The sequence below is a fragment of the Flavobacterium denitrificans DSM 15936 genome, assembly GCF_000425445.1.
GTDB lineage: Bacteria > Bacteroidota > Bacteroidia > Flavobacteriales > Flavobacteriaceae > Flavobacterium > Flavobacterium denitrificans.
Genome location: NZ_KE384377.1, coordinates 552070 through 609740, shown reverse-complemented (window position 1 = coordinate 609740; position 57671 = coordinate 552070). Strand labels below are relative to the sequence as shown.

Here is a 57671-nt window from a genome sequence, read left to right as displayed (position 1 = left end):
GACAACTGAATGGCTTCCTGCGATTTAATAGTAAATTTGTTAATATTCATATTTTTTTGATTTGATTGATTTTTTACTTAAAATATTCGATTACACTAAAGTTACAATTTATTGAGATACATTTTTAACTCAAATAATCTAACTTTGCATTCAAATAGACAAATTATATTCCATAGTAAAAATAACGACAAAATGACCTAGAAATCATGATTTTTATCAGATTTAGCTGTCAAAAAGTCATAAAACAAGCCAAACATGAGTTTTTTTAATTCAATCTTCGGAAGTTCAGAGAACTCAGAAGCCCCTAAAAGTAAAGTAAACTGGAACGAATTAACAGACACACTTCAATTAATGGAAATTGAGGCCATTTCAAATGAAAAGCCAGTAGTAATTTTCAAACATAGTACAAGATGCAGCATCAGCCGTATGGCTTTAAAACAATTTGAAAGAGAATATGATCTTGAAGGTGAAGTTGATGCATATTTCTTGGATTTAATTGCGCATAGAGATGTTTCGAACGAAATTGCTAGCAAATTTGGAGTTTACCACGAATCGCCTCAATTGATTTTAATTAAAAACGGAAAAGCAGTTTACGATGTTTCACACAGCGATATTGATGCTGAGGCTTTGAAAAGCAAAGTATAGTTTTTTTTGTCGCCACGAATTCACGAATTTTAAATATAGCCCGTGGTTTCAACCACGGGAAACGCATTTTGTTGCTATAATATGTCCCTGCAGTTGAAACCGCAGGCTATGTTTTTATTATAATTTCTTAATAACAATTTAGTTTATTTATCAAAGCCGCAAATGTATTTCCTTTAATTTGTGGCAAAATAATTTAAAAACTTCCTCCAGATCCACCTCCACTAAAACCTCCACCTCCGAATTCCATTGGAGAATCTTGTGGTTTTACTTCCGGCTTCATTCCAAAAGTTGATGCAACCACTAAAGCTTCTGCATTTAAAATAGCATCTGAATGATTGATTCTATCCGGTTTGAATGTTAAACCGCTTTCTTGTTCTTTTAATTTTCGAATTGAAAAATACGCTATTGCGAATAAAACAAGTCCGCCTAAAGTCAATGCAACTTCTATTGGCAAAACCGCGTAATAAAATCGAATAGTGTAGATTGAAAATCCAATTGCTAAAAAACTGATCCAAAGCATAATTCTGTCTTTTGTTCTTAAAGCTTGAACCAAATACATAATTGGAACCATAAAAGTAAAAGCATAAAAGAAAAATGCAAACGGAATATCTGTTCCTGGTTTTACCTCCGTCCCTAGAAGTTCGGCTGAAAGTTCTCTTACTACCAAATAATTACATGAAAGATAAAACAGCACCAAACAAAAGCTATTCGCTAATAAAAGACCATTATAATAATAGCTTTCAGTTAATTTATCAATTAATTTCCTTGTCAAAAAATAGAAAAATCCAGCAAAAATCATAGCTACGAATGGTAGAATTGCTTTTGCAATTTCACCAAACTCAAACATTTGGAAAAATAAAAATGCGGTAATCGTTACACAAAAAACCAACATCGAAATCAAATGCAAGTATCTAACAAACATGAAAATTGCTGTTGTTGCTATAAAAAAAGCTATCACAGATCTATTTGCTTCTGTAGAAATTCCGATAGCAAATCCAACGTTTAAAATGGTTCCTAAAATAAATGCATCATCTAATCCGTGGTTCCGAAAATTTTGTTTTGCCAATAATTCGGATCCTACAAAACCAACTGCAGCAAAAATATAACAGCAGATATCAAAATAGGCATTCTCGGCATTCATGCCAACAACAGAAATGGCACCACAAATTGAACTATATAAAAAACTACCAAGTAAAAAGAAACCACTTCGAACCAGAGCATTATCCTGACTTTTAAAAACAGGCAATTCTTTTTTAATAAATTTCTTTTGTTCTTTGCTTATAAAACCGCCATTGCATAAAGAAGCCGCTTCATCAACTAAAATTTCATTATCTAATATTTCTTTATCGTATACTATCATTCTGCAATCTCTTTATGAAAGTTTTTAATCAGTTTTACAAACATTACAATTGAGCCTATAAAATAAGCCGGCAGTAGGAAAATGAATAATTCCCAAATATCAGAGAAATCAATATCTTCAAAAATTCTAAATAAAAATATATTCCCGCCGATGTAGGCATAGACAATCATAAAAACATACAAAGACATCGCTTTCATTTCATGACTAATCTTATAAAAATAAAAAGTCGAGCCTGCTAATATACCTGCGAAAATCAGCCAAATTAAACTATCATGATGCAGTAAATTACTAATTGCTGCAATACTGATAATATGCAAAGCAAAAGTTAGAAAAACTAAACTAAAATGCATTTTTAATGAAATTCGGTTACTGTAAATTGTCCATAAAATCAATAAAACTCCCAATATTACTGCAGAATAACTCAGACTTTCACTTGCATAAAAATCATTGTTATTTAATAAATCCTGAGGTGTAACCGAGAGCCCAACGTAAGCTGCCAAACCCGTAATGGCAATAGTCAGAACGCTTCTATTATCAAAATAATAAGCGCAAAAGAAACTTACTATTGTTGGAACCAAAGTTGCCAATCCGTAGTGTTCTCCAAAAGGTTTGTATTGAAACTGCAGATAACCAATAAAAATACAAGTCAAAATATTGGCCAATAAAACCAAATATTCTAAAACCGGGTGTTCAAATTGTGTTTCTGTTTTTTGAAAACCCTTCGAATTCTTGAAACAATAAAAAAAACAAACTACAATTACGGCTAAAAGAAGCGAAAGAATCGCAATGTGTCCAATTGAATCAATATTTTCATAAATCAAAATTCCGATTCCAGAGGTAAATAATAAAACAGATAAATAAAGAAAAAGTCTTAATTCTGTATTTAAAGAAAAAATATTCAAGCTGCGATAGGCAACTATTTCCTCATATTGCTTTTCACTAATCAAATTCTTTTCCAGAAGCTGTTTCGTATTCTGGCTGTCAAACTTATTCATATGCTGTTGTATTGAAAGTCATTCCAAAAATAATGCTTTTTTGATTCAACAAATTATAATTGTAAAAATAATCTCGCTAAAAAATATAGCTATGTTTTTAAAATTTTAATTGAATTAAAATTTTCCTGTAAAAAGAATCAATTAAATTTTAACTAATTACAAGTATGTAATCGATTACATTTTTATTATATATTTGCAGTACAAAACCACTTAATAAACCATAAAAAATGAAATCAAAATTAATTTTACTATTTCTGATAGTAGGCATGAATCTTATTTCGGCACAAAATTATTATATGTCAGTGCCTGAAGGATTTGGTGCCAATGCAACAGGCGGTGGCAATGCAACGCCAGTAACCGTATCAACTTATGCAGATTTAACTGCAAAACTTAAAATGACGACACCACAAGTTATTTTGATTTCTGGCACCATAAATTGCACATACACCAGTTTATTAATTAATGACAAAACCATTATTGGTCTTCCGGGTGCAAGATTAGTAAATACGGATCAAACTGCTGGGGGCTCCGGAATTTTAAATATAAAACCAGGATCAAACAACATCATCATCCGAAATTTAATTTTTGAAGGTCCGGGCGCTTATGATGTTGATGGTCACGACAACCTCACTTCGGAAGCTACAAATTTATGGGTAGATCATTGTGAATTTCAAGACGGAATGGATGGCAATTTTGATAATAAAGGAACAGCCGATAATGTAACTGTTTCGTGGACAAAATTTACTTATTTAAAAGCGCCAAAATCTGGAGGATCTGGCGGTGCAGATGATCACAGATTTTCAGATTTAGTAGGTTCTTCAAAAAGTGATGCTCCAGCTGACGGACATTATAGCATAACTTTTAAGAACTGTTATTGGGCTGAAGGTTGTAAAGAAAGAATGCCGAGAGCACGAAATGCTGAACTTCATATTCTAAACTGTTATTATAACACATCGGTTTCAGGTTCACTGGCAATTGGTTTAGGAGGCGGTAATAATAATACAACTTGTTATGTTGAAGGAACTGATTTTGCTAAAATCGGAACTGCTTTTAAAAACTACATCAGTACAGATGGCGGAACAGTTGGAATCACTTTTGTTAATTCGCTAAAGGCCTCGGCAGATTTTGGTGATGCTGTTTCAAAACCTTCTTACACATACACCACAATTCCTGTTGCAGATATTGCTGGTTATACAACAAATACCTCTTGCGGAGCCGGCGCGACTTTACAGGTTTCCGCAGATGGAAAAATCGCTTCGAACTGTTCTAATTTAGGGATTGGCGAAAAAAAAAAGTCAGATCTAAACCTTGAATATTATCCTACTATAATTGACAACCTTTTGAATATAAGATTTTCGGGTACAGAAAACGGAACAGCTTCTATTAATTTATTTTCTTCTAATGGTTCAAAAGTTTATAGCACTGAAAAAAGTGTTATTTCAGATGAAAAAATCGAATTAAACCTCGGAAATCTAGCAAAAGGAACTTACGTCTGTAAAATTCAAATAGAAAACCGAAACAAAACTTTTAAATTGGTTAAAAACTAAATTCTAAACAAATAAAAAAGGTCATTGAAAAAATCAATGACCTTTTTGCATTTTAAATCTCACTTTTCACATCTTACCAGACGTTAAAAAGCTGCTTTCATTTTATCTTTAATAGCATCAAGGCATAAGTTGTTGATACTTCCCTCATGCGTGTGTTTCGTTTCTTTTGGAGATTTATACGTTCCTGCCTCTAATTGTTCTGCAACAGCTTTGTATGCATCTCTAAACGGCATTCCTTCTACAACCATTTCGTTTAAAGTATCTACGGTAAACAAATAATCGTATTTTTTATCTTCTAAAATATGATCTTTTACTGTAATATCTTTTATTGAAAATATAGCAATATCCAAACAAGATTTTAAAGTTTGAATTGCTGGAAACAAACCTTCTTTTAAAAGCTGTAAATCTCTGTGATAACCGCTTGGAAGATTATTGGTAATTAAAGTGATTTCGTAGGGAAGCGCCTGAATCTTATTACATTTTCCTCTGATTAATTCGAAAACATCTGGATTTTTCTTGTGAGGCATAATACTTGAACCTGTTGTAAGATGTGCTGGAAGACCAATAAAATCGAAATTCTGGCTCATGTATAAACACACATCCATTGAAAATTTAGCCAACGTAGCTGCAACACTAGTCATTGCAAAAGCAACTGTTTTCTCTGATTTTCCGCGACTCATTTGAGCAGCAACCGAATTGTATTTTAAAGTTTCAAAACCTAATTCTTGTGTTGTAAATGTTCTGTTGATTGGGAACGAACTTCCGTAACCTGCAGCAGAACCTAACGGATTTTGATCTACAATTTTCAAGGCTGCATTCAGCATTGTAATGTCATCAATCAAAGTTTCGGCGTAAGCTGAAAACCACATTCCGAAAGAAGATGGCATCGCGATTTGTAAATGTGTATAACCGGGCAATAAAACGTTTTGGTGTTTTTCTGCCGATTCCATCATTAAGTCAAAAAGTGTTTTTACTTGTTCTTTTAACTCTTTTACAACGTCTTTAAGATATAAATTTACATCTACTAAAACTTGATCGTTACGAGAACGTGCGGTGTGGATTTTTTTTCCTGCATCACCTAATTTTACGGTTAGAAGATATTCGATTTTAGAATGCACGTCTTCGAAACTGTCTTCGATTTCGAAATTTCCAACTACGATGTCAGCAATAATTTCGTTTAAAGCGTCAACTAAAGAAGTTGTTTCTTCTTGTGTCAATAAACCAATCTGACCCAACATTTTTGCATGAGCAATTGAACCTAAAGCATCATATTTTGCCAAAACTAAATCCAATTCTCTATCGTTTCCGACGGTGAATTGTTCGATTTGTTTATCTGTTGGTATTCCTTTTTCCCAAAGTTTCATAAGATGTATGTTTTTTGTTTCACAGAGATACTCAAAGGTTCTCAAAGATTCACAAAGTTTCTTTTTTACTTAATGCTTCTTTTTTTCCTGAGTGCCCTAGCCCCGATAGTAGTGGAAATCCTTTTATTTTTTTCTTTAAAAAATAAAAGATTGGAACGGATAGCGGGATTAGCTCCTAAAAAATATTATAATTTAAAGAAATCGGTTAGTATTTTGATGTACAAGTCGACTCCTTCTACAATTTCATTTACAAAAATAAATTCGTCTGCTGAATGCGAACGCAACGTTTCTCCAGGTCCTAATTTTAAAGACTGACAGCTTAAAACCGATTGATCTGAAAGTGTCGGCGAACCATATGTTGTTCTTCCTAAAGCAATTCCTGCCTGAACTAAGCCGTGCGCAACTGGAATAGACGAAGCATTTAAGTGCATTGATCTTGGCGTTACTTCAGCGTTTACATTTGCTTTAACTACTTCTAGAATTTCGGCATTGGTATAACGGTCTGTTACGCGAATATCCACAACCAAATCACATTCTGAAGGCACAACATTATGTTGTTTTCCTGCATTAATCTGCGTCACGGTCATTTTCACAGGACCTAAAACATCTGATATTTTGTCGAATTTATAGTTTTTAAACCATTCCATTACCGGAATCGATTTGTATAATGCATTATCATCGTTTTGGTGTGCGGCGTGGCTTGCGGTTCCTTTTACTTTTACGTCAAGAACTAATAAACCTTTTTCGGCAACTGCTAATTGCATTAAAGTTGGTTCTCCAACAATGGCGCAATCTAATTCTGGCAAATGTTTTAAAACACTATTTAAACCATTTTTCCCACTGCTTTCTTCCTCGGCAGAAGCTACAATTACAATATTATGTGAAAGGTTTTGATTTTCGTAGAAATGTACAAAAGTTGCTAATAATGAAACCAAACATCCTCCAGCATCATTACTTCCTAAACCAAATAATTTTCCGTCTTTTTCGATTGCTTTAAACGGATCGTTTGTATATGCCTGATTTGGTCGTACAGTATCGTGATGTGAGTTTAATAAAAGTGTTGGTTTGTTTTCGTCGAAATATTTGTTGAAAGCCCACACATTATTGTTTTCTCTCTTGAAAGGAATTGCATTCTGATTAAACCAATTTTCGATTAAAAGAGCTGTTTGGTCTTCTTCACTTGAAAATGAAGGGGTTTCGATTAAGCTTTTTAATAAACTAATTGCTTCCTGGGTAAGCGTATCTATATTTTTCATTTTGTTGTGCTCTTGCCACAAAGGCGCTAAGTCGCTAAGTTTTTTTTAAGCTTTTACTTTCTTAACTAAATAATATGCGACATTTTTAATTTGCGCAAATTTCCAAAATTAAATTTTAAAAGTACTGCGCAACTCTGTTTTTTTGCCACTAATTACACGAATTTTCGCAAATTATTTTTTTGTTTTAGATTTAAAATCAAAATGAACTTTTTCATGTCTGTTTAAAATTATTTTCTCTTTTTTAAGCAGAAAAAAATTAGTGTCAATTCGTGTAATTCGTGGCTATATCTTTATAACGTAATCGTTGTGTGCGGAATGTCTGAATTTTGGAGCATTTTGTGATGCCCAATTTTGATTTTCTGTACACCTCGAGATAAACTATTGAAGCAGTTATCCAATTTTGGAATCATTCCGGAATGGATTACTTTTTCTTCTTTTAGTTTATTGTATAATGGTTCGTTGATTTCTGTTATTACAGATGAATCGTCTTCTGAATCTTGTAAAACACCTTGTTTTTCAAAACAGTATGTTAGTGTAACATCAAAAACTTCTGATAATGCAATTGACAATTCGCTTGCAATGGTATCTGCATTGGTGTTTAATAATTGTCCGTTTTTATCGTGCGTAATCGCACAGAAAACAGGAACAACTCCAGCTTCTAATAAAGTTGCCAGTAATTTGGTGTTGACTTGTTTTACATCGCCTACAAATCCGTAATCGATTGTTGGGTGATTTCTTTTTGTGGACTGAATTAAATTTCCGTCTGCACCAGAAAAACCAATGGCATTATTGTCTTTTGCCTGCAATTGCGCCACAATGTGTTTATTAATTTGTCCTGCGTAAATCATGACCACAACATCAAGCATTGGAGCATCTGTAATTCGGCGTCCGTCAATCATTTGCGGAACCAAACCAATACTCTGCGCCATTTTTGTAGCCGATTTTCCACCGCCGTGAACTAAAACTTTATAGCCTTCAATTTTAGAGAAATCGGTTAAGAACTGTTCTAATTCTGCTGGATTATCGATGATGTTTCCACCTATTTTTATTACTGATACTTGCATAAGATTCTAAGGTACTGAGATTCTAAGATACTAAGTTTTTTTTTTTGCGCAAAGTTTCTTAGCATCTTAGTAGCTTAGAATCTTAGCAACTTTAAAAAAATTATATTTTCTTAAGAATCTTTTGTAAAACTAATTGTGCTGAATACGTTCTATTATTCGCCTGTTCGATTACGATTGAATTTTCTCCGTCTAAAACTTCGTCGCTTACAATAACGTTACGACGAACTGGAAGACAGTGCATGAATTTTCCGTTGTTGGTTAAAGCCATTTTTTCAGCGGTAACCGTCCAATTTGGATCGCTGTTGGTTACTTTTCCGTAATCGTTGAAATTACTCCAGTTTTTTACGTAAACGAAATCGGCATTTTCAAACGCTTTGTCTTGATCGTATTCGATTTTGCAGTCTTTTGTTATTTCCGGGCTCAATTCATAACCTTCCGGATGTGTGATTACAAAATCCATTTCTTTTTGCAACTGCATCATTTCTACGAAAGAATTGGCTACAGCCTGAGGCAAAGCTTTTGGGTGCGGTGCCCAAGAAAGGACCACTTTTGGTTTGTTTTTATGTCTTGGTTTGAATTCTTCCATTGTAATCGCATCTGCCAACGACTGTAATGGATGACGGATAGCGCTTTCCATATTTACGATTGGCACTGTCGCGTATTTTAAAAATCCTGAAATTACAGTTTCTTGATAATCTTTTTCTTTATCAACCAAACCTGCAAAAGCACGAATTGCTATAATATCACAATATTGAGAAACCACTTCTGCCGCTTCTTTGATATGCTCTGATGCACCAGAATTCATTACGGCTCCGTCTTCGAATTCTAATGTCCATCCTTCGTTGGTAAAGTTCATTACCATAACGTTCATTCCTAAGTTCATTGCCGCTTTTTGAGTACTCAAACGCGTTCTTAAACTTGGATTGAAGAATAACATTCCAAGAGTTTTATTTTTCCCTAAACTTTGATTTTTAAGCGGATTCTTTTTGATTTTTATCGCTTGTTTTACCCATTTTGATAATGAGTTGATTTCTTTTATTGAGATATAGTTCATTTGTTTTCTTTATTAATTTAGATAATGTGATAATTAGAAAATTGGATAATTCTGTCATTTTCTAATTGACTAATTTTCTAATTGACTCATTAGATTATTTTCGTAAACGGAATTTCATTCTTTAATGCTTTTAAAATAAAATTATCATTCAGTCCATTTACAATCCAAGTTTCGATGTTTGCCGCTTTTGCGATTCCTGCCGCTTCTATTTTGGACTGCATTCCTCCTGTTCCGTGTGATGATTTTGATTCGCCGATTTCTTTTTCAAGTGACTTCAAATCATTTACCAATTTTATCGTTTCCGGAATTTCATCCTGAATTGAATTCTTTGTATAAATTCCATTAGTATTGGTTGCAATTATCAGAATATCAACATTTAGCAAAACTGCCGTTAAAGCCGCTAATTTATCATTATCTCCAAACCGAATTTCATCTGTGGCAACAGTATCATTTTCATTGATAATCGGGATGTAATTGTTTTTAACCAATACATTAATGGTATTCACAATGTTCTTTTTGGTCTGCTCTTTTTCGAAATCAGAATAAGAAAGTAAACACTGTGATGTATTTAAGCCTAAATCCTTAAAGTTTTCATTGTAAATCCGCATCAAATGAGGCTGTCCGATTGAAGCTAAAGCTTGTTTAACAAAAACATCCTTATCTTGATTGTCCAGCTTTACAAATTGTTTTGCTGCCGCAATTGCTCCTGAACTTACTATGATAAATTCATATTCATCGTTTAAAACTGCAATCTGTATTCCAAGGTCTTCAATCTTTCCCCGCGAAATATGATTGGTTTCTTTGGTTAAAGTATTACTTCCTATTTTTAATAAAATCCGTTTTTTCATCTTGTTATTTGCCACAAAGGCGCTAAGGCACAAAGTTTTTTTTTAATCTATTAAGGTGCAATTGTTTAATTATCTAATTGACTAATTATCAAATTATCTCAATTACCTAATCTGTCCTTCTCCATACACATACCATTTATTGGTTACCAAGTGCTGTAAACCAATTGGACCACGTTGATGCAATTTATCAGTACTTATGGCCAATTCTCCGCCTAAACCAAATTGTCCGCCGTCTGTAAAACGGGTTGATGCATTTTGGTAAACTGCTGCTGCATCAATCGCTTCCATAAACTGTTGCGCTGCTTTGTTATCTCTTGAAATAATTGCTGCTGAATGTCCACCGCAATATTTGTTGATTTTTTCGATAGCATTTTGCTGCGAATCAATTGTTCCGATTACAATTTTATAATCTAGAAATTCTTCATACCAAATATCTTCGTTTTCGATTGTCTTGGTATTTTCAAAATTCTCTAGCGATTTATCAACAATAACTTCAACTTTGGCTTCAATTAAAGCTTCGATTAACATTGCTGTGAAACCTTCAAAATTAGGTAGTTTAGAATCAATTAAAACTTTATCTAAAGCATTACAAGCTGATATTTTAGCTGTTTTAGCATTCAAAATTACCTTTAAAGCTAAATCTGTATCTGCTTTTTCATGAACGTAAACGAAATTGTTTCCGCGTCCGCTTACAATTACAGGACAAGTTGCATGCGCTTTTACGAACTCAATTAATTTTTCACCTCCTCTTGGAACAATTAAATCAACTTTTTGAGTTGGTTTTTCTAAAAAAGCCTGGGTTTCTGTTCTGTTATAATTCAGATATTCCACCCAGTCTTTTGAAACTCCATTTTCTTCTAAAGCTTTGTGCCAAAGACTTACGATTTTTAAGTTTGATTTTAAAGACTCTTTTCCTCCTTTTAATAAAATCTTATTTCCGGATTTAAAAGCAATTCCGCCCGCTTCGATTGTAACATCGGGACGAGATTCGTATATGATTAAAATCGTTCCGAAAGCAGCCGTTTTATTCACCACTTTTATTCCATTATCATGCGTAAAATGAAAACGTTCAACGCCAACGGGATCTTCCTGAGAAGCTAATTGGTTTAGTGATAAAATCATTTCGTCGACTTTTCTATCATCTACTTTTAAGCGTTCTTCCATCGCTAAATCTGAGCCGTCGTAATCAGCAAGATCTTCCTGATTGGTAAGGATTATCTCGTTCCGCTCCAGCTCGACCAGCTTTGCCATGGTCCGCAAAACCGCATTGCGTTTTTCAATTGATAATGGATTCATTTTTTTGGTTTAATTGGTTAATCGTTAATTCGTTTAATCGATTAACCAGTTAAACGATTAAACGAATCAACAGTTATAAGCAAACTTAGTTTTTGAGTTCTTCTAAACTTTCTTTTAAAGCTTTTACAAACGTATCGATATCCGCTTTTTTCACAGTTAATGGCGGTAAAATTCTTAATAGATTTTTATTGTTGGCGCTTCCTGTAAAAATGTGTTTTTCGATAATTAATTTCTTTCTTAGAGCTGCTACATCAAAATCAAACTCTACTCCAAGCATCAAGCCTTTTCCTTTTACTTGTTTGATGCCTTCAACTTCTTTGATTTTTTCCAAGAAATATTCATAAACTTCGTTTACATTTTTCTGTAAATCCAGTTTTTCGATTACATCTAAAACGGCAATTCCTGCTGCACAAGACAAATGGCTTCCGCCGAAAGTAGTTCCTAATAATCCGAAACTTGCTTCGAATTTTGGAGAAATTAAAATAGCTCCAACTGGGAAACCGTTCCCCATTCCTTTAGCAACTGAAATAATATCAGCATTGATTCCGTGGTGTTGAAAAGCGAAGAACTTCCCGCTTCTTCCGTATCCTGATTGTACTTCGTCTAAAATTAAAACCACATCGTATTTTTTACATACTTTTTCTAAAGCTTGAAAAAACTCAGTTGTTCCTTGGTCTAAACCTCCAACTCCTTGAATTCCTTCGATAATTACAGCTGTAACATCACCTTTAGCCAATTCAGCTTCAACTAATTCGATTTGGTTCAACGGTAGAAAAGTAACTACTTGTTGTGCATTAATTGGCGCAACGATTTTTTTATTGTCTGTAACAGCAACGGCTGCAGAAGTTCTTCCGTGGAAAGAATTATCAAAAGCTACAACTCTTGATTTTCCGTTGTGAAAAGAAGCTAATTTTAAAGCATTTTCGTTTGCTTCAGCTCCAGAACTGCATAAAAATAATTCGTAATCTTCAAGACCTGAAAGTTTTCCTAATTTCTGTGCCAATTCAACCTGCAAAGGATTCTGAATAGCATTTGAATAAAATCCTAAATGATCTAATTGATTTTTAAGTTTCGCTACATAATCCGGCTGTGTGTGTCCGATAGAAATCACACCATGTCCGCTGTATAAATCTAAATATTCTACTCCTTTGTCGTCAATGATTGTACAATCTACTGCTTTTACTGGAGTTATGTCGTATAATGGGTAAACGTTGAATAAGTTCATCTTTTTTTAGTTTTTGGTTGATTGTTGATGGTTGTTGGTTTAAGGTCGAATTCTATCAACTACAAACCAACAACTATCAACTAAAATTAAAATCCGCTTGGTTTCAAATGTAAACCTGTGGTTTCTTCTAAACCGAACATTAAATTCATGTTTTGAATCGCTTGTCCTGAAGCACCTTTGGTTAAATTATCTATAATTGATGTTATAAGAACCCGGTTTCCTTTTTTCAATAAACTAATAATACATTTATTCGTCTGTACCACTTGTTTCATGTTGATGTTTGTTGTGGTAACGGTTACGAAAGGCTCATTTTTATAAAACTCTTCATATTTGGCAACCAATTGCTCCAAACTATCATCACAAACTGTATATAAAGTTGCAAAAATTCCTCTTGGAAAATCTCCTCTATTAGGAATAAAAAGCAACTCGCTGTCAAAATCGTCTTGCAACTGAACTAAACTTTCTGAAATTTCACCTAAATGCTGGTGTTCAAAAACTTTGTAATGCGACATATTATTGTTTCTCCAACTGAAATGAGAAGTTTCTGAAAGACTTACTCCCGCTCCCGTACTTCCAGTTGTGGCATTAATATGTACATCATTATTCAGCAAATTATGTTCTGCTAAAGGCAATAAAGCCAATTGAATAGCTGTTGCAAAACAACCTGGATTTGCAATATAATTTGCTTTTTTGATTTCGGCTTTATTTATTTCAGGCAATCCGTAAATAAAATCTTTTCCTTCGAAATGAGCGTCTTTATTTAACCTGAAATCATTTCCTAAATCAATGATTTTAGTATGACTTGCAAACTGATTTTCTTTCAAAAATGAAATTGATTTTCCGTGTCCTAAACACAAGAAAACAACATTCACATTTGGATTGATTTCGGCTGTGAAATTCATTTCGATATCGCCCATCAAATCGTGGTGCGCTACAGAAAGAGGTTTTCCGGCATTTGTTGTACTGTAAACAAAATCGATGTTTACTTTTGGATGATACATTAAAATTCTGATGAGTTCTCCAGCCGTGTAGCCCGAACCACCAATAATTCCGACATTAATCATGATCTAATTTGTTTACAGATGAGAATATGTTTTGTGCATTTCCTAAAATCTTGATAAATCCTTTTGCATCGTCAGATGTCCAAGCATTGTTCATTTCTCCGTATTGACCGAAACCTGTGTTCATTAAATCGTTTTCAGATTCGATTCCGTCAAGTGAGAAATGGTATGGTTTTAATGAAACTGTTACCGTTCCATTTACTGTTTTTTGTGTGTCTTGCAGGAACGTTTCGATATTTCTCATTACAGGATCCAAAAACTGACCTTCGTGGAATAACATTCCGTACCAGTTTCCTAATTGCTCTTTCCAGTATTGCTGCCATTTTCCAAGAGTGTGTTTCTCTAATAAATGGTGCGCTTTGATGATAATTAAAGGTGCCGCAGCTTCAAATCCAACTCTACCTTTAATTCCGATAATAGTATCACCTACGTGAATATCTCTACCAATTGCATAAGCACTTGCAAGTTTTTCCAGCGCTACAATATTGTTAGATGGTTTATCTGTTTTTCCGTTTAAACCAACTAATTCTCCTTGCTCAAAATGAAGTGTTACCTTTTCTTCACCTTCTTTTTGTAACTGAGAAGGATAAGCTTCACTTGGCAATGGCTGATTAGAAGTTAAAGTTTCTTTTCCTCCAACACTTGTTCCCCAAAGACCTTTATTGATTGAATATTGTGCTTTTTCCCAAGAATAGTGAACTCCGTTTTGAGCTAAATAATCAACTTCTTCTTGTCTTGATAATTTTAAATCTCTAATTGGCGTAATGATTTCGATTTCCGGAGCGATTGTTTGGAAAATCAAATCAAAACGAATTTGGTCGTTTCCTGCACCAGTACTTCCGTGAGCGATTGCAGTTGCTCCTACTTTTTTAGCATATTTTATAGCTTCAATTGCTTGAAAAACACGTTCAGCACTTACTGATAATGGATATGTATTGTTTTTTAATACATTTCCGAAAATCAAGTATTTTATAGCTTTATCGTAATATTTATCTAAAATAGTTAAGTTGGCGTGTTGTGCGCTTCCTAACTCATAAGCTCTTTTTTCAATAGCTGTTAATTCTTCAGCAGAAAATCCTCCTGTATCTACAAGAACAGTGTGAACTTCGTATCCTTTTTCATTTTTTAAATATTTCAAACAATACGAGGTATCTAATCCTCCGCTATAAGCTAATACTACTTTTTTCATTTTTTATAATTTAGGCTAATACTTTCGTATGTAGCAGTTTGAGATTTCTTTTTGATTAAATTTTGAATAAAAAAATAAATGACAATATTTTATTTAAGAATAAAGCCTGTTTGATTTTTTTAAGTCTGCTTAAAACAGCCTCATTGAAAGGATGTCTTGGCGGTGTTTTTTGTTTTTCTTTTGGGTCGTATAACATTCCGGTGCAAAGACACATTTTGTTTTCTTTGCTTTGCAAAATTGGGAAGTTAGTACAGGTTTTACAGCCAGCCCAAAAACTTGGATCTGTTGTTAATTCTGAGAAAGGAACTGGTTTATAGCCTAATTCAGAATTGATTTTCATTACAGCCAAACCAGTTGTAATACCAAATATTTTAGCATCTGGATATCTCTTCAAAGAATAGTCAAAAACTTTTGATTTTATCTTTTTTGCCAATCCTAAACTTCTATAGTCAGGATGTACAATTAATCCCGAATGTGCCACGAATTTTCCGTGTTGCCAGCTTTCGATATAACAAAAACCTGCAAATTTCCCGTCTGCCAGAGCAATCATCGCATCACCATTCGACATTTTTTTCTGAATGTACTCAGGAGTTCTTTTAGCAATCCCCGTACCTCTTAGCAAGGCAGATGATTCTATCGTATCGCAAATTTCTTGTGCGAATTTGAAGTGTTCTTCCTGGGTAACAACAATAGAGATCTTCATTTTCAATAATTGAAGTTAGAGTTAAAAATTAAAGCATATTGATTCGTTTGAAATCCAGAATTGAATCCAATAAAATTAAGCAAAATAGAAGTAACATTCTCAAAATCAAAAACTTGATCAAGAAAATTTACAAAATAATAAATACTTTTAGGATATGTTTGTCCAATGGACAAATTATGTGATTTCAAAATGAAAAATGGATATGAATAAATATACGGCTATAAAACTCAGTGAACACTATAGAGATAGCGTCCGTACTTCGGGAGAAGTAATCGGTGAGTTTGTCCGTGACAAAGAAGTTATATGTAAACTTATTTTATTCATCGGTGCAAAAGTACATATTTTTTTTAGTTACAAAACAAAAAATTAAAATTCTAACATTTTTTTTACGTTTTGTGAATATACAGAAAAACAAAACCCGATAGTCACTAATAACTATCGGGTTTTTAACGATTTAAAAATATCTTATTTTTTTAATTCTTAGTAAACGGAATTGATTTACCATCATTCAAAATCATATCTACTGCAGTTTTAGCTTCGTTGAATTTGAATTTAACTCCTGCTCCCTTTGATTCAAATGTATCTTTTTCTCCAGCAACTGCTTTTACAGAAAACTTCGGATAATTAGTCAGCTCTGCATATAAGGCACTATTTTTCTCCGTAAATTCAATTTTAATAGGCGCTTTAGTAGTAGAATAAATTCCCAAATAAGCATCTAAAATTACATCTTTTTCAACTTTACTTTTTCCTGCAGTCCAAACATTATTTGATTCATTGAAATCAGGAAATGCGTGATCTGGATCTAACGTAATACTTTCGATTTCTTCGGTCGAATTATGCTTGAAAGACCAATCATTATTACGTTGCCAAATTTCTACAGGCAAATTAACTCTTGTCACTTTTCCGCTTTTTGTTTTAACATCTAAAACAATAGGCATTGGCATTTTATCGAAATTTTCTACTGTAATAATAACACCTTTCGAAGGATCATTTTTTACATATTTAATCGAATTAATACCTTGATCAAAACGCCAGTTGTTTACATACCAGCTTCTCCAAAACCAGCTTAAGTCTTCACCTGCAACATTTTCCATTGATCTAAAGAAATCATCTGGTTGCGGGTGTTTGTATGCCCAACGCTGAATATAAGTTCTAAAAGCAGTATCAAAACGTTCTTTTCCTAAAACTTGCTCTCTTAAAAGAACCAAACCTGCACTTGGCTTGAAATAGCACAACATTCCGATATTTGATTCCTTCATATTATCAGGAGAGCTCATGATAGTTTCTAAATCAGGACGCGTAAATGATTCTGCTTCTTCATGCAAATCCGTTGGCTGTTCTTTGTATTCTCCATTATTAAATGCTGCAGTACTCAATGAATTGATAAAAGTATTGAATCCTTCATCCATCCAAGCAAATAATCTTTCGTTTGAACCCACAATCATTGGGAACCAAATATGACCAAATTCGTGATCTGTAACACCCCATAAATCTTGTCCTTTCGATTTCCATCCACAAAAAACAATTCCAGGATATTCCATTCCCCCCTCGTTTCCTGCAACATTTGTCGCTGCTGGATAAGGATATTCGAACCATTGTTTTGAATAATGTTCAATTGCCGCTTTTACATATTCTGTCGAGCGTCCGTAAGCACCTTGACCATCACTTTCAACAGGATATGCTGATAATGCTAATGATTTCTTACCACTTGGAAGATTAATTTTAGCCCCATCTAAAATAAAAGCTGGAGATGACGCCCAAGAAAAATCACGTGCATTTTTAATTTTATAATGCCATGTTTTTTCGGTTCCTGAATTGTTTTTTGCAGTTGCTTCAACTTCAGAAGCAGTACGAATCATAACAGTTTTATCGCTGTTAGAAGCATCTTTGTATCTTTTTAGTTGCTCAGCAGAAAACACTTCTTGACCATTTAACAATTCTCCCGAAGCCACAACATAATGATTTCCAGGAACAGTAAGTTTTACATCAAAATCTCCATATTCTAAATAAAATTCAGAAGCACCTAAGTAAGGCGCCGTATTCCATCCGCGAACATCATCATACACACACATACGTGGATACCATTGCGCAATCGTAAAGATTTTTCCGTTTTTAGTCTCCAAAACCCCCATTCTGTCCGATCCTTCGAAAGGCGCAATAAAAGAGAATTCAATTTTGATTTTTACAGAACCTCCTTTTGCTGCCAATTCCTGCGGAAGGAAAATCTGCATTCTCGTGTCTGTAATAATATATTTTGCATCAACTTCTGTAGCGTTTTTTCCTGACGAAACTACTTTTACAGATTTAATTTTATTTCCCCCATCAAAAATCTGGCCTTGAGCACCGTTACGACTTCCAGCTAACGGCACAACAGCATTTCCTCTAGAATCATTTTTAAATAAATTTTGATCCAAGTTCAACCAAAGAAATCCTAATTTTTCAGGGCTATTATTTGTATATGTAATTTGATCTGTACCTACAATTTCATTTGTTGTAGCATTTAATTTTGCCGTAATTTGATAATCGGCTCTGTTTTGCCAATATTCAGTGCCTGGCTGACCGCTTGCTGTACGCGTCGAAGTTCCATTTTTAGTATAAAAATGCGGAGCAAAGGCATCGTGATAGTTATAATTGTTTACCGGATTTGCTGTTGAAGCAGGCGCGGTTTGCTGTGCCCATACAGACGAAATCCCAAAAAATAAAGCCGCGGTTAAAATGGCTTTTGCAGATTGCTTTTTCATATTTTTTAGCTGTTTATCTAGCAAATAAATGAAAAAAAATACTATTTACAGAGAAAAATCTAAGGTTAAATTTAATTTTAGCAAAATTTTATCAATTAAATAAATTAAGCGGTTTTCTTAAAAAAATAAAATTTATTCAAATACCTTTACAACAGCATTAAAATCAACTATTAGAATTCTATTATTTTGAATACAACTATATCAAATTCAGTATTAACCGCTTCAATAAAACATGCTGGAGCCGAATTATTTTCATTAAAAAACAATCAAGACAAAGAATTTATTTGGGACGGAAACCCAGATTTCTGGAGCAAGCATTCCCCTATTCTTTTCCCGATTGTTGGTACATTGAAAAACAATACTTATACAATTAATGAAAAAGAATATCAATTGCCAAGACATGGTTTTGCAAGAGATATGGAATTTCAACTGATTGAAAAAACAGGAAACAGCGCGGTTTTTTCATTAGAGTCAAATGCAGAAACTTTGAAAAAGTATCCCTTTGAATTTGAGTTGCAACTTATTTACACCCTAGAAAACACTTCTTTAAAAATAGAATATATCGTTATTAATAAAGGAGAAAGTAAAATGCCTTTTTCTATAGGTGCACATCCTGCGATTGCGCTTCGTGAAAATTTCGAAAATTATGCTTTTAAATTTGAAAAAGAAGAGCCATTGAAATTCAACCTTTTGGAAAATGATTTGATTTCTAATAAAACCGAAACTTTAAAAACCATTAACAATGTTGTTCCTTTAAATTATAAACTTTTTGAAAACGACGCTATTGTTTTCAAAACATTGGAATCAAATTCATTGATAATACTTGAAAACTCAAAACCATATATTCAAGTTGATTTTGAAGATTTCCCAAGTTTAGGAATCTGGACCAAAAACCAAGCTCCATTTGTTTGTATTGAACCATGGTTTGGCTATTCAGACACAGCCGGCAATTCCGGAAATTTATTCGAAAAAGAAGGTGTTATTATTCTAGAAATAGATCAAAATTTTCATTCCCAATTTAGTATAAAAATTTTATAAAATGTTAGATTTCAACTTTCATCCATTTCCAACAATCGAAACAGATCGTTTGCTTTTAAGAAGAATTACAAACGAGGATGTCAATGAAGTTTTTGAATTGCGTTCGAATCCAGAAACTATGAAATATATCCCGCGTCCATTAGTAAAAAATAATGAAGATGCTCTGGCTCATATTGCTATGATTGATGAAAAAATCGAAACAAATACTGGCATAAACTGAACTGGGGAATCACTTTAAAAGGCAATCCAAAACTTCTTGGGATTATTGGCTACTATCGTCTGCAACCAGAAAATTACCGCGCCGAAATAGGCTATATGCTTTTACCACAATTTCATGGGAAAGGAATAATACCAGAGGCTGTAAGAAGATTAATCACTTATGGATTTGATGATCTAAAGTTACATTCAATTGAAGCTGTTATTGATCCTGAAAATCTTGCATCAGAAAAAGTACTTCAAAAGTGTGGATTTGTTAAAGAAGCTCATTTTAAAGAATCTGATTTTTATGAAGGGCGTTTTCTAGACAAGGTAATATATTCATTACTAGATAAATATAATCCTGTGAATTTCTGACTAAAAAATAATATTTGTTAAAACAAATATTATTAATCTAAAAAATGCGTTTATAAGCTATATTTGCACGCGAAATAAAAGCCGTTTTAAACATTATTTCGTTCAAAAACATTTCTATGAAAAAAATATTCTTATTAGCCCTTATCTTCTTTTCAATTCAATCTCAAAGCCAAACTTTTATTAAATTCAATGGAGCTACAGCGCTCTTTGCTATTCCAAACGTTGGTGTTGAAACCAGTATAGGAGAAAAAACAACTTTTAGCGTTGATGTCATGGCGTCTTTTTGGAAGTCATTCAACGGCCATAGTCCTATGGAATTTTATACTTTGACTCCTGAAATCCGTTATCATTTTAAAGAAAAATATAATGGGTTTTACATTGGCGGACATGTTGGACCAGACATTTATAGAATTCAAAAATGGACTTATTGGGAAAGTAATTATTATGAACATGGATTTGGCTATCGTCTTGGAGCGACTGTTGGCTACAACATCAAACTCAGTGATAAATTTTTATTGGATGTTTTCGTTGGTGGCGGATGGCACCAAGGTTTTTATCATGGTTATTATAATGACACCCCTGGAAGATATGACAAAGCCAAAGACTGGAACAAAAGCGGCGAATGGCTTCCATACAGAGGAGGCGTAATGATTTCTTACAAATTATAAGCATCAACTAAATTTAGGAATTGACTTGATATAGAGTTCTTCCACTTTTTTACGAGCCCAATCTGTTTTTCTTAAAAAAGTAAGTGAAGATTTTACACTCGGATTTGAATTAAAACATTTGATAGGTATTAATTCCCCGAGAGTATCAAAACCATAGTAATCGACCAAAGTCTCTACAATTTTTTGAAGTGTAATTCCGTGTAAAGGATCTTTTGATTTATTTTCCATTTTATGCTTTTTTTAAAATTATATCAAAAAGACCGTACTCTAAGAAAGTACGGTCTTTTTTTTGTAAAATTACTAAAAGAATTTCACGATATTCAAACAAAGAATAAATTAGAATATAAATTTGAATCCTACAGAAATTGGGGTTGTTAAGTTTGGAGCACTTCCGCCTAATGCTGTATTGTAATAAGAATCAACATTAGCTACATGAGCTAATCCAAAATTTGTAACTGTTGTTTTTTCTCCATTCTCTGGCTTTAGAGTTGTAGAAGTAAAGTTTGCTAAATCATAAGAGAACTCTACAGAAAAATTCTTTGTTACAAAATAATCAAAGCCACCAGAGACAGACAAGCCAACTTGATTTACTTTTAAGTTGCTTTCTTTTTCCTTTCCCGTAATAACTGGTATTGCCGCTTGTCCAAAGAAATATAAAGAACCAGCTACATTCCAATATTTTCTTGCTAATGGCTGAATAACAATTAAATTTGTATTTCCTAATGTTCTAAGATCTGGGCTAACTTGGTCGTAACCTTCAGATTTAATATTTATATAACCTATTCCCGCGCCTACTGCCACAGAAGGTGTAACAAATGTTCCTACAATTGGAAGCACCGAAAGATTAGTAGCTTTTACTTCTCCAGTCTTAGACTGCTGATAACCAAATTGAGAAGTAGCAAACCAAGCCCCTTTTAGTCCTTGTGACGAATCCTGCGCGTGAGCAGCAAATCCAATAAATGCAATACTAACTAATGTAATAATCTTTTTCATTTTGAGTTTGTTTTAAATTATGGAACAAACTTAACTGTAAGCTTTTTCTTTAAAAATGATTAAAATCATAGATTAAAAAAAATCTTTAATTTTCTTATACAGCATTAAAGTTTTTTAATTTTGTTTTACATTTGCAGTTATGATAAAATCAGTCAATATTTTAAATAAAAGAGCTCGTTTTGATTACGAAATAATAGATACTTATACTGCAGGAATCGTTTTGGCAGGTACCGAAATCAAATCAATACGTTTAGGCAAAGCAAATATCACAGAGAGTTTTTGCGAATTCAGCGGTATGGAGCTTTTTGCCATCAATACCTATATTGAAGAATATTCTTTTGGAAATCAGTTCAATCACAAATCAAGAAGTGAGCGAAAATTGCTTCTCAATAAAAAGGAATTAAAAACGCTTCATAAAAGTGTTCAGGCAAAAGGACTAACTATTGTACCGCTAAAACTGTTTACCAACGAAAAAGGATTGGCAAAACTGCAAATAGGCCTTTGTAAAGGAAAGAAAAACTACGACAAACGCGAATCTCTAAAAGAACAAGATACAAAACGCGATTTGGACAGAATCAAAAAAGCATACAACTAACGCTTTTTTAATTTTCTCAAAGTGATGCATTTATAAATATTTTATCGTTATTTTTACTACAAACAATATAACCGTAAAATATGAAAAAGTACCTACTTATGTTAACCGCCGTGCTGTCTCTCTCAGGTTGTGGCAGCAATACTTCTATCGTAAATAGCTGGAGAGATCCAGACGTAACCGTTACACAGGAACAATTTAAAAAAGTTTTGGTCGTTGCTTTAGTTAAAGACGAGGCTTCGAGAAGAATCACTGAAAACAGAATTGCATCAAGCAATCCGATTTTCAAAACCTCGTACCAATATTTAAATGCTACTTCGCAATTAACGCAAGAACAAAAGTTAAAGATTTTGCAAGATGAAAACTTTGATGGCGTGGTTACAATGCGTTTAGTCAGCAAAGAGAAAGAAGTTAATTACGTTCCAGGTAGCTATACAGGAATGTATTATGGAGGATTTGACGGAATGTATAGTGGTGTGTATGGATATGGCTTTGGTAATTGGTACGGCATGTATTCTCCTTATTTTTATGATCCAGGATACTATCAGGAAACAACATCATATATGGTTGAGACAAATATTTTTTCATTGAAACAGAATAAATTAATCTGGACAGGAACTACAGAGTCACAATATGTTACAGATTTAGGACAGACGGTAGATGCAATCATGCAAGCTGTCGTTAAAGAAATGAGAAAAGATGGTTCACTTCCTCCGAAATAAAATATCACAAGCAGTATTCAAAAATACTGCTTTTCTTTTCTTTAAAAATTTGACTAATTTTGTCAAGACTATTTTTTTCATATTATGAAATCGCTTTTAAAAAATGCCAGAGAACAAAAAGGTTTAAAAACCCGTGAACTAGCACAACTTGCCGGCATCGATCAGGCTTTAATAAGCAAATTTGAATCTGGAACTAGAAAACCAACCAAAGATCAAATCATTAAATTATCACACCTTTTAGAAATTGATTATGAAACTTTAATGGTGGCCTGGCTTAAAGAAAAAATTCTTTATGAAATTGGCGATGATGAATTTGCTTTAAAGGCTTTGCTTCTTGCTGAACAAGAAATCCAAAGGAATAAAAAAGAAATTGACTCTTTCATAATATCTTCTAATCAAATTATTTTAGATGAGATAGAAATATTAAAAAATCAACTTCAATCCTTTAATCATTTTGAATTACGCCAAATTTCTAAAACATTAGAATTGGAGTTTATCTTTAAAAGCATTCATACAAATGGAAATTCCCTAACATTAGATGAAACAAAATCAGTTATTAATGACGGAATTACCATTTCAGGAAAAAGTATGCAAGAGCATCTCGAAGCAATCAATTTTCAAGAGATTTCTGCTTATATAAAAGATTTAAGCCAAAAGAAAACAAATTTAAGTGAAAAAGAATTTTTCACAATCCATAATTTAATTTTCAAAGGAATTCAATCTGAAAACGCTGGAAAATACAAAAACGACCCAATGATTGTACGCGAAATGAATTTACTTTTTAATTGGTATGAAACGCATAAAAACAATCTCAACCCAATAATTCTGGCATCTGAAGTATATCTAAAAATCTTAGACATTAATCCTTTTGAAAAAGGCAATCTACAAATAGCAAACATAATAATGAATTGGATCTTCCTTCAAAACAATTATGTGTACGCATTAGCTCAGACTGGTAAAAATAATAATCTTGAATACTTTTCAGTTTTAGATGAATATAAAACAAAAAACGACAAGTCAGTTTTTATTAATTATATCCTTAAAATCGAAAAAGAAAATCTTACGCATGCAATAGAATTGAACACAAAATAAATGCCCGTATAGACGGGCTTTCTTATTTAATTTTTATCTTCTAACAAAGGAACAAATCGAAACTCTCCAAACTCATGTTTTTCAAATTGCGTTTCATTCTTTCTAATTAGTAAAGTCATAATCTGAACATCTTCCCCCAACGGAATAACCAATCTTCCACCTATTTTTAATTGTGCCATCAATGGCTGTGGAATAAAAGGTGCACCTGCCGTAACTATAATACTGTCAAAGGGAGCGAAATTTGGCAATCCTTTATAACCATCTCCAAAAGTAACATGCTTTGGGCGAATGTTTAATTTCGGGAATAAATTTGATGTCGTTTTAAATAATTCACTTTGCCTTTCAACTGTATATACTTTAGCTCCAAGCATAAACAAAACAGCTGTCTGATAACCAGAACCTGTACCTATTTCCAGAACTTTATGATCTTTCTTCACTTCAAGCAATTGCGACTGAAAAGCTACTGTATAAGGTTGTGAAATAGTCTGCCCAGCCCCAATAGGAAATGCTTTGTCCTGATAGGCAAAATCTTCAAAACTTGAATTTAAAAAAAGGTGTCTCGGGATTTTTTTTATCGCTTCTAAAACCGCTCTATCAGTAATTCCTTTTTGCTCTAAAGTAGTTACTAATTGATTACGAAGTCCTTGATGTTTGGCAGTGTCTTTCAAAATGGATTGGTTTTATTTTCGCAAAAATAAGAAAGAAAACAGGATTTCAAATATTGATTTTTAAATATTAAATTAATAAAGCTGAAAGTCAAAAATCGAAAGGCAAAAATGACAGGGCATAATTTATAATTCATAATTCACAACTCACAATTACCTAAATTCATTTTTACTTTCAACAAATAAATTCTATTTTTGTTTAAAATACATTCTCATGTTAAAAGTAGGAGTTTTAGGTGCTGGTCATCTTGGTAAAATACATTTACGCTTATTACAACAATCTGACAAATACGAATTAGTTGGATTTTACGATGAAAATCAAGAAAATGCCGAAAGAATCTCAAAAGAGTTTGGCTATAAAAACTTCAGCACAATTGCAAAACTCATTCACGCTGTCGACGTGATTGACATTGTAACTCCAACACTTTCACACTATAAATGTGCAAAGGTTGCAATCAAATCTGGAAAACATATTTTTATTGAAAAACCAATCTCCAATACTGTAGAAGAGGCTGAAGAAATCATTGCTTTGGCCAAAGAATACAATGTAAAAGGACAAGTGGGTCACGTAGAGCGCTTTAATCCCGCTTTTATTGCTACTAAAAACATGATCGAAAATCCGATGTTTATAGAAACACATCGTTTAGCCGAATTTAATCCGCGTGGTACTGATGTTCCTGTGGTTTTAGATTTAATGATTCATGATATTGATGCTATTTTGAGTGTTGTAAAATCAAAAGTAAAAGATATTCATGCCAGCGGTGTATCTGTAATTAGTGATACTCCGGATATTGCCAATGCAAGAATTGAATTCGAAAACGGCTGTGTTGCCAATTTAACGGCAAGTAGAATTTCGTTGAAAAACATGCGTAAATCACGTTTCTTTCAAAAAGACGCTTATATCTCAGTTGACTTTTTAGAAAAGAAATGCGAAGTAGTTCGTATGAAAGACGCGCCAGAAGTTCCTGGAGATTTTGATATGATTCTTCAAAATGCCGAAGGTGTAAAGAAACAAATCTATTTCACCAATCCGGATGTTGAACAAAACAACGCTATCTTGGACGAATTAGAATCTTTTGCACATGCAATCAATACAGATACAACTCCGGTTGTAACACTTGAGCAGGCGACAGATGCATTGCGTGTAGCTTATCAAATTATTGATTGTTTCAATAAATAATTTAAAACGAAATTAAAACATAATTAGCCACGCAATTCACATCAAACTTGTGAATTCGTGGCTAAAATCATAAATATAACATCACATTAAAATGAAAACAATAGCAGTAATTGGTGCAGGAACAATGGGTAACGGGATTGCACATACTTTTGCGCAAAGCGGATTTACGGTAAAATTAATTGACGTTTCTGAAAAATCATTAGATAAAGGAATGGCAACTATTGCAGCCAATCTTGATCGAATGTTATCTAAAGGAACTATTACTCAAGAAGATGTTGCTAAAACAATTACCAATATCATTACTTATACTGATATTAAAGACGGTGTTGTTGGTGTTGATTTGGTTGTAGAAGCAGCAACTGAAAATGTAGAATTAAAACTGAACATTTTCAAACAATTGAATGAATATTGCTCTCATAATACCATTCTAGCAACCAATACTTCTTCTATTTCAATTACACAAATCGGAGCTGTTGTAGCACATCCTGAACGCGTTATCGGAATGCATTTTATGAATCCGGTGCCAATTATGAAATTGGTAGAAATCATCCGCGGATACAATACAAGTGACGAAGTAACAAAAATCATCATGGATTTATCTGAAAAATTAGGTAAAGTTCCTGTTGAAGTAAACGATTATCCAGGTTTCGTGGCAAACAGAATTTTAATGCCAATGCTAAACGAGGCAATCGAAACGTTATACAATGGTGTTGCTGGAGTTTACGAAATTGACACGGTAATGAAATTAGGAATGGGACATCCAATGGGACCGCTTCAATTAGCTGATTTTATTGGTCTTGATGTTTGCCTTGCTATTTTAAATGTAATGTACGAAGGTTTCAAAAATCCAAAATACGCTCCTTGCCCTTTATTAGTAAATATGGTTAGAGCTGGAAAATTGGGAGTAAAATCTGGTGAAGGTTTTTATGATTACAGCGAAAGCAAAAAAGCAGAGAAAATCTCAAAGCAGTTTGTTTAAGAATTTTTAAATATGATAACATTTGAGAGTGAATATATAAATTTCAATCAGCGTCTTTTTACTTTAAGAAATTTATCATTCTTTATTGAATTTATTATTTATTCATCTCTAATTATATTTTTTAATCTTTCAAAATTTTACACAATAATAATTGAGTTATTTCTTTTGGCAATCTGTTGCTTTATCATCATTAGCAGGAGTAAAATTAATATTGATTTAATAACCTTTCAGGAAAATAGAATTATTTTAAATGGTGAAACATTTAATACAAAATGGATAAAATCAATAGATATAAAAGAAACTTATATTCAGATAAAGAGTATTGGCTCGCGAGAAGGATTACGTGGTGCGGTTTTTTATCTAGAAATAAAAAACAAAAACGATAATTACATCATAAATGCATTCGAAACCTATTCTGACGAAGGAATAATAGAGATTTTTAGTGAGTTTAAGAAGTTCAAAGACGAAAAAATTATCATTGACGAAAAATTGATAATATTGAGAATTCAAGAAAAAATAGAAAAATGTCAATAGCATCAAACTTAAATACAATTAAAGAAACTTTACCTGAACACGTAACTCTAGTTGCCGTTTCAAAAACAAAACCTGTTTCAGACTTGATGCAGGCTTATGAAGCGGGTCAACGCATTTTTGGAGAAAACAAAATTCAGGAAATGACAGAGAAATGGGAACAAATGCCAAAAGATATACAATGGCATATGATTGGTCATGTTCAGTCGAATAAAGTCAAATTTATGGCGCCGTATGTCACTTTGATTCACGGAGTTGACAGTTTGAAATTATTACAGGAAATCAATAAACAAGCTTTAAAAAACAATAGAACAATAGATTGTCTTCTTCAAATTTATATTGCAGAAGAAGAATCTAAGTTTGGTTTAGACGAAAAAGAATTAAACGAACTTTTAACTTCTGTCGAGTTCAATGAATTGAAAAATATTCGTATCTTGGGTTTAATGGGAATGGCGACTTTCACAGAAAACCAAAACCAGATTAAAAAAGAATTTACACATTTAAAATCTATTTTTGATTCCATCCAAAAACTGCAAATTGTTGACTTGAAAACAATTTCAATGGGAATGTCTGGAGATTATCAATTAGCTATAGAATGCGGAAGCACAATGGTAAGAATTGGAAGCAGCATTTTTGGAGGACGCTAATAATTGTAGATTAAAGATTGTAGATTTACTGAAATACTATAAAAACTGAACACTGATTACTGAATTTGTACGCGATATTAGACATAGAAACCACTGGAGGACAATTTAATGAAGAGGGAATTACTGAAATCGCCATCTACAAATTTGATGGGCATGAAGTAGTTGATCAATTCATTAGTCTTGTTAATCCCGAAATTCCGATTCAGCCGTTTGTAGTAAAACTGACGGGAATCAACAATGCTATGCTACAATCGGCACCAAAATTCTATGAAGTTGCCAAACGTATTATCGAAATTACTTCAGATTGCGTAATTGTTGCACACAATGCTTCTTTTGATTACAGAATCCTTCGCACAGAATTTCGCCGTTTAGGATATGATTTCGAAGCCAAAACACTATGTACGGTTGAATTGGCAAAAAAACTAATTCCAGAACAACCTTCTTATAGTTTAGGAAAACTAGTTCGCTCACTTGGAATCCCAATGGCAGACAGACATCGAGCAAGCGGAGACGCTATGGCAACGATAAAGTTGTTCAAAATGCTTTTGGAAAAAGACGTTGAAAAAACAATCGTCAAAGATTTCATAAAATTAGAAATCGAAAAAGGAATTGCACCAAAATTCTTGGATCTTTTAAGTCAAATGCCAACCAAAACTGGTGTCTATTATATTTATAATGAAGCCGGTACTTTGATTTATATTGGCAAAAGCCAAAATATCAAAAAAAGAGTCAATCAGCATTTTACGGGAGTTACAACCAAAAGCAAAAGAATTCAAGCTGAAGTTTTTACCATTACTTACGACGAAACAGGAAGCGAACTAATTGCACTCTTAAAAGAAAGTCAGGAAGTTAAAATCAATCGCCCAAGATACAATCGCTCGCAAAAGAAAACCTTTTTTCCATTTGCTCTTTATTCAGAAAAAGATTCGAACGGCTATATAACTTTAAAACTTGAAAAAGCAGATGGGCGCAAAAAAGAAATAACGTCTTTTGTTTCTTTACAAGAAGGGAAAAATGCGCTTTTCAAATTCACGGCAAAATATCATTTATGCCAAAAACTAACTGGTTTATATATCACCAAAAAAGACTGTTTTCAATATAAAATAAAAGAATGCGATGGCGCTTGCATTGGTGAAGTTTCTCCAGAAACTTACAACTTAAGAGTACAACAGTTTATTTCTGAAAACAGTTTCGAAAATAAAAGCATGATCATAATCGATAGAGGCCGAAATGTAAACGAAAGAAGCGCTATCTTAATTGAAGAAGGAACCTACAAAGGCTATGCATATTATGATTTAAATTACCAAATCACTAATATTGACATCCTCAAAAACATTTTGATCCCAATGCAACACAACCGCGATGTAAAAAACATTATTCAAAGTTACATCCGCAAAAGCAAGTCATTAAAAATAATGCATTTTTAACAAAGCAAAACTTTGATTATCTTTAAGATATGAAAAAGCAAAAATCACGATACGAAATCTTTAGAGAAAAAGTCAAAATCATCCTGTATGGCACAGATACCATTTTAGGAAGAATGTTCGATTTAATTCTTTTAGGTTTGATCTTGCTGAGTGTACTTTTAATAATGCTCGATACCGTTCAAGGAATCAGCTCAAAATACCATGACCAACTATTAATATGCGAATGGGTAATCACAATATTCTTCAGCATTGAATATATTCTGAGAATTATTTCTATTCAAAAACCCATAAAATATATTTTCAGCTTCTACGGAATCATCGATTTACTTGCTGTATTGCCTATGTACTTGTCGATATTTTTACCTGCGGCAAGTATTTTATCAATCGTAAGAGCGTTGCGTTTCCTTAGATTGTTCAAAATTTTGCACATTCCGCAAATCAACCATCAATCTGTACAATTAAAAGAAGCTATTGATGCAAGTAAAGAAAAAATTCTTGTTTTTATTTACTTTGTTTTAATCAGCACCATAATTATTGGCTCGATAATGTATTTAGTTGAAGCAAAAGAATCTGGTTTTACAAGTATTCCAATGGGAATTTATTGGACAATTGTAACATTAACAACCGTAGGTTACGGAGATATTTCGCCACAAACGCCGCTTGGACAATTTATAGCCGCTTTTGTTATGATTTTAGGTTACGGAATAATCGCTGTTCCAACAGGAATTGTAACTGCCGAATTTGCAAAAAGCAGTTTAAGAAACAATTCGGTAAGCGGGAAAAAAACTTGTAAGAATTGCCAATCTCAAGTCCATTTTGATAATGCCAAATATTGTTATCAATGCGGAACAGAATTGCAAAATAATTAATTTAAGAAGCTAATCCAGCTGTACATTGCAACTCCTCCTTATCTTTGTTGTTTTTTTAAGCCACAAAAGGAGCTTCTGCTAGTGGCTCTTTTATGTCAAAAAAACTAACAAACATAAGTCCGGGGTTTCCATTTCCATCTGGGCTAAAAAATATGAAGTACTTAATTACCATTGTCGGACCAACAGCTATAGGCAAAACTGCCTTAAGTATTGCTTTGGCACAATACTTTAAATGTGAAATCGTTTCTTGCGACAGCCGTCAGTTTTTTAAAGAAATGACGCTTGGAACTGCCGTTCCAAATCAAGAAGAATTAAACTCGGCCAAGCACCATTTCATTCAAAATAAATCCATTTTCGAAAATTATACTGTTGGTGATTACGAAAAAGAAGCCTTAGCCAAAATCGAAGAACTATTTCAGACCAACAATTTTGTAATTCTAATAGGCGGATCAGGATTGTATGTTGACGCCATTTTAAAAGGTTTCGACGAATTTCCGGAAATCGCTCCAGAAGTTCGTGCTGAAGTAAATTCAAACTACGAAAAACTCGGAATAGAATATCTTCAAGAACAACTCAAAAATCTCGATCCAGAATATTATCAAAAAATAACTTTAGAAAATCCGCAGACTTTACAAAATCCACAGCGAATGATGCGTTTTGTAGAAGTTTGCATTGGAGCTCAAAAACCGTATTCTTCCTTTCTAAATCAAAAGAAAAACAATAGAGACTTCACTCCAATTTTAATAGGTTTAGACGCCGACAGAGATATCATTTACAGCAGAATAAATCAGCGTGTAGACATTATGATGGATATGGGATTGTTGGAAGAAGCGAAAGCGCTTTATCCTAACAAAGCGTTAAATGCACTTCAAACGGTCGGTTATAGAGAATTATTTAGTTATTTTGACGGAGAATTCACGCTACCTTTTGCCATCGAAGAAATCAAAAAGAACACACGAAGATTCTCCAAAAGACAATTAACGTGGTTCAAAAGAAACGAAAACACCAAATGGTTTGATTACGCAACAGATAGAAAAGAAATTATAACTTACATAGAAAATCTTCTAAAGTAAAATCAAATCTTTTTTCTATAATCTTTACTCTTTTCTCTAAAAAAAAAATAAAAAAAATGCCAATATCTCCCAATTTCACATCAGTTTTAAGCAAAGACTGGGAAATTAATTTCACGCAATGCACACCAACAGGTTTTTTAAAATATACTGATTTGTGCAACATTTTACAATTAACCGCTGCGGCACATTCAGAAATTGGAGGAATTAGTTTTTATGACATGCAGGAATTTCATCAAGCATGGGTTTTAAGCCGAATGCGTGTTGAAGTCCATGCTTTGCCAAAATGGCAAGATGTTGTAACCGTAAAAACATGGATTAACAGCTTAGAAAATTCGCGTTCAGTTCGTGCGTTGGAAATGTATGTAAACGGCAAAAAAATAGTGGGTTGCGAAACATATTGGGCTGTTTTCAACACGCAAGCACGCCGCCCAGAAGCTTTGGCACTTCCTTATGAACACTTCGAATTATTCCCAGAAAATAGAGCCACAGAAGAAGGTTTTTCTAAAATAAACATCAACCACGAAAAAGAAGCTGTATTCGAAAAAACAGTTTATTTATCTGATTTGGATATTGTAAATCACGTAAACAACGTAAAATATCTAGAATGGTGCTTAGATCACGTTGATCCAAAACGAATCATGAAACAAGAAGTTAAAAGTTTCGAAATGAACTTTATGAAAGAGCTTTCTTTAAAAGATAATGTTGTCATTCACGAAAGCGAAGATGATGATCATACCACAGCAACATTCAGCATTACAAAAGGCGAAAAAACTTGTTTTGCTTTGGAGTTGCATTGGAAGTAAATCGCAATTTCTTTCCTGCAAGGTTTTCAAAACCTTGTAGGTATAATTGTTAGAATTTAAATAAAAAACCTACAAGGTTTTGAAAACCTTGCAGGAAAGTGGAATCAATAAAAAAACGATGCAAATTGCATCGTTTTTTTAATATACATCATTTCGATTTCTTTTTAGAACCTTTCTTAGATTTCTTCTCTTTCTTCTTTTTCAGCAAATCAATTTTATTTTCAATCCTCTTCTCAACATCTGAAATATCAGATTCATAATTAAATTGCAACGAATGAAGTTTAGCATTTTTAATTTCTTTTAAAGCCTTTTTAAATTCATTTTGCGCTTCTAAAAGAATAGCTTTCTTGATATAAATTTCAGATTTATTAATTCCTTTAACCGTCAAGGCAAAATCAATCAACTTTTGTGCTTCTTCGTAATCTTCATTTAAAATCAACGTTTTCAAATAATACGGATAAACTTCAAGAGCATGAATATTTATCGATAAAGCTTGCTGAAAATAAGATTTTGCTTCTTCATAATTCATTAATTGCTCTGCCTGAATTCTTCCGTACAAACACAAAACCATTGTGTTTTTATCATCATAAGAAAAAGCATAATCTAAAGATTCTATTGTTCCTTCCAACCAAAACGGATAATTATCCAAGGCTTGAAAAAGGTATTTATCAGTTGTTTTCATTTCGTAAATCGTTTTTTAATTTCTGACGAGTTCCTTTGTAGCTTTTCTCTACTTTGTTCTTTTTAAAATCGCTTCCCGTAAAAACTCTCACTGGATTTCCACGCTCTACATTGAGTTGGTTTTCCCATTGTTTTCCAACATGATTTTTAAGCTGAACTAGTTTTTCGTCTTCTAGTTTTTTTAATAATCTTTCTGTTGCCAGTTTTTTGTTTTGGTGTTGTGAACGGCTGTCCATTGCCACAACCGCAATTCCTGTTGGAATATGCGTCGCACGAATTGCCGAACTCACTTTATTCACATGCTGACCTCCTGCACCAGAACTACGCATTGCTTGATACTGAATATCATTTTCTGAAACAAATGCATTCTTTTGCGGTTCAATTTCAAAAATCCCAATAAACCAATTCTTACGCTTATGCATTTTCCTAAACTGACTCTGACCAATCCATTGAATAGTTCCAACCCAAGATTTTACAAATTGATCGGAATTTTTTCCTTTGACAGAAATCGATGCCGTTTCAATTGTTCCGTTTTCTTGGCCAGCTTCTCTTTGAAGCAAAATAGTTTCTAAATTTTGATCTTGCGCTTCTTCCAAAACTTTTTTAAGCACTTGGGCGACAACCCAAGTGCATTCTGCAGGTCCGCGACCTGCTGTTATCTGAATTATTCTTTCCATTTTTAAATCTCTTTTTAGCGATCCATTCTAACAATCTTTGGCGTAAAAGTTCCCAAAACTTCAACTAGATCAGTTTGATTTGCCATTACTTTCGTGATGTCTTTGTAAGCCATTGGCGCTTCATCAATATTTCCTCCAATCAAAGTCACGTCATGTTTCTTCAATTCTTTGTTAATCTGACTTTGTGTAAAGCTGGTTTTACATTTCGCTCTCGAAAATAAACGCCCTGCGCCATGAGAAGCCGAATTTAAACTATCCGCATTTCCTTTTCCTTTCACGATAAATCCTGGTGCAGTCATCGAGCCCGGAATAATTCCAAGCTGCCCCTCTCCTGCGGGTGTTACTCCTTTTCTGTGCACAATGCATTCCTGTCCATTTATTATTTCTTTCCATGCAAAATTGTGATGATTTTCAATCGTAACAACTACTCGCTTTCCGATTGCTTTGGCAATTCTTCTATGAATGTCATCGTGACAAGCTTTTGCATATTCTCCAGCTAAATTCATTGCCAGCCAATATTCCTGTCCATCATGCGTATTCAAGTCTAACCAAGCTAAATGCTGTACATTTTTTGGTAACGGACATTGTTTTGTTGCCAAATAAGTATAATGCTTTGCAATATTTGCTCCTAAACCACGAGAGCCACTATGCGAAAGAACTGCAAAATATTCGCCTTTTTCAAGTTTCCATTCGTTCTCAGGATTATCAATTCTAGCAATTCCGAATTCTACAAAATGATTTCCTCCGCCTGAACTTCCTAATTGTTTGTAAGCTTTTGGTAAAAGATTCTTCAGCAATGGAATATCCTGAAATTCGCTTTTATAAAACACTTCATGATCTACTCGTGAAGCGTGCGTTTCATACATTCCAAACTTCGTATTGTCTTTTAAAATAGCTTCTAGCTGATCTTCTTTTCCTTTAAAATGAGAAGCTGGCAAATCAAAAATCGACAGACTCATTCGGCATCCAATGTCAACACCAACTCCATACGGAATGACTGCATTATCAGTCGCCAAGACTCCACCAATTGGCAATCCGTAACCCGAATGCGCATCTGGCATTAAAGCTCCTGCAACTGAAATCGGCAATTTCAACGAATCATACAATTGAAATTTTGCTTGCTGATCGATTTCATCTTCACCAAAAATGGTAAAAGGTGCTCTTGTTGATTTAAGCTGATGCATTCTTACCTGAACAGGTTTAATCAACCCTTCAGCAACTTTTCCCCATGTTCCGTTTCCTTCGTATTTCTCAGGATGCAACAATACATCTTTTGCTTCTGTTAGAATAGATTCCTTTTTTTCTCTTTTTCTATATCTGTTTATCTGCCCTAAGGCGATGTTTATTGAATTGTTCTTTGGAAAACCTAACTTAATCAGGTCTTTTCCAGATAATTTATTTCCCATAAATTTTAAATTATTTTATTCTGAGCGCATCAAAAAACATCAAACTAAAGTTCAAAATGAAATAATGATACGCGGTAAATCTCATCCTATTCGGATAAATTTTAAATCTTTTTTTTTCGGGAAAATTTTGAAGTGTCTAGAATAAAAAAAGCCCGAAACTTACTGTCTTCGGGCTTTTTTTTTATATCTAAAAATGTATTTCTAAGATTGAAATAAGCCACGAAGAACTGCCTCACCAAATCCATTTGGTGTGAAGCTTTTTGATGTAGATGTAAATACAAACATTTCTCTTCGTTTTTAAAAGGTTATTATTTTTTTTCGTGAACAAAGATTCAGAATAGTTTTTTAATTTTCCAAATCTTTTTAAAGAAAATTCATCAAAATAAATTTAATCGCATCTTTTAATTTTTACAAAACAAAATACAAGGCATTCAAAATCAAAATATTAAAACTAAATATAGTTAAAAAAACAGAATTAACTTTTTTATCTTTTTTACACAAAAAAAGCTCCGATTTCTCAGAGCTTCTATTATTTTGATGTGAATTTATTATTCAGTTACCTTGCTTTTTACAACTAATCTGAATCCTTCTCCGTGAATGTTTAAAATTTCAACATCCTCATCAGCTTTTAGATATTTTCTAAGCTTAGCGATGTAAACATCCATACTTCTTGAAGTAAAATAGTTGTCATCTCTCCAGATTTTAGTTAATGCTAATTCTCTTGGCATTAAATCATTTTCATGAAGAATTAACATTTTAAGCAATTCATTCTCTTTTGGAGATAATTTGATTGGCTCCTCATCTTGGAAAGTTAAGAATCTTAATTTTGAATTTAAATGGAATTTACCAATATTAAATTCAAACTGTACTTGTTCCGCTTTATTATCAGCAGATTTTCTCTGGATAATAGCTTTTATTTTCATTAATAAAACCTCTGAATCAAAAGGTTTATTTAAATAATCGTCTGCACCAGCTTTATATCCTTTCAACACATCCTCTTTCATAGATTTTGCTGTCAAGAAAATAATTGGCACTTCACTGTTTTTCTCTCTAATTTCTTTGGCTAAAGTATAACCATCTTTATAAGGCATCATTACATCAAGAATGCATAGATCATAAACATCTTTCTTGAATTTCTCGAAACCTTCCATACCGTTTTTAGCTAAAGTAACTTCAAAGTCATTTAACATTAGATAATCTTTAAGAACTGCCCCAAAATTTAGGTCATCTTCTACTAAAAGTATTCTTTTGTTATTATTTTCCATATTTTAATTTATTAATGGTATTTTTATTATAAAGGTGCTACCTTTTCCTTTTTCGCTTTCAACATATACTTGACCATTGTGGTCTTCAACGATTCTTTTTACATACGCAAGTCCAAGACCGTGTCCTTTTACGTTATGTAAGTCTCCTGTATGTTCTCTGTAAAATTTCTCAAAAACTCGTTTTTGGGCTACCTTACTCATACCAAGACCATTATCTTTTACTTTTATCAGAATCATGTCTTTGACATTTTCTGTAAAAATTTCAATTTCTGGAGTATCTGGCGAATATTTTATTGCATTTTCCAAAATGTTTACCAAAACATTTGTGAAATGCACTTCATTTACTAAACATGTTGTTCTAGAAGCATTTAAATGTTTCACTACTGTTCCATTTCTGTCTTCTAAAATCAGATTTACGTGTTCAATCGCATCATCAATAATATCATGAATCGCCGTTGGCTCTTTTGAAATATCTAATTCTCTTTTTTCTAATTTAGAAATTCGAAGAACGTTTTCAACCTGAGCATGCATTCTTTTATTTTCATCCCTAATCATTTGAAGATATCGGTAAACCTTTTCCTTATCTTCAATAACTTTTGGACTTCTAATTGCATCAAGTGCTAAATTTATCGTTGCAATTGGAGTCTTAAACTCATGCGTCATATTATTGATGAAATCAGTTTTGATTTCAGATATATGCTTTTGACGCAACAATTGATTTAATGCACTTGTATATGCTATAATTATAATAAGCGTAAAAACAATTGACAATATTGTAATGCTTAATAATTCTGACAGCAAAAATTTCTTTTTATTCGGGAAAGTCAAAAACAATTCATATTTGCTATTTCCTTCATTATCTGTATAAATCGGCACATGATAACTTAAATCTTTATCATAATGAAAGCCGTCAGATTTTACTTTTGTCGGCAAACCACTGTTAAGAACACCAAATTCAAATTTGGTTTTTACACCATATTCTTCTAATTCTTTCTTTAAAAGCTTATAAAGTTTGTCTTTTGTAATTCTGCCTTCAATAGGAGTCAATGAGGCGATATCTTTGTATTGAATTTGTTGCTGTACTTTGTTTAAGATATCCAAACTACCTGATTTTTCTATTTTTAAATCAGGAATAATAGTTTGTCCTAAAGAATTATTATCAATATTATTGTTGTTATTATAAACTTCAGTTACACGTTTTGAACTAAAATTCTTAAATCGCTCACTACTGAATTTCTTATTGAAAAGCGACCCACTTATATCATAATCTTCAGAAGTCAGTGTATTTGAATAAACAATTGTTTTATTTGTTTTTGTATTTCTCTGAACGTATAAAACTTCAAGTAAATCTTCTTTTTTAGGAATTTTGCCAGTACTATCTTTTATTCGATTGTATTTGTCATAAAAACTATACTCTTCTTGCTGTTCAAGTTTATCAGCAACATTCCCAATTACTTGAGTAACGTGGTATTTAAATTGTTCGTCATTGTTTTTGAACGAAGAATTGAACCAAAATACTTGAACCAGAATTATCCCTATTAAGGACAAACTCATAAGCAAAACAAGTATTCTAAAAAATAATTTATTCATCGAAACAAAATTAATATTTTAACAATATACTAAATAATACATTAACCAAATATTAACATTTAAGACTGATTTTGTTTTATATTTAAAATTTTAAGAATTTTAACAACTTCTTCTCTAGCAATTTTAAGATTTACGTTATTAATAACAAAATTACTCTTGGAAATCCGATCTTCATCTTTCCATTGCATTTTCATTCTGCTTAAAACTTGCTCTCGTGTGGTATTATCTCGTTTTAAGACTCTTTCAATTCTTACTTCTTCGGGGGCGGTAACTGTGATTATACTATCACATTCCTTATATCGGCCACTTTCAAATAATATTGCGGCTTCATAAATCACGTATTCTTCATTCTTATGCAGCAAAAGCCATGATTCAAAATCTTTTTTTACTGCCGGATGCACTATTGCGTTAAGCTGTGCGAGTTTTTCTGAGTTATTGAAAACAATATCTGCCAGTTTAGCTCTATCTAAAACATTTTTTTCAAAAAGAGATTCCCCAAATATGCTTTTAATTTTCTCTATAACATTTTCATTCTGCATTACTGCCCTTGCACCATCATCGGCAATATAAACAGGTACTCCCATTTCTTTGAAAAAGTTTGCAATAGTTGTTTTGCCACTTCCTATTCCGCCTGTCAAGCCAATAACTTTTGTCATCTTATAATTTAAAAAACATTTTCGGAAAGGCTTCTTTTGGCTTCTTTTTCAAAAGAATTACTTTTACAAATGATTTTAAAAATCCCGTTCCGTAACCATAAAATTGTTTCCAAACTGCTATCACAGAGAGATATCCAATCTTAATGCTTTTATTCTGAATACTTGATGTAAGAAAAATAATAACGAAATATACAAAATATAATTGTAATAAAACATCAATGTTAAAAATTAACAATAAAAAAGCTAATAATAATCCGAACAAGAAGAATGTCGGAAAGAAAAATGTCAACTTATTATGTTCTGGATACCAACTATTTAGTATTGGCCTAGCGATTCCAAATTTATGAACCTGAATTGAAAATTTCTCCCAATCGATTCTACGTTTATGATACACATAGGCTTCGGAAAACAAACGTGTTTCAAAACCTAAATTCCATAAACGAATCGACAAGTCGGGATCTTCTCCTGGATGAATATTGCCAAAACCTTTTGATACTAGAAAAGCTTTTTTAGAGATCCCCATATTGAAACTTCTTGGTTGAAATTTGCTGATTTTTTCAGACCCTCCGCGAATACCGCCAGTTGTCAAGAATGAAGTCATTGCAAAATTAATTGCTTTCTGAATATTTGAAAAACTATCCAATGCTTTATCTGGACCTCCAAAACAATCTACATATTTTTCGTTTAATGCTTTTTTGACCTCAGTCAAATAATTTGGCGGAATGATGCAATCTGAATCAAAAATGATAAAATAATCACCGCGCGCCTTCTGCATTCCGAAATTTCTTGAATCACCCGGACCTGAATTTTCTTTAAAATAGTACGAAATATTCAATTTTCCTTGATACTTCATCACTACATCTTTGCACGGAATCGAAGAGCCGTCTTCAACAAGCACAATTTCAAAAGGTTCATTATAATCAGATTTTGCAAGACTTTCTAAAAGTTCATCAACTTCATCTGGACGATTATACACGGGTATAATTAAAGAAAAAATCATAACAGGATATGCGGTATTAGAATGGCAATTTTTTATATTTCAAAATTTTAACAAAGATAGACTATATTCATAAAAAAACCACCAACTTTTGGTTGATGGTTTTTCATTTTATATTTTCAATATTCTTATTTGATACTTTCGATATCAACTATTTCATTTGCCTCAGCTTGATAATCAACTCCAACAAATTCAAATCCGAACAAATTCAAGAAATCGTTTCTATATCCAGCTAAATCTCCAATTTCTGGCAAGCTCTCTGTTGTTGCTTCCAGCCATAATTTAGCTACTTTTTCCTGAACATCATCTCTCATTTCCCAATCATCAATTCTGATTCTTCCTTTTTCATCAACAGGAACTTCAGAACCATTGTATAATCTATCTTGGAATAAACGTTGAATTTGCTCGATACAACCTTCGTGAATACCTTCTTCTTTCATGATTTTGTAAAGAAGAGAAATATACAACGGGATTACCGGAATTGCAGAACTCGCTTGAGTCACTAATGCTTTGTTTACAGAAACATACGCTTTTCCTCCAATCGATTTCAAGCTATCAGTAATTGTAAATGCGGTAGCTTCTAGATGATCTTTTGCACGACCAATTGTTCCTTTACGGTAAACAGCTTCTGTCAATGATGGCCCAATATAAGAGTAAGCAACTGTAGTCGCTCCCTCTGAAAGTAAATTTTCTGCTTTTAGAGCATCAATCCACATTGCCCAGTCTTCTCCACCCATTACAGCAACTGTATTTTCAATATCTTCTTCGTTTGCAGGAGCGATTGAAACTTCAGAAACTTTTCCTGTATGAAAATCAACTGTTTTGTTAGTGAAAGTTTGTCCAATTGGTTTTAAAACTGAACGATGCGTAACTCCTGTGTTAGGATTTGTACGTACTGGAGAAGCTAAACTGTAGATTACAAGATCAACTTGTCCTAAATCAGCTTTAATCAAATCAAGGGTTTCTCTTTTAATTTCATTAGAAAAAGCATCTCCATTGATACTTTTTGCATATAGACCCGCTTTATGAGCTTCTTTTTCAAATGCTGCCGAATTGTACCAACCTGGTGAAGCAGTTTTTCCTTCAACTGGTGGTTTTTCAAAAAATACTCCAATCGTTGATGCATCAGATCCAAAAGCACTTGTGATTCTTGAAGCCAATCCGAAACCTGTTGAAGCTCCAATAACCAATACTTTTTTAGCACCAGCAATTGCTCCTTTTGATTTTACATATTCTATCTGATTTTTAACATTTTGCTCAGCTCCCTTTGGGTGGGCAGTCAAGCAAATAAAGCCTCTCATTCTAGGTTCTATAATCATATTTTCTTGTTTATTCGTTAATATAGCAATCCTCAATTCAGACGATTAATTAACTTATTTAGCTTTGTTTAATTCGTTTTTAGATGACAAATATAAAGTATTTCTTTAGTTCAACAAGGCTTTAGCATGATTTAAAGCTGAATCAGAGACGACTGCTCCAGATAACATTTGAGCAATTTCGATAACTCTTTCGTCCTGAGACAAAAGCTTTAATTCTGATTGTGTGTCGTCATCAACCGTTGATTTGAAAACTTTAAAATGTGAATCGCCCTTTGCCGCTATTTGTGGTAAATGGGTGATAGCAAAAATCTGCATCGACACACTCATCTCTTTCATGATTTCTCCCATTCTTATGGCGATTTCACCTGAAACACCAGTATCGATTTCATCAAAAATTAAAGTAGGAAGTTTTGAATATTGTGCCAAAATTGCTTTCACAGCTAGCATAATACGTGACATTTCCCCTCCTGACGCTACTTTCTTAAGTAACCCGAAGTCGGTTCCTTTATTTGCCGAAAACAAAAATTGCAGTTCATCTTTCCCATTTGAAAAATAGGTTTCAGACGGTAAAAGTTGAATATCGAAACGAACATTTGGCATTCCTAAAGTTTCTAAAATAGAAATCAATTTATTGGATAAAACCGGAATTGCATTCAAACGGTTTTGATGAATTGTTGCCGAAAACGCATCTAAATCCACTATTTTTTGGTCAATCACTTTTGTCAACGAAGCAATTTCTTCTTCAATATTTCCTAATTCCAAAACTGTATTGCTTAATTCAGCTTCAATTTGGATCAATTCGTCAACTGTTGATACTTGATGCTTCTTTTGAAGATTATAAATCAGTTGTAATTTTTGGCTGATTAATTCTAACTGTGCCGGATCATTCAGCAGTTTTTCTGAACAATTTTGAAGTTCTTTCGAAACATCATCAAATTCAATCGTCAAACTTATGATTCGTTCAGATAAAGCTTGATATTCTGCTGAAAATGGAGCTATTTTTTGAAGCGATGTTTTTACTTCATTTAAATTATGCAAAACCCCAAATTGCTCTTCATTAGCAATGGTTAAAGATTTATCTAGCGATTCTTTTATCGCTTCGATATTATTGAGTTTTTCAAAATCAGCCTCAAGTTCTTCTTGTTCACCCGATTTTAGTTTCGCCGAAACCAATTCATTCAATAAAAATGTATTGTATTCTTGTTCTTTTCCTGAATCACTCTGTTTTTTCAGTAAAGCATTAAGTTTCGACTTATCTGATTTATATGTTTTTAGCAATTTCTGATAGTCCAAAATAACTTCTCCATTATTTGCAATGGCATCAATTATTTTAAACTGAACACTTTCATCAGACAATTCTTGAGTTTGTTGTTGCGAATGAATATCAATCAAAAAAAGACTTAAATCTTGTAATTCCTGAAGATTTACTGGGCTATCATTGATAAAAGCACGCGATTTTCCTGAAGGCAAAATTTCTCTTCGGATGATGGTTTCATCCTCATAATCCAAATCATTTGCTTCAAAAAATTCCTTTAAGTTGTATTTTGAGATTTCAAATTGCGCTTCGATCACGCATTTTTCCTCTTTATTTTTTAAAGAAGTCAAATCAGCTCTTTTTCCCAAAACCAATCCTAAAGCCCCTAAAATAATTGATTTTCCTGCTCCTGTTTCACCTGTAATTATTGAAAATCCTTTTGAAAAATCGATAGACAGTTTTTCAATCAAAGCATAATTTTTAATCGACAGAGAAGTAATCATAAAATAAATTTGAGGATATAAAAGTTAATGGAAAAGTAAAATTAAGATTAAAAATTAAACTAAAACTTAATTTGAGTCCATTTTGTACTATTTAATGGCGAAACTTTATTTAAAACATCGGTTAAGTCTGCAACTGAAATACTTGGCCCTCCAGAAAAAATTGAAGTAATCTCATCTGATTTCGCATCAAAAAACACTCTCGTCAAAAAAGCATTGGGCTTAACACTATTGAATCTGCCAATCAACATTAAAGAGGATTTGATTCTTTCCTTCGCCCCTTTCAAATCATCACTCATTTTATCCAAACCCGAATGATACATGTAAGTAACTTGGCGCAAATCGCTATACATTGGCGAAATCATATCTGTAATTAAGTAGTAGCGGTTTTGAATACCATCTGCTTGGCTCCATCCTTTAGAACCGCCTTGTTGCGCAACATTTGCAATATTTTGCGCCATTTCAAGATAATGATTTCCGGCACCCATTTGAAAAGTATCTGCATCCATTCCTAAAATCATATAACAATAAAAGGAAATAACAGAAACCAAATTTGATTCAAAAGTAGTCGGATTAAACAGCAAAGGCTCGTATTCCGTATATCTGAAATTAAAATCTTTGTCATTATAATTAAATACAGGAGACGAATAAGTAGAATTGAAAATTAATCTCGAAGATTGTACCTGAATTGTTCCGGTAAACTGATCTGAGCTGTTTGAAGACAATGTAATATACATTGAACAGTTTATTCGTTCGTTTTGCTTTAACAGTGCACCCGTCCAATCTGTTTTGTTTACAAATTCTGATAATGAAGTTTGAAGCGTTTTAAAAACCTGCTGATTAGGATTTGGCAGTCTTTCAGTATTAATCGTTACGATACAATTTAACTGTTGCGCCTGAGTAAAGCCAAAAATTAAAAACATTAAAAATGTAACCGCTTTATTCATAAAAAAAGATTTGTGTTGATATAAAATTGACGTTGATACTCTATTATTAAACTTTAAAAAAGTTATTATTTCGTAAAATGCAAAATCACTTTGTTTAAAATATCAACAGCAACAGACTCTTTTGATTTTAATTCCATTGGCTCAATTTTAAAATCTTTATCAATAAATGTAACTTTATTGGTTTCTTTTTTAAAACCTGCACCTTCATCCTGTAAAGAATTAAGAACAATCAAATCTAAGTTTTTTTTCTGAATTTTCAGCTTAGCATTTTCAATTTCATTTTGCGTTTCTAAAGCAAATCCAATTAAAAACTGGTTTTTCTTTATCCCTCCTAATGATGCTAAAATATCTTTTGTTTTTTCCAGTTCTATTGAAAACTCTTCGGCAGTTTTTTTAATTTTCTGCGTAGCCACAACTTTTGGCCTGTAATCTGCCACAGCTGCCGCTGCGATTGCCACATCGACATCATTATAATGCAAATGACATGCATCATACATATCTTGCGCAGAAACTACATTTACGACTTCAATAGAATTGTTTTTTGTTTTAAAATGAGTTGGACCGGCAATTAAAATTACCTGTGCACCTAATTTTGCTGCTTCATTTGCGATATCAAAACCCATCTTTCCAGATGAATGATTTCCTATAAAACGCACAGGATCTATTGCTTCGTATGTTGGACCAGCAGTTATTAGTATTTTTTTTCCTACTAATGGAAGTTTGCTTTCTAAATCAGCTTCTAAAAAAGCTACAATATTCTCAGGCTCAGCCATTCGGCCTTCGCCAGACAATCCGCTTGCTAGCTCCCCGCTTTCAGCAGGAATCATAATATTTCCAAATTGCTTTAAAGCTGTAAAACTTGATAAAGTTGAAGGATGCTTATACATATCCAAATCCATTGCCGGAGCAAAATAAACTGGACATTTAGCTGATAAATAAGTTGCGATTAAAAGATTATCACAGTTACCTGTAGCCATTTTTGACAACGTATTGGCTGTTGCCGGCGCTACTAACATGAAATCAGCCCAAAGTGCTAAATCGACATGGTTGTTCCAGACCGCATCTTGATCATCTTCATTAAAGAAACTTGAGTGTACAGGATTTTTTGATAACGTAGATAGCGTTAATGGAGTTACAAAATCCTTAGAAGCAGGTGTCATTATCACTTGGACATGTGCACCTGCTTTAATAAAAAGTCGTACTAATGAGGCTGTTTTATAGGCTGCAATTCCACCAGAAACTCCTAGCAGAATTTTTTTCCCGTTTAAAACTGACATTATACTTATATTATTTGTTTGAACCTCTGTGGTAAGTTTTTCCGTCTAACCATTCTTGAACAGCTAAAGCGTGTGGTTTTGGTAATTTTTCGTAAAATTTAGAAACTTCAATTTGTTCTTTATTTTCAAAAACTTCCTCAAGACTGTCATTGTAAGTAGCAAACTCTTCTAATTTCTCAGTCAATTCTTTTTTGATTTCAGAGTTAATCTGGTTTGCTCTTTTAGCCATAATGGTAATTGCTTCATACACATTTCCTGTTGGCTCTTCAATAACTGTCTTATTGTAAGTTATTGTATTTACAGGAGCATTCGTCTTTTTTAAATCCATGACTTTGTTTTATTTAGTATATTTTTGTAAATCTGTTTCAACTCGGGCATACATTTCGTCTGCCTGTTTTCTATATTTTGTATCGCTTTTAAACTTAATCAAGTTATTGTAAGCCACTTTTGCAACATTCAAACGTTCTTCCATTTTTTGAGGAATACTGTTTATTGCCAATTGATATGCCGAATCATATTTGTAAAACAGCGCATCTTCTTTAAGCGAAGTTCCAGGAAAATCAGCAATAAAATTATCAAATGCAACTAAAGCCGATTTGTAATCTGATATTGTATTATACCCTTTAGCATTTTCGTATGCTTTTTTCTCCAACTTCCCGTTCAACACTTTTACAGCTTCATTAGCTTGCGGAATGTATTCAGAATTAGGGTAATTATCAATAAATGCTTGCAATTTCTCTAAAGCTTTTACCGTATCAGCCTGATCTAAACTGTACACAGGAGCTAGTTTTGAATAACTATATGCCCCTAAAAACGCCGCTTCTTGTACTTTCTCACTACGCGGATAACCTGAAACAAAACTTTCAAACTGATAACCTGCTAAATAATACTGATGTGTTTTATAGTAAGCTTGTGAAAACATATAAAAAAGCTTTTCAGCTTGAGGTTTACCTCTATATGATGGTGCTAATTGCTCAAAAAGACGAATCGCTTTTGAATATTTTCCTGCATCATACATTTTTGTTGCCATATCAAATTTTGCTGCAACATCTTCATTTTTTAATACCTTTTGGTAATCACTACAAGAACAAAAAAGGACAACAACAACTAATAGAGATACTATTTTTTTCATTTTCTTACTTTTATTATGATTTCTTAGACATTATGCCAAAGCAAAATCACACCGAAGTTCCGGTGGCAAATTTAGTTATTAATTTAGCTACTGCAAAATATTTTTTTTGTATAATAAAATACCGCCAGACTTACTCTGCTTTAATACTGTTTTTTACAAAATTATTCAATCTTGTTGCCAGTGATTCATCAACAGCAACTAAAGGCAAACGAACGGTATTATCAGCAATTCCAAGAGCTTGGAATATTTGTTTGATTCCTGCAGGATTTCCTTGCTCGAAAATCATATCAATACTATCTGACAAGAAATAATGTGTTTTAAACGCATCAACTGCTTTTTTATTTAACCCTAAGCGAATCATTTCTGAAAATTCTTTAGGAAATCCTTGTCCAATTACCGAAATTACCCCAGCACCCCCAGCTAAAACGATTGGAAGCGCCAGCATATCGTCTCCTGAAATAACAAGAAAGTCTTTTGGTGCATTTTTAATAATCTGCATCGCCTGTGCCATATCTCCAGCTGCTTCTTTTATGGCTACAACATTCTCAAAATCGTTTGCCAAACGCACCACAGTTGAAGGCAGCATATTGCTTGCAGTTCTTCCTGGAACATTATATAAGATTACCGGAACTGGAGAAGCCTCTGCAACAGCTTTAAAATGCTGATAAATTCCTTCTTGAGTCGGTTTATTATAATAAGGCGAAACAGACAGAATTGCTTCAAAAGCTGAAAAATCTCTTGTTTTTAATTCCTCAACAACCTGCATTGTATTATTTCCTCCTACACCAAGAACTAAAGGCAATCTTCCTTTATTTACATCGATTACTGTATTGATAACCAACTCTTTTTCGGCTTGAGTCAAGGTAGCATTTTCTGCTGTCGTTCCCATAACTACAAGATATTCAACTCCTCCGTCAATCGAAAAATTAACGATACGTTGCAAAGCTTCGATATCAACTGAAAAGTCTTTTTTAAATGGGGTTACAAGCGCAACACCAGTTCCTATTAATGATTGCATATTTTAATTATAGTTTATTTTATACTTTTTAAATACCTAAACAATTCAGAAACAAATACTTTACAATTCTCCATTTCTGTATTTATCATCCATCGGTTTAATTTTTGATCGACCGACGAAAATCCAACTTTAAATTTAGCTTTTGATTTGCTAGTTATCATCATCAAAATTGCTTTTTCAATATCATAATAACTAATCAAAAGATCAAATTCTGTTTCTGTAAATTCTGTCAAAAAACTTTCTGTAATTTCTCCCTTCCAGTTGATCTGTTTTTTCCCAAAAGTAGGTCTCGAATACACTTTTTTCTTCTTCAATTTACTTCGATACGCAACAATTTTTATATTTTCAGAAGCGATTCCTTGTAACGAAAGCTCTTTCATCAACTCTTTTGAATGCCGAAACTTTGTTTCATCTATCAATAAACCAATTGTTTGTATGTTACTTGTAAATTCTTCGTTTTTATTATTATTCAGATTATTTTTTAATGATTTTTTTACAAATAATTCCTTTATATAATTTAAAAACATAGTATTTTTACCAGATTACAAAATTAATTATTTAAGTCGCATTTAAGATGGTAAAACTAAAAAAGTATAACGGATTTTTAAAACTTTTTGTTATATTCTTAACACTTTTTTTTATATTTTCATGTAGTCCGAAAAACTACAATTTAACCAAGATAGAAGGAAAACAGATTCCGGTAACTGAAAAAGGAGGAGAAACTCCAGAAATCGAAAACTTCATCAAACCTTATCGTGATCATATTAATAAGGATTTAGATAATGTTCTGGCTTACAATCCTGAAACATTAGACAAAAGCAACGGAAAGTGGCAAACAACAATCGGATGTCTTATGGCCGACGTTTGTGTGCAAAGAGGAAATTTAGTTTTCAAGAAACGTGAAAATAAAACTATTGATTTATGCCTTTTAAATCATGGTGGTATTCGCGCTATTTTACCAAAAGGAAATGTCACAACTAGAAATGCTTTTGAAATTATGCCTTTTGAAAACAACTTAGTTGTTCTGGGTTTAAAAGGAGAACAAATTCTTGATATTGCTGCTTACATTATTAAGGAGAAAAAACCACAACCTTTATCTGGAATGACATTTACAATCGCTAAAGACAAAACCGCTAAAAACATTCTTATTCAAGGAAAACCTCTTGATTTAAATAAAATTTATTACGTTGCTACCAACGATTATCTTGCTAATAGAGGTGACAACATGAATTTCTTTGGCAAAAGTGTTGAAAAATATGATCTAAACTACAAACTTCGAGATGTATTAATTGACTATTTTAAAGAAGTTGACACTATTCCGGCGCCAAGAGACATTAGAATTACTGAAGAATAACAACATTTCCAGAAAAAATTAAAATTACTCGCGTTTACGCAAAAAAACATACCCAATGAAAAGAAGAGAATTTATCGAAAAAACTGCCGCAAGTACTGCCCTATTAAGTTTGGGATTATCATTGAGCAGTTTTGAATCTAACGATATCAATCACCTGACTGTTTTGCATACTAATGACGTTCACAGCCACATAGATCCTTTTCCTGCTGATGATCCGCGTAATGCAAACAAAGGAGGAGTGTCTCGTCGCGCTGCGCTGATCGAAACGATTCGCCAGGAAAACCCAAATGTGCTTTTATTAGACGCTGGGGATATTTTTCAGGGAACTCCTTATTTCAATTATTACGGAGGTGAATTGGAATTCAAATTGATGAGCATGATGAAATATGATGCTTCTACTATTGGAAACCACGATTTTGACAACGGATTAGATGGTTTGTATGCTCAAATGCCTCATGCTAAATTCGAATTCATCAATTCAAATTATGATTTTAAAAATACAGTCATGAACGGACTTGTAAAGCCTTACAAGATTTTCAACAAAAACGGAATCAAAGTTGGTGTTTTCGGATTAGGAATTGAACTTGATGGTTTGGTTGACAAAAAAATGTATAAGGAAACTGTATACAATAATCCGGTAGAAATTGCTCAAGACATGACGCAATTATTGAAAAAACAAGAAAAATGCGATTTGATTATTTGTTTGTCACATCTTGGTTATAACTATAGAGATGACGAAAAGAAGATATGTGATTTAAATTTGGCAGAACAAACCCAAGATATTGATTTAATTATTGGTGGCCACACTCATACTTTTCTTGACAAGCCTACTATTGTAAAAAATAAAGCTGGAGAAAACGTGTTGGTTAATCAAGTTGGTTGTTACGGAATTAATTTAGGCCGAATTGATTTTTATTTTGACAAAAACAAGAATCATACAAACCAAGGAAAATCAATTATTGTATAACATCTTCTTTTGAATCTTTGTTTTTTCAAGAAAGTATTCGACCATAAAATAGTATCCTAAAATTTGTGTCACATCACGAATAAGAACTAAGACGACCGAGTATGAAAAATACTGATTGAAAATATAAAAGATATCTGAAAAAATATAGCTAACCGCCATTAAAGACATCAAAAGTGCCAAATGTGTTCCTTTTGTGATATAAGTGACAAATGAATAATAGCTCAAAATACTTAAAACAATTCCGTAAAAAGTGTAAAGCATATTAAATCTTTTCATATTGTCAAGCTGAAGGCTTAATACAGAAACTAGCAAATAAACAATAAATATGACCACGATTGAAACTGGAAGAATATCTTTTCTTTTTAATTTTATACTTTCGTGGTCTATTATAAAAAGCTTTAAAATCAATAAATAGACAATTAAAAAGCTTATTACTCCACCAAGTTCTGATATTTCGATATCCATCAGATCAAAAACCTGCCCTACGAAGCAAAAGAAAAAAATCACCCCTTCGGTTTTTCCAATTTTAAAATCACTGCTGATAATAAAATAGAAGAAAATCGCGGGCAAAACAACAGCTTTAGCATAAATTGCCAAAATATCCTGTTGTGTGTAGTCCAATATTATTGTAAAAAATAAGGCTACAAAAAATAAAATCAAAGACGGTTTATTCGCTTTCATTTAATTTACTTATAAATTCTTCCTCCGACAATATAGGAATATTTAATTTATTGGCTTTTTCTAATTTTGCCGGCCCCATATTATCGCCTGCGACAACAAAATCAGTTTTCGCCGAAATTGAACTTCCCACTTTTCCACCATTATCTTCGATTGTTTTCTTTAATTCATCTCTTGAAAACTGAGCAAATACGCCCGAAACAACAAATGTTTTTCCGATGAATTTTTCTGTAGCGTTGGGATTAATTTTTTCAACTATTTCAAATTGAACGCCATAACTTTTCAAACGCTCAATTATTCGTTTATTTTCTTCATTTTCAAAAAATTCGATTACGCTTTTGGCAATTCGTTCGCCAATTTCATCGACTAAAACCAAATCCATTAATGAAGCTTGCGCTAAAGCATCGATGCTTTTGTAATGTTTGGCTAATTTTTTAGCAACAGTTTCGCCCACAAATCTAATTCCGAGTGCAAACAGAACACTTTCAAAAGGAATCTCTTTAGATTTTTCTACTCCATTAACTAAATTCTCTGCCGATTTTTGCGCCATTCTTTCCAAATGCAAAATATCTTCAACTTTTAACTCATACAAATCAGCATAATTATGAACTAATCCATTTTTGAAAAGCAATGCAACAGTTTCGCCTCCAAGACCTTCAATATCCATTGCTTTTCTTGAAATGTAATGTTGCACACGTCCAATAATCTGAGGAGGGCATCCATAGAAATTTGGACAATAATGATTTGCTTCTCCTTCATTTCGAACCAATTCAGTTTCGCATTCAGGACAATGTGTAATATAATGTGTCTTCTCTGAATTTTCAGGACGTTTTTCTAAATCTACTGCAATAATTTTAGGAATGATTTCCCCTCCTTTTTCGACAAAAACAGTATCATTAATTCGAATATCTAATTTTTCAATTTGGTCTGCATTGTGCAATGAAGCTCTTTTTACAATCGTTCCTGCTAATTGAACAGGCGCTAAATTCGCTACCGGAGTAATTGCTCCTGTACGCCCAACTTGATATGAAATTGAATTTAATTTAGTTGAAACTTGTTCTGCCTTGAATTTATAAGCTATTGCCCAACGTGGTGATTTTGCAGTGTAGCCTAATTCTTCTTGATACTGAATATTATTTACTTTTATTACAACACCATCAGTTTCATACGGCAAATTATGCCTGTGCGTATCCCAATAATCGATAAAATCAAAAACTTCGTTCATATTATCGACCAATTTTGCTTCCTTCGGAACTTTAAATCCCCATTTTCTTGCCGATTCTAATCCTTCAAATTGAGAAGAAAATGGCAAATTATTTCCGGTTACAAAATATAATAAACATTCTAAAGGACGCTTTGCAACCTCAGCACTGTCTTGAAGCTTCAAACTTCCAGAAGCAGTATTTCTTGGATTTGAATAAGGTGTTTCTCCTATTTCGATCAATTCCTGATTCATTTTTTCAAAACCAGCATAAGGCAGAATTATTTCTCCTCTTATATCAAATTTTTCAGGATAATTTCCTTTTAATTGTAACGGAACTGATTTTATCGTTTTGATATTATTCGTTACCTCATCACCTTGAAAACCGTCTCCACGCGTCAATGCCTGAACTAATCTTCCGTTTTCATAAGTAATGCTTATTGATGCACCATCATATTTTAATTCGCAGGTATATTCTAATTTTACATTTCCTAAAACTCTTTGAATACGGTTTTCCCAATCCAATAAATCTTCTTTAGAATAAGAATTATCTAAAGAATACATACGATATTGATGGGCAATTGTTTTAAAATTTTTAGTAATTGCACCTCCCACACGTTGTGTTGGGGAATGTTCATCAAAAAATTCGGGGTGTTTGTTTTCTAAATCCTGAAGTTCCTTTAATTTAATATCGAAATCATAGTCAGAAATTGTAGCATTATCAAGCACATAATAATTGTAATTGTGCTGATTAAGTTCCTCTCGTAAAGCTTGAATATTTTCTTGAATTGTCATAAGATATTAAAATGATGCAGATTGTAATTTTGAATAACTGAATATCAAAATTAGGATTATTTTTTTTCAAAAACATCATAGTAACTAAAGTTTTAAAAAATCAAAAATCAAGTCACAAAACAATGTGACTTGATTTCCTTCTTGTCCATTATTCTTAAAAAAGAATTAAACAAAACCAACTTCCAAATGGTTTCTTTGTTTTATATTTTATTACTGATAATCAAACAATTAACTCACAAATATAAAACTATTTCTGGATAATGATAAAGTCCGAACGTCTATTTAACAAATGCTCTTCTTCTGTACATTTTACTCCGTTTTTGCATTTATTAATCAATCTGCTTTCTCCATAACCTTTTGCGCTTTCAATGCGAGAAGCATCAATTCCTTGAGAAATAATATAATCACGTGTTGATTTTGCTCTATTGTCAGAAAGTTTCAAGTTATACGAATCTTTTCCTCTAGAATCAGTATGTGATTCAATCTTAATCCTAATGTTTGGAAACTTCTGCATAATGAAAACGACTTTAGTCAACTCTTCAACTGCCAAAGGTGTAATGTCATATTTGTCGTAATCAAAATAGATTGGTTTTACATCGACTTTTTCAACGCCTTTACTCTTAACAACCAAGTCATCATAATTACTTAATTCAAAGTTGACATCTTTGATTTCGCCACCGTTTTCTTTAGTAGTTTCTACCGTTTTTTCGTCACTCGCATAATTTGGTTTTGCGGCAATCATTTTAACTGTTTTTCCGCAAGGCACTTCGATGGCATATTTCCCTTCAAAGTTTGTTTTTGTTTCGCCAAGAACTTCGGTATATGAATTATATGCCATAATTGAAACATCAGTAAGAGGCAATCTCGTCTTTTTGTCTATTGCCATACCCGAAATCGTCTGGTTACAAACCGGTTTTCCTTTTACAAAAGAATAAATGTCATCATCGCCTTTTCCTCCTTCTCTATTTGATGAAACATAACCATACGTTTCTGTGCCATCAATTACAAAAGTAAAATCGTCTTTATTGCTATTAATTGGTTCGCCTAAATTGACTGGATCAGAAAAAGTTCCGTCAGACAAAAGTTTGCTTTCGTAAACATCTAAATCTCCTAAACCATAATGCCCATCAGAAGAAAAATAAAGCTTTCCTTTTCTAAAAAAAGGAAAAACTTCATTTCCAAGTGTATTGATTTTTGGCCCAAGATTTACTGGAGAACTCATTGTTCCGTCATCAGCAATTTTCACATAATACAAATCGGTTTCACCATTTCCGCCTTTCATGTCAGAAGCAAAGAAAAGCCATTTTCCATCTTCACTTAATGAAGGATGTCCAACTGAATAATCGGCATTGTCAAAGAAAAGTTGTTGCGGATTTTCTAATTTATTGTTTACGATCTCCCCTTTAACGATTTGAAAATTATTGGTTTTGCTTTCATCAATTACCAATTTGTTCTTTTTGACAATATTCGTTGAATAATAAATGGTTTTTCCGCTTGCATCGAAAGAAGCCGTTGCTTCGTGATACTTCGTCATTACATTTGGGAGAAATAATGTTTCGTTAAACAAACTTCCGTCAGCTTGATTTCTGTCTGCCAAATACAGATTCAAGAAAGGCTGATTGTTCCAAGTGTATAACTTTTCACTGAACTTTGTGGTATCTCTAGCAGATGTAAACACAATCCTGTCCTGAAAAAAAGTTGCTCCAAAATCCGATTTACTGGTATTGATATCCAGATTTTTAACTGTGTAAAGTGATTTTGCTTTAGACAAACTGTCGAGTTGTTTTTTCTGTGCAACATATCGGTTTATCTCGTTTTGATCACCTTTTTTATTCAGATATTCTTTTGTCATTTTATCTGCTTGATCATAATCTTTTACTCCTTTCAAAGTTTGGATATAACGCAAGTAATAAATATCCGTTAAATTATTGCCTTGTGCCTCGTACAATTTTTTATACCATTTCATAGCATTCCTTTCATCGGAAATAAAATAATACGAATCGGCTGCGTTCTTTAACGTTTGTACTGACGGATTTTTGCTGTTTTGCAGAATTTCTTCATATGCCTTTGACGCATCTGCGTAAGCATAATTTCTAAACAGAGCATCCGCTTTCTTTAAATTAGTCTTTTGAGCAAAACTAAACGTAATGCTCAAGACTAAACTTAGGATATATAGTTTTTTCATAGGTTTTGGATTTAGAAGAATCGAGGGGATTTGATTTTACTTTCGCCTTTATTAAACTGGTAACGCAAGATAATCTCATGCGATCCGTCGTTGTATTTATTCAGATCACTAACGGTATAATCGAAAGCGTATCCAACATAAAAACTTTTAGAGATTTGAAAACCTGCCAAGATACTCACAGAATCATCTGTTCTGTATGAGCCACCAATCACAAACTTTTCAGCAATCATAAAATTCGCCGATATATCAGCAGTAAGTGGTGCCCCACTCACTGCCTTCACTAAAAATGCAGGTTTGAATTTTAAATTTGGATTCAAATCAAAAACGTAACCTCCCATGAAATAATAATGCAAACGATCATAGTCGATGGATTCCTGAACATCATCATAATAAGTGTTCTGGATAAAACTTGGAACTGATGCTCCCACGTACCATTTATCAGTATAATAATAGATTCCAGCCCCAACTGCTAATTTTGCCTGATTGTCAATGTTTTGATTCAACAAAACATCATTTGGATCGTAATATCTCCCTTTTGACCAATCTACATTTAACATTCTCATACCCGCTTTTAGACCGAAAGCCAATCTTTTTTCGTATCCTAGCGGAATAGAATAAGAGAAGTTTCCGTCAAGATAAAGTTCGTTTGAAGGACCAATTTTGTCATTAACGACACTAAGTCCCAAACCAACTTTCTCATTTCGAAGCGGAGCGTGAATAGAAAAAGACTGTGTTTCTGGAGCGCCGTCAATTCCAACCCATTGTGAACGGTGCAAAAGCGTTGCTTCCAATGTACCGGTAGACCCAGCATAAGCTGGATTTACCGCCATTGTATTGTACATATACTGCGTATACTCTGGATCTTGCTGTGCACTAGCACAGACTGTGATAAAAGAACATATTAGAATAAAATATGTTTTCTTCAGTGATTTTATATATAGTTTCATAACGATACTTATTTAGTTTAATTAATTAGATGATTAACATTGTCTGCTTATCTCATTATAGATAACCATCCTTTTTTAACCGTTCCGTCTCCAATGTCTATCACATAAAAATAAGTACCTGTTGGCAGCATATCTCCTCTATTAATAACTCCAGATACATTGGCAGTTCCGTTCCAATCATTTTCATAATGCTGTTTACTGTAAACTAATGCGCCATATCTGTTGTACACTTTCAACTCATTGTTTGGATACGATTCGATACAGTCAATTCTAAAGAGGTCATTTGCTCCGTCATTGTTTGGAGTGAACTCATTATAAACTGTTAAACAAATTGGTTCGACTGAAACCGAAGCCGTGTTGTTTGAAGCATCAACATCTAAAGGTGTTGAAATTTCAACCGTTGCAACATTCAAATAATCACCACCTGGCAATACTTCTGCCACAACTGTCAACACCACACTTTGTCCAGCATTTAAAGTTGGAATTGTCCAAAGCTGTGTTGCAGTATCATATGTTCCAGCAGTTGTACTTGTGCTAACTAAATCATAACCGCTAGGCAATATATTGCTCACTATTGTATTGATGAAACTTCCTTGCCCAACATTGTTTACTGTTACTGTGAATGTTACCTGCTCACCAAAATTCGGAGTCGGATTATTAACTGTATTTGTAATTGTCAAATCTGAACAAGTTGCCACTGCTACATTCAGCGTTTTAGTTGTTGTTTCGTCACAAGTATTGATGTAAGTAACTTTCACTGTACCTGTACCAATATCAGACCATGAAACTGTCACTGTTCCATCAGCAGTTCCTCCGCCTGAAACAATTGTTCCATTTGTAATTGACCAAACATAGTTTGATTTACCATTTGCAACTGAATATGTCACGCCTTGGAAAACACAAGGAGTATCATCACTTGTCGTAATTGGAACCAAAGCATCATTTTCGAATGCAATTGTGATTCCTAATCTTGTTGCACTTTCACAACCATTTGTTGTGTTAGCGAGAGCTGATGCATAGTAAGTACCAGCAGTTAATTGTGTATTAGCCGCTAAAGGTGTTCCGCCTGTTGCAGAAGCATACCATGCTACATTTGGCTCATTTACTAGGATATTAGCAAGTGTAGGCAATTTTGATAAACAAAATGTTTGTGTTGTTCTTGGTGTAGTAACCACTCCCGGAGTATTTACATTTACTACAACTGCCAAACGTACTGGATTCTCACAACCAATCGCACTTGAAACAGCTCCATAATAAGTACCTGTAGTTAATGCTGTCGTAGCTGGAATTGCTGTTCCACCTGTTGCAGTATTGTACCAAACTACATTTGCTTCATTTACCTGAATATTAGCAACTGTTGGTGAATTCAACGTACAGAAGTTTTGAGTCGCATTCGTTGTTGTTGGCGTCGGACTTGGATTTGTTACCGTAACCGCAATCTGCAAACGAGTTGAACTTTCACATCCTGTCGCTGGATCTACAATGTTTCCAAAATAAGTACCTGTAGTTAAAGCGGTTGTAGCTGGAATTGGTGTCCCACCTGTAGCGGAACTAAACCAAGTAACATTACTTTCGTTTACCTGAATATTACCAATAGTTGGTGCCGATGTTGAGCAGAAGCTTTGAGAAGCATTTGTTGTAGTCGGGTTAATTGTATTTCCAACTGTAACATTTACTGCTAATCTTACACTGCTTTCACAACCCGTTACAGGATCTTTTATAGCTCCGTAATATGTACCACTAGCTAAAGCAGTTGTTGTAGGAATTGCTGTTCCACCAGTCGCTGTACTGTACCAAATTACATTTGTTTCAATCACTTGAATATTAGCAACTGTAGGCGCATTTCCAGAACAGAAAACTTGAGATGCGTTTGTAGTTGTAGGAGTTGCTGGATCTGTCACATTGATTGTTACGCTCAATCTTGTTGTGCTCTCACAGCCTGTTGCCGGATCGCTGATTGAAGCATAATAAGTGCCGTTAGTTAAAACTTGAGTTGATGAAATCAATGTTCCTCCTGTCAAAGCAGTGTACCAAACAATATTTGTTTCATTGAACTGAACGCTTGCAAATGTCGGAGCATTGATCAAGCAGAAGTTCTGTGTTCCTGCGTTTACTAATGTCGGTGTGCCAGGATCGTTTACATTGATTACAACTGCCAATCTTGTCGCACTCTCACAGCCTGTTGCCGGATCGCTGATAGAAGCATAATAAGTGCCGCTTGCCAATGCCTGAGTTGACGGAATCAAGTTTCCTGCTGTCATAGCATCATACCAAACGATGTTTGTCTCATTGAACTGAACGCTTGCAAATGTCGGAGCATTGATCAAGCAGAAGTTTTGTGTTCCTGCGTTTACCAATGTCGGTGTGCCTGGATCGTTTACATTGATTACAACTGCCAATCTAGTCGCACTCTCGCAGCCTGTTGCTGAATCGCTGATTGAAGCGTAATAAGTGCCGCTTGCCAATGCTTGGGTTGATGGAATAAGATTCCCTGCTGTCAAGGCATCGTACCAAACAATATTTGTCTCATTGAACTGAACGCTTGCAAAAGTAGGCGCATTGATCAAGCAGAAGTTCTGAGTTCCTGCGTTTACCAATGTCGGTGTGCCAGGATCGTTTACATT

The 57671-nt window shown here is 33.3% G+C and carries 55 protein-coding genes and 1 pseudogene (1 of these 56 running past the window's edge); 19 read left to right on the top strand and 37 right to left on the bottom strand.

Annotated features, from left to right (window positions below):
* A protein-coding gene (gene clpB / locus H600_RS0114560; RefSeq protein ID WP_026729478.1) for an ATP-dependent chaperone ClpB crosses the window boundary here: on the bottom strand, window positions 1-50 show its 5' end (the start). It extends 2548 nt beyond the left edge of the window; the window shows 50 of its 2598 coding nt (coding positions 1-50); its start codon is at window positions 48-50; its stop codon lies off the left edge, out of view.
* Window positions 51-255: 205 nt separating this feature from the next.
* Between clpB and ytxJ the strand changes: the two genes are divergently transcribed.
* Window positions 256-645 carry a bacillithiol system redox-active protein YtxJ gene (gene ytxJ / locus H600_RS0114555; RefSeq protein WP_026729477.1) on the top strand — a complete coding sequence of 130 codons (390 nt, stop codon included), beginning with the start codon at window positions 256-258 and terminating at the stop codon, window positions 643-645.
* Between the two features lie 193 nt (window positions 646-838).
* Here ytxJ and H600_RS0114550 read toward each other — a convergent pair whose 3' ends face one another.
* Together H600_RS0114550 and H600_RS0114545 are read right to left on the bottom strand one after the other, a co-directional pair.
* Window positions 839-2005: a hypothetical protein gene (locus H600_RS0114550; protein ID WP_026729476.1), complete on the bottom strand. Its 1167-nt coding sequence runs from the start codon at window positions 2003-2005 to the stop codon at window positions 839-841.
* Window positions 2002-3000, bottom strand: coding sequence for a DUF2157 domain-containing protein (locus tag H600_RS0114545; protein ID WP_026729475.1), 999 nt, complete (start codon window positions 2998-3000; stop codon window positions 2002-2004). Before H600_RS0114545 ends, H600_RS0114550 begins: the two co-directional genes overlap by 4 nt.
* A 227-nt stretch (window positions 3001-3227) precedes the next feature.
* Here H600_RS0114545 and H600_RS0114540 point away from each other — a divergent pair, with 227 nt between their 5' ends.
* On the top strand, window positions 3228-4547 hold the full coding sequence (locus tag H600_RS0114540; RefSeq protein WP_026729474.1) for a pectate lyase family protein: 1320 nt from the start codon (window positions 3228-3230) through the stop codon (window positions 4545-4547).
* A gap of 83 nt (window positions 4548-4630) precedes the next feature.
* Here the strand turns inward: H600_RS0114540 and argH are convergent, their stop codons facing one another.
* From argH to H600_RS0114490, 10 genes are all read right to left on the bottom strand, one after another.
* Window positions 4631-5911 carry an argininosuccinate lyase gene (gene argH, locus H600_RS0114535; protein ID WP_026729473.1) on the bottom strand — a complete coding sequence of 427 codons (1281 nt, stop codon included), beginning with the start codon at window positions 5909-5911 and terminating at the stop codon, window positions 4631-4633.
* 185 nt (window positions 5912-6096) lie between these two features.
* On the bottom strand, window positions 6097-7167 hold the full coding sequence (locus H600_RS0114530; protein WP_026729472.1) for a M20 family metallo-hydrolase: 1071 nt from the start codon (window positions 7165-7167) through the stop codon (window positions 6097-6099).
* Window positions 7168-7457: 290 nt separating this feature from the next.
* Window positions 7458-8231, bottom strand: coding sequence for an acetylglutamate kinase (gene argB / locus H600_RS0114525; RefSeq protein WP_026729471.1), 774 nt, complete (start codon window positions 8229-8231; stop codon window positions 7458-7460).
* 100 nt (window positions 8232-8331) lie between these two features.
* Complete coding sequence (locus H600_RS0114520) at window positions 8332-9285, bottom strand: N-acetylornithine carbamoyltransferase (protein ID WP_026729470.1); 954 nt, start codon at window positions 9283-9285, stop codon at window positions 8332-8334.
* An 89-nt stretch (window positions 9286-9374) separates the two neighbouring features.
* Window positions 9375-10133, bottom strand: a complete 759-nt coding sequence (proB, locus tag H600_RS0114515) for a glutamate 5-kinase (protein ID WP_035108667.1) — start codon at window positions 10131-10133, stop codon at window positions 9375-9377.
* A 102-nt stretch (window positions 10134-10235) separates the two neighbouring features.
* Window positions 10236-11429, bottom strand: a complete 1194-nt coding sequence (locus H600_RS0114510) for a glutamate-5-semialdehyde dehydrogenase (protein WP_026729468.1) — start codon at window positions 11427-11429, stop codon at window positions 10236-10238.
* An 85-nt stretch (window positions 11430-11514) separates the two neighbouring features.
* Window positions 11515-12654, bottom strand: coding sequence for an aspartate aminotransferase family protein (locus tag H600_RS0114505; RefSeq protein ID WP_026729467.1), 1140 nt, complete (start codon window positions 12652-12654; stop codon window positions 11515-11517).
* Between the two features lie 86 nt (window positions 12655-12740).
* Complete coding sequence (gene argC / locus H600_RS0114500; protein WP_026729466.1) at window positions 12741-13718, bottom strand: N-acetyl-gamma-glutamyl-phosphate reductase; 978 nt, start codon at window positions 13716-13718, stop codon at window positions 12741-12743.
* Window positions 13711-14904 carry an argininosuccinate synthase gene (locus H600_RS0114495; protein WP_026729465.1) on the bottom strand — a complete coding sequence of 398 codons (1194 nt, stop codon included), beginning with the start codon at window positions 14902-14904 and terminating at the stop codon, window positions 13711-13713. Before H600_RS0114495 ends, argC begins: the two co-directional genes overlap by 8 nt.
* 55 nt (window positions 14905-14959) lie before the next feature.
* Window positions 14960-15607 carry a GNAT family N-acetyltransferase gene (locus tag H600_RS0114490; protein WP_026729464.1) on the bottom strand — a complete coding sequence of 216 codons (648 nt, stop codon included), beginning with the start codon at window positions 15605-15607 and terminating at the stop codon, window positions 14960-14962.
* A 202-nt stretch (window positions 15608-15809) separates the two neighbouring features.
* On the opposite strand from H600_RS0114490, the gene H600_RS22920 reads away from it, so the two are divergent.
* A complete protein-coding gene (locus H600_RS22920) occupies window positions 15810-15977 on the top strand; it encodes a hypothetical protein (RefSeq protein ID WP_157509925.1) in 168 nt (55 codons plus the stop codon).
* Between the two features lie 103 nt (window positions 15978-16080).
* Here H600_RS22920 and H600_RS0114475 read toward each other — a convergent pair whose 3' ends face one another.
* Window positions 16081-18348 (bottom strand): M1 family metallopeptidase, encoded by a 2268-nt coding sequence (locus H600_RS0114475; protein ID WP_026729463.1) that lies wholly within the window; start codon window positions 18346-18348, stop codon window positions 16081-16083.
* A gap of 186 nt (window positions 18349-18534) precedes the next feature.
* On the opposite strand from H600_RS0114475, the gene H600_RS0114470 reads away from it, so the two are divergent.
* From H600_RS0114470 to H600_RS0114460, 3 genes and pseudogenes are all read left to right on the top strand, one after another.
* On the top strand, window positions 18535-19386 hold the full coding sequence (locus H600_RS0114470; RefSeq protein WP_026729462.1) for an aldose 1-epimerase family protein: 852 nt from the start codon (window positions 18535-18537) through the stop codon (window positions 19384-19386).
* 1 nt (window position 19387) lies between these two features.
* A pseudogene (locus tag H600_RS22135) lies at window positions 19388-19959 on the top strand (GNAT family N-acetyltransferase).
* Window positions 19960-20075: 116 nt separating this feature from the next.
* Window positions 20076-20627 (top strand): DUF3575 domain-containing protein, encoded by a 552-nt coding sequence (locus tag H600_RS0114460; RefSeq protein WP_026729461.1) that lies wholly within the window; start codon window positions 20076-20078, stop codon window positions 20625-20627.
* 3 nt (window positions 20628-20630) lie between these two features.
* Here the strand turns inward: H600_RS0114460 and H600_RS0114455 are convergent, their stop codons facing one another.
* Window positions 20631-20855, bottom strand: coding sequence for a VF530 family protein (locus H600_RS0114455; RefSeq protein ID WP_026729460.1), 225 nt, complete (start codon window positions 20853-20855; stop codon window positions 20631-20633).
* A gap of 108 nt (window positions 20856-20963) precedes the next feature.
* Complete coding sequence (locus tag H600_RS0114450; protein ID WP_026729459.1) at window positions 20964-21620, bottom strand: outer membrane beta-barrel protein; 657 nt, start codon at window positions 21618-21620, stop codon at window positions 20964-20966.
* Window positions 21621-21759: 139 nt separating this feature from the next.
* Between H600_RS0114450 and smpB the strand changes: the two genes are divergently transcribed.
* From smpB to H600_RS0114435, 3 genes are all read left to right on the top strand, one after another.
* Window positions 21760-22215, top strand: coding sequence for an SsrA-binding protein SmpB (smpB, locus tag H600_RS0114445; RefSeq protein ID WP_026729458.1), 456 nt, complete (start codon window positions 21760-21762; stop codon window positions 22213-22215).
* An 80-nt stretch (window positions 22216-22295) separates the two neighbouring features.
* Entirely contained in the window at window positions 22296-22934 is a 639-nt protein-coding gene (locus H600_RS0114440; RefSeq protein ID WP_026729457.1) for a hypothetical protein, read from the top strand.
* Between the two features lie 84 nt (window positions 22935-23018).
* Window positions 23019-24026 (top strand): helix-turn-helix domain-containing protein, encoded by a 1008-nt coding sequence (locus H600_RS0114435; protein WP_026729456.1) that lies wholly within the window; start codon window positions 23019-23021, stop codon window positions 24024-24026.
* A 26-nt stretch (window positions 24027-24052) separates the two neighbouring features.
* Here the strand turns inward: H600_RS0114435 and H600_RS0114430 are convergent, their stop codons facing one another.
* Window positions 24053-24694, bottom strand: a complete 642-nt coding sequence (locus tag H600_RS0114430; RefSeq protein WP_026729455.1) for a protein-L-isoaspartate(D-aspartate) O-methyltransferase — start codon at window positions 24692-24694, stop codon at window positions 24053-24055.
* Between the two features lie 211 nt (window positions 24695-24905).
* Between H600_RS0114430 and H600_RS0114425 the strand changes: the two genes are divergently transcribed.
* The 8 genes from H600_RS0114425 to H600_RS0114390 all read left to right on the top strand — a co-directional run bounded on the left by H600_RS0114425 (window position 24906) and on the right by H600_RS0114390 (window position 32200).
* The gene (locus tag H600_RS0114425) at window positions 24906-25871 is read left to right on the top strand and encodes a Gfo/Idh/MocA family protein (protein ID WP_026729454.1); all 966 of its coding nucleotides are present in this window, start codon (window positions 24906-24908) and stop codon (window positions 25869-25871) included.
* Between the two features lie 91 nt (window positions 25872-25962).
* On the top strand, window positions 25963-26850 hold the full coding sequence (locus H600_RS0114420) for a 3-hydroxyacyl-CoA dehydrogenase family protein (RefSeq protein WP_026729453.1): 888 nt from the start codon (window positions 25963-25965) through the stop codon (window positions 26848-26850).
* A gap of 12 nt (window positions 26851-26862) precedes the next feature.
* On the top strand, window positions 26863-27384 hold the full coding sequence (locus tag H600_RS0114415) for a hypothetical protein (RefSeq protein ID WP_026729452.1): 522 nt from the start codon (window positions 26863-26865) through the stop codon (window positions 27382-27384).
* Window positions 27375-28028, top strand: coding sequence for a YggS family pyridoxal phosphate-dependent enzyme (locus tag H600_RS0114410; RefSeq protein WP_026729451.1), 654 nt, complete (start codon window positions 27375-27377; stop codon window positions 28026-28028). The genes H600_RS0114415 and H600_RS0114410 overlap by 10 nt, the downstream gene beginning before the upstream one ends.
* 65 nt (window positions 28029-28093) lie before the next feature.
* A complete protein-coding gene (locus tag H600_RS0114405; protein WP_026729450.1) occupies window positions 28094-29455 on the top strand; it encodes an exonuclease domain-containing protein in 1362 nt (453 codons plus the stop codon).
* Between the two features lie 29 nt (window positions 29456-29484).
* Entirely contained in the window at window positions 29485-30324 is an 840-nt protein-coding gene (locus H600_RS0114400; protein WP_026729449.1) for an ion transporter, read from the top strand.
* 152 nt (window positions 30325-30476) lie between these two features.
* Entirely contained in the window at window positions 30477-31397 is a 921-nt protein-coding gene (miaA, locus tag H600_RS0114395; RefSeq protein ID WP_026729448.1) for a tRNA (adenosine(37)-N6)-dimethylallyltransferase MiaA, read from the top strand.
* Between the two features lie 56 nt (window positions 31398-31453).
* Window positions 31454-32200, top strand: coding sequence for an acyl-[acyl-carrier-protein] thioesterase (locus tag H600_RS0114390; protein WP_026729447.1), 747 nt, complete (start codon window positions 31454-31456; stop codon window positions 32198-32200).
* Between the two features lie 148 nt (window positions 32201-32348).
* On the opposite strand, the gene H600_RS0114385 is transcribed toward H600_RS0114390, so the two are convergent.
* The 15 genes from H600_RS0114385 to H600_RS0114315 form a co-directional block, all read right to left on the bottom strand.
* Window positions 32349-32882 (bottom strand): hypothetical protein, encoded by a 534-nt coding sequence (locus H600_RS0114385; RefSeq protein WP_026729446.1) that lies wholly within the window; start codon window positions 32880-32882, stop codon window positions 32349-32351.
* Window positions 32869-33558 (bottom strand): peptide chain release factor H, encoded by a 690-nt coding sequence (prfH, locus tag H600_RS0114380; RefSeq protein ID WP_026729445.1) that lies wholly within the window; start codon window positions 33556-33558, stop codon window positions 32869-32871. Before prfH ends, H600_RS0114385 begins: the two co-directional genes overlap by 14 nt.
* 14 nt (window positions 33559-33572) lie before the next feature.
* Entirely contained in the window at window positions 33573-34964 is a 1392-nt protein-coding gene (locus H600_RS0114375) for an RtcB family protein (RefSeq protein ID WP_026729444.1), read from the bottom strand.
* A gap of 548 nt (window positions 34965-35512) precedes the next feature.
* Window positions 35513-36229 carry a response regulator transcription factor gene (locus tag H600_RS0114370; RefSeq protein ID WP_026729443.1) on the bottom strand — a complete coding sequence of 239 codons (717 nt, stop codon included), beginning with the start codon at window positions 36227-36229 and terminating at the stop codon, window positions 35513-35515.
* Window positions 36230-36232: 3 nt separating this feature from the next.
* The gene (locus H600_RS0114365) at window positions 36233-37819 is read right to left on the bottom strand and encodes a sensor histidine kinase (RefSeq protein ID WP_026729442.1); all 1587 of its coding nucleotides are present in this window, start codon (window positions 37817-37819) and stop codon (window positions 36233-36235) included.
* 59 nt (window positions 37820-37878) lie between these two features.
* Complete coding sequence (gene coaE, locus H600_RS0114360) at window positions 37879-38475, bottom strand: dephospho-CoA kinase (RefSeq protein ID WP_026729441.1); 597 nt, start codon at window positions 38473-38475, stop codon at window positions 37879-37881.
* A gap of 1 nt (window position 38476) precedes the next feature.
* The gene (locus H600_RS0114355; protein ID WP_026729440.1) at window positions 38477-39475 is read right to left on the bottom strand and encodes a glycosyltransferase family 2 protein; all 999 of its coding nucleotides are present in this window, start codon (window positions 39473-39475) and stop codon (window positions 38477-38479) included.
* Window positions 39476-39600: 125 nt separating this feature from the next.
* Window positions 39601-40791: an enoyl-ACP reductase FabV gene (gene fabV / locus H600_RS0114350; protein ID WP_026729439.1), complete on the bottom strand. Its 1191-nt coding sequence runs from the start codon at window positions 40789-40791 to the stop codon at window positions 39601-39603.
* Between the two features lie 105 nt (window positions 40792-40896).
* Entirely contained in the window at window positions 40897-42549 is a 1653-nt protein-coding gene (gene recN, locus H600_RS0114345; RefSeq protein ID WP_026729438.1) for a DNA repair protein RecN, read from the bottom strand.
* A 59-nt stretch (window positions 42550-42608) separates the two neighbouring features.
* A complete protein-coding gene (porD, locus tag H600_RS0114340; RefSeq protein ID WP_026729437.1) occupies window positions 42609-43493 on the bottom strand; it encodes a type IX secretion system protein PorD in 885 nt (294 codons plus the stop codon).
* Between the two features lie 65 nt (window positions 43494-43558).
* Window positions 43559-44770 (bottom strand): bifunctional phosphopantothenoylcysteine decarboxylase/phosphopantothenate--cysteine ligase CoaBC, encoded by a 1212-nt coding sequence (coaBC, locus tag H600_RS0114335; protein WP_026729436.1) that lies wholly within the window; start codon window positions 44768-44770, stop codon window positions 43559-43561.
* 10 nt (window positions 44771-44780) lie between these two features.
* The gene (locus H600_RS0114330) at window positions 44781-45098 is read right to left on the bottom strand and encodes a DNA-directed RNA polymerase subunit omega (protein WP_007807938.1); all 318 of its coding nucleotides are present in this window, start codon (window positions 45096-45098) and stop codon (window positions 44781-44783) included.
* Window positions 45099-45107: 9 nt separating this feature from the next.
* The gene (locus H600_RS0114325) at window positions 45108-45902 is read right to left on the bottom strand and encodes an outer membrane protein assembly factor BamD (protein WP_026729435.1); all 795 of its coding nucleotides are present in this window, start codon (window positions 45900-45902) and stop codon (window positions 45108-45110) included.
* 130 nt (window positions 45903-46032) lie between these two features.
* The gene (gene dapA, locus H600_RS0114320; RefSeq protein ID WP_026729434.1) at window positions 46033-46920 is read right to left on the bottom strand and encodes a 4-hydroxy-tetrahydrodipicolinate synthase; all 888 of its coding nucleotides are present in this window, start codon (window positions 46918-46920) and stop codon (window positions 46033-46035) included.
* A 14-nt stretch (window positions 46921-46934) separates the two neighbouring features.
* Window positions 46935-47447, bottom strand: a complete 513-nt coding sequence (locus tag H600_RS0114315; RefSeq protein WP_026729433.1) for a DUF6913 domain-containing protein — start codon at window positions 47445-47447, stop codon at window positions 46935-46937.
* 47 nt (window positions 47448-47494) lie between these two features.
* Between H600_RS0114315 and H600_RS0114310 the strand changes: the two genes are divergently transcribed.
* Together H600_RS0114310 and H600_RS0114305 are read left to right on the top strand one after the other, a co-directional pair.
* On the top strand, window positions 47495-48274 hold the full coding sequence (locus H600_RS0114310; RefSeq protein ID WP_026729432.1) for a 5'-nucleotidase C-terminal domain-containing protein: 780 nt from the start codon (window positions 47495-47497) through the stop codon (window positions 48272-48274).
* A gap of 55 nt (window positions 48275-48329) precedes the next feature.
* Entirely contained in the window at window positions 48330-49241 is a 912-nt protein-coding gene (locus tag H600_RS0114305; protein WP_026729431.1) for a bifunctional metallophosphatase/5'-nucleotidase, read from the top strand.
* Here H600_RS0114305 and H600_RS0114300 read toward each other — a convergent pair.
* The 5 genes from H600_RS0114300 to H600_RS22570 form a co-directional block, all read right to left on the bottom strand.
* Window positions 49227-49922 (bottom strand): hypothetical protein, encoded by a 696-nt coding sequence (locus H600_RS0114300; protein ID WP_026729430.1) that lies wholly within the window; start codon window positions 49920-49922, stop codon window positions 49227-49229. The genes H600_RS0114305 and H600_RS0114300 overlap by 15 nt on opposite strands.
* Complete coding sequence (gene ligA, locus H600_RS0114295; RefSeq protein WP_026729429.1) at window positions 49909-51915, bottom strand: NAD-dependent DNA ligase LigA; 2007 nt, start codon at window positions 51913-51915, stop codon at window positions 49909-49911. Before ligA ends, H600_RS0114300 begins: the two co-directional genes overlap by 14 nt.
* Window positions 51916-52162: 247 nt before the next feature.
* Entirely contained in the window at window positions 52163-54100 is a 1938-nt protein-coding gene (locus H600_RS0114290; RefSeq protein WP_026729428.1) for an OmpA family protein, read from the bottom strand.
* Window positions 54101-54111: 11 nt separating this feature from the next.
* A complete protein-coding gene (locus H600_RS0114285) occupies window positions 54112-55047 on the bottom strand; it encodes a PorP/SprF family type IX secretion system membrane protein (RefSeq protein WP_026729427.1) in 936 nt (311 codons plus the stop codon).
* A 47-nt stretch (window positions 55048-55094) separates the two neighbouring features.
* The coding region (locus tag H600_RS22570) for an Ig-like domain-containing protein (protein WP_157509942.1) at window positions 55095-57671 on the bottom strand (2577 nt) is incomplete at its 5' end.

Bases quoted from the DNA above. Each gene is read 5' to 3' on its own strand.
- ytxJ (WP_026729477.1), top strand. From the start codon at position 256: ATGAGTTTTTTTAATTCAATCTTCGGAAGTTCAGAGAACTCAGAAGCC.
- H600_RS0114550 (WP_026729476.1), bottom strand. From the start codon at position 2,005: ATGATAGTATACGATAAAGAAATATTAGATAATGAAATTTTAGTTGAT.
- H600_RS0114545 (WP_026729475.1), bottom strand. From the start codon at position 3,000: ATGAATAAGTTTGACAGCCAGAATACGAAACAGCTTCTGGAAAAGAAT.
- H600_RS0114540 (WP_026729474.1), top strand. From the start codon at position 3,228: ATGAAATCAAAATTAATTTTACTATTTCTGATAGTAGGCATGAATCTT.
- argH (WP_026729473.1), bottom strand. From the start codon at position 5,911: ATGAAACTTTGGGAAAAAGGAATACCAACAGATAAACAAATCGAACAA.
- H600_RS0114530 (WP_026729472.1), bottom strand. From the start codon at position 7,167: ATGAAAAATATAGATACGCTTACCCAGGAAGCAATTAGTTTATTAAAA.
- argB (WP_026729471.1), bottom strand. From the start codon at position 8,231: ATGCAAGTATCAGTAATAAAAATAGGTGGAAACATCATCGATAATCCA.
- H600_RS0114520 (WP_026729470.1), bottom strand. From the start codon at position 9,285: ATGAACTATATCTCAATAAAAGAAATCAACTCATTATCAAAATGGGTA.
- proB (WP_035108667.1), bottom strand. From the start codon at position 10,133: ATGAAAAAACGGATTTTATTAAAAATAGGAAGTAATACTTTAACCAAA.
- H600_RS0114510 (WP_026729468.1), bottom strand. From the start codon at position 11,429: ATGAATCCATTATCAATTGAAAAACGCAATGCGGTTTTGCGGACCATG.
- H600_RS0114505 (WP_026729467.1), bottom strand. From the start codon at position 12,654: ATGAACTTATTCAACGTTTACCCATTATACGACATAACTCCAGTAAAA.
- argC (WP_026729466.1), bottom strand. From the start codon at position 13,718: ATGATTAATGTCGGAATTATTGGTGGTTCGGGCTACACGGCTGGAGAA.
- H600_RS0114495 (WP_026729465.1), bottom strand. From the start codon at position 14,904: ATGAAAAAAGTAGTATTAGCTTATAGCGGAGGATTAGATACCTCGTAT.
- H600_RS0114490 (WP_026729464.1), bottom strand. From the start codon at position 15,607: ATGAAGATCTCTATTGTTGTTACCCAGGAAGAACACTTCAAATTCGCA.
- H600_RS22920 (WP_157509925.1), top strand. From the start codon at position 15,810: ATGAATAAATATACGGCTATAAAACTCAGTGAACACTATAGAGATAGC.
- H600_RS0114475 (WP_026729463.1), bottom strand. From the start codon at position 18,348: ATGAAAAAGCAATCTGCAAAAGCCATTTTAACCGCGGCTTTATTTTTT.
- H600_RS0114460 (WP_026729461.1), top strand. From the start codon at position 20,076: ATGAAAAAAATATTCTTATTAGCCCTTATCTTCTTTTCAATTCAATCT.
- H600_RS0114455 (WP_026729460.1), bottom strand. From the start codon at position 20,855: ATGGAAAATAAATCAAAAGATCCTTTACACGGAATTACACTTCAAAAA.
- H600_RS0114450 (WP_026729459.1), bottom strand. From the start codon at position 21,620: ATGAAAAAGATTATTACATTAGTTAGTATTGCATTTATTGGATTTGCT.
- smpB (WP_026729458.1), top strand. From the start codon at position 21,760: ATGATAAAATCAGTCAATATTTTAAATAAAAGAGCTCGTTTTGATTAC.
- H600_RS0114440 (WP_026729457.1), top strand. From the start codon at position 22,296: ATGAAAAAGTACCTACTTATGTTAACCGCCGTGCTGTCTCTCTCAGGT.
- H600_RS0114435 (WP_026729456.1), top strand. From the start codon at position 23,019: ATGAAATCGCTTTTAAAAAATGCCAGAGAACAAAAAGGTTTAAAAACC.
- H600_RS0114425 (WP_026729454.1), top strand. From the start codon at position 24,906: ATGTTAAAAGTAGGAGTTTTAGGTGCTGGTCATCTTGGTAAAATACAT.
- H600_RS0114420 (WP_026729453.1), top strand. From the start codon at position 25,963: ATGAAAACAATAGCAGTAATTGGTGCAGGAACAATGGGTAACGGGATT.
- H600_RS0114415 (WP_026729452.1), top strand. From the start codon at position 26,863: ATGATAACATTTGAGAGTGAATATATAAATTTCAATCAGCGTCTTTTT.
- H600_RS0114410 (WP_026729451.1), top strand. From the start codon at position 27,375: ATGTCAATAGCATCAAACTTAAATACAATTAAAGAAACTTTACCTGAA.
- H600_RS0114400 (WP_026729449.1), top strand. From the start codon at position 29,485: ATGAAAAAGCAAAAATCACGATACGAAATCTTTAGAGAAAAAGTCAAA.
- miaA (WP_026729448.1), top strand. From the start codon at position 30,477: ATGAAGTACTTAATTACCATTGTCGGACCAACAGCTATAGGCAAAACT.
- H600_RS0114390 (WP_026729447.1), top strand. From the start codon at position 31,454: ATGCCAATATCTCCCAATTTCACATCAGTTTTAAGCAAAGACTGGGAA.
- H600_RS0114385 (WP_026729446.1), bottom strand. From the start codon at position 32,882: ATGAAAACAACTGATAAATACCTTTTTCAAGCCTTGGATAATTATCCG.
- prfH (WP_026729445.1), bottom strand. From the start codon at position 33,558: ATGGAAAGAATAATTCAGATAACAGCAGGTCGCGGACCTGCAGAATGC.
- H600_RS0114375 (WP_026729444.1), bottom strand. From the start codon at position 34,964: ATGGGAAATAAATTATCTGGAAAAGACCTGATTAAGTTAGGTTTTCCA.
- H600_RS0114370 (WP_026729443.1), bottom strand. From the start codon at position 36,229: ATGGAAAATAATAACAAAAGAATACTTTTAGTAGAAGATGACCTAAAT.
- H600_RS0114365 (WP_026729442.1), bottom strand. From the start codon at position 37,819: ATGAATAAATTATTTTTTAGAATACTTGTTTTGCTTATGAGTTTGTCC.
- coaE (WP_026729441.1), bottom strand. From the start codon at position 38,475: ATGACAAAAGTTATTGGCTTGACAGGCGGAATAGGAAGTGGCAAAACA.
- H600_RS0114355 (WP_026729440.1), bottom strand. From the start codon at position 39,475: ATGATTTTTTCTTTAATTATACCCGTGTATAATCGTCCAGATGAAGTT.
- fabV (WP_026729439.1), bottom strand. From the start codon at position 40,791: ATGATTATAGAACCTAGAATGAGAGGCTTTATTTGCTTGACTGCCCAC.
- recN (WP_026729438.1), bottom strand. From the start codon at position 42,549: ATGATTACTTCTCTGTCGATTAAAAATTATGCTTTGATTGAAAAACTG.
- porD (WP_026729437.1), bottom strand. From the start codon at position 43,493: ATGAATAAAGCGGTTACATTTTTAATGTTTTTAATTTTTGGCTTTACT.
- coaBC (WP_026729436.1), bottom strand. From the start codon at position 44,770: ATGTCAGTTTTAAACGGGAAAAAAATTCTGCTAGGAGTTTCTGGTGGA.
- H600_RS0114330 (WP_007807938.1), bottom strand. From the start codon at position 45,098: ATGGATTTAAAAAAGACGAATGCTCCTGTAAATACAATAACTTACAAT.
- H600_RS0114325 (WP_026729435.1), bottom strand. From the start codon at position 45,902: ATGAAAAAAATAGTATCTCTATTAGTTGTTGTTGTCCTTTTTTGTTCT.
- dapA (WP_026729434.1), bottom strand. From the start codon at position 46,920: ATGCAATCATTAATAGGAACTGGTGTTGCGCTTGTAACCCCATTTAAA.
- H600_RS0114315 (WP_026729433.1), bottom strand. From the start codon at position 47,447: ATGTTTTTAAATTATATAAAGGAATTATTTGTAAAAAAATCATTAAAA.
- H600_RS0114310 (WP_026729432.1), top strand. From the start codon at position 47,495: ATGGTAAAACTAAAAAAGTATAACGGATTTTTAAAACTTTTTGTTATA.
- H600_RS0114305 (WP_026729431.1), top strand. From the start codon at position 48,330: ATGAAAAGAAGAGAATTTATCGAAAAAACTGCCGCAAGTACTGCCCTA.
- H600_RS0114300 (WP_026729430.1), bottom strand. From the start codon at position 49,922: ATGAAAGCGAATAAACCGTCTTTGATTTTATTTTTTGTAGCCTTATTT.
- ligA (WP_026729429.1), bottom strand. From the start codon at position 51,915: ATGACAATTCAAGAAAATATTCAAGCTTTACGAGAGGAACTTAATCAG.
- H600_RS0114290 (WP_026729428.1), bottom strand. From the start codon at position 54,100: ATGAAAAAACTATATATCCTAAGTTTAGTCTTGAGCATTACGTTTAGT.
- H600_RS0114285 (WP_026729427.1), bottom strand. From the start codon at position 55,047: ATGAAACTATATATAAAATCACTGAAGAAAACATATTTTATTCTAATA.